This is a genomic window from Megasphaera sp. UBA4233 (assembly GCF_002395615.1).
GTDB lineage: Bacteria > Bacillota > Negativicutes > Veillonellales > Megasphaeraceae > Megasphaera > Megasphaera hexanoica.
Window position 1 is genome coordinate 57,672 of sequence record NZ_DGXL01000022.1, and the last position, 51,665, is coordinate 109,336.

Annotated in this window: 45 protein-coding genes and 1 riboswitch (1 of these 46 only partly in view); of the genes, 3 read left to right on the forward strand and 42 right to left on the reverse strand. The window is 47.8% G+C overall.

The features are described 5' to 3' along the window. The 20 genes from rfaE1 to B2U90_RS07715 all read right to left on the reverse strand — a co-directional run. Positions 1-502, reverse strand: the start of a protein-coding gene (gene rfaE1 / locus B2U90_RS07620; protein ID WP_292017520.1) for a D-glycero-beta-D-manno-heptose-7-phosphate kinase. 980 nt of this gene lie to the left of the window's left edge; 502 of the gene's 1,482 nt are visible here — the first part of the coding sequence; the start codon lies at positions 500-502; its stop codon lies beyond the left edge, outside the window. An 18-nt stretch (positions 503-520) separates the two neighbouring features. Next, on the reverse strand, positions 521-988 hold the full coding sequence (gene nrdR, locus B2U90_RS07625; RefSeq protein ID WP_059076917.1) for a transcriptional regulator NrdR: 468 nt from the start codon (positions 986-988) through the stop codon (positions 521-523). Positions 989-1,067: 79 nt separating this feature from the next. Next, the gene (gene ftsZ, locus B2U90_RS07630; protein WP_059076916.1) at positions 1,068-2,093 is read right to left on the reverse strand and encodes a cell division protein FtsZ; all 1,026 of its coding nucleotides are present in this window, start codon (positions 2,091-2,093) and stop codon (positions 1,068-1,070) included. A gap of 111 nt (positions 2,094-2,204) precedes the next feature. Beyond that, positions 2,205-3,152: a cell division protein FtsQ/DivIB gene (locus tag B2U90_RS07635; protein WP_234995456.1), complete on the reverse strand. Its 948-nt coding sequence runs from the start codon at positions 3,150-3,152 to the stop codon at positions 2,205-2,207. Positions 3,153-3,190: 38 nt separating this feature from the next. Further along, the gene (locus tag B2U90_RS07640; RefSeq protein WP_059076915.1) at positions 3,191-4,129 is read right to left on the reverse strand and encodes a D-alanine--D-alanine ligase family protein; all 939 of its coding nucleotides are present in this window, start codon (positions 4,127-4,129) and stop codon (positions 3,191-3,193) included. A gap of 2 nt (positions 4,130-4,131) precedes the next feature. Beyond that, complete coding sequence (gene murC / locus B2U90_RS07645) at positions 4,132-5,514, reverse strand: UDP-N-acetylmuramate--L-alanine ligase (protein ID WP_059076914.1); 1,383 nt, start codon at positions 5,512-5,514, stop codon at positions 4,132-4,134. Beyond that, positions 5,507-6,664 carry an undecaprenyldiphospho-muramoylpentapeptide beta-N-acetylglucosaminyltransferase gene (gene murG / locus B2U90_RS07650; RefSeq protein WP_059076913.1) on the reverse strand — a complete coding sequence of 386 codons (1,158 nt, stop codon included), beginning with the start codon at positions 6,662-6,664 and terminating at the stop codon, positions 5,507-5,509. Before murG ends, murC begins: the two co-directional genes overlap by 8 nt. 33 nt (positions 6,665-6,697) lie before the next feature. Beyond that, positions 6,698-8,062 carry a UDP-N-acetylmuramoyl-L-alanine--D-glutamate ligase gene (murD, locus tag B2U90_RS07655; RefSeq protein WP_113855008.1) on the reverse strand — a complete coding sequence of 455 codons (1,365 nt, stop codon included), beginning with the start codon at positions 8,060-8,062 and terminating at the stop codon, positions 6,698-6,700. 40 nt (positions 8,063-8,102) lie between these two features. After that, entirely contained in the window at positions 8,103-9,068 is a 966-nt protein-coding gene (gene mraY / locus B2U90_RS07660) for a phospho-N-acetylmuramoyl-pentapeptide-transferase (RefSeq protein WP_059076911.1), read from the reverse strand. Positions 9,069-9,073: 5 nt separating this feature from the next. Further along, complete coding sequence (locus B2U90_RS07665; protein ID WP_059076910.1) at positions 9,074-10,447, reverse strand: UDP-N-acetylmuramoyl-tripeptide--D-alanyl-D-alanine ligase; 1,374 nt, start codon at positions 10,445-10,447, stop codon at positions 9,074-9,076. Between the two features lie 2 nt (positions 10,448-10,449). Further along, positions 10,450-11,946: a UDP-N-acetylmuramoyl-L-alanyl-D-glutamate--2,6-diaminopimelate ligase gene (locus B2U90_RS07670; RefSeq protein WP_059076909.1), complete on the reverse strand. Its 1,497-nt coding sequence runs from the start codon at positions 11,944-11,946 to the stop codon at positions 10,450-10,452. Between the two features lie 87 nt (positions 11,947-12,033). Beyond that, a complete protein-coding gene (locus tag B2U90_RS07675; RefSeq protein WP_059076908.1) occupies positions 12,034-12,408 on the reverse strand; it encodes a hypothetical protein in 375 nt (124 codons plus the stop codon). A 52-nt stretch (positions 12,409-12,460) separates the two neighbouring features. Beyond that, the gene (gene rsmH / locus B2U90_RS07680) at positions 12,461-13,393 is read right to left on the reverse strand and encodes a 16S rRNA (cytosine(1402)-N(4))-methyltransferase RsmH (RefSeq protein ID WP_075582096.1); all 933 of its coding nucleotides are present in this window, start codon (positions 13,391-13,393) and stop codon (positions 12,461-12,463) included. Positions 13,394-13,401: 8 nt separating this feature from the next. Further along, positions 13,402-13,839 carry a division/cell wall cluster transcriptional repressor MraZ gene (gene mraZ, locus B2U90_RS07685; protein WP_075582095.1) on the reverse strand — a complete coding sequence of 146 codons (438 nt, stop codon included), beginning with the start codon at positions 13,837-13,839 and terminating at the stop codon, positions 13,402-13,404. A 200-nt stretch (positions 13,840-14,039) separates the two neighbouring features. After that, positions 14,040-14,987, reverse strand: coding sequence for a tRNA glutamyl-Q(34) synthetase GluQRS (gene gluQRS, locus B2U90_RS07690; RefSeq protein ID WP_059076905.1), 948 nt, complete (start codon positions 14,985-14,987; stop codon positions 14,040-14,042). 12 nt (positions 14,988-14,999) lie between these two features. Further along, entirely contained in the window at positions 15,000-17,921 is a 2,922-nt protein-coding gene (locus B2U90_RS07695) for an insulinase family protein (RefSeq protein ID WP_292017521.1), read from the reverse strand. Between the two features lie 14 nt (positions 17,922-17,935). Then, positions 17,936-18,589, reverse strand: coding sequence for an HAD hydrolase-like protein (locus tag B2U90_RS07700; RefSeq protein WP_059076903.1), 654 nt, complete (start codon positions 18,587-18,589; stop codon positions 17,936-17,938). 172 nt (positions 18,590-18,761) lie between these two features. Beyond that, entirely contained in the window at positions 18,762-19,886 is a 1,125-nt protein-coding gene (locus tag B2U90_RS07705; RefSeq protein ID WP_059076902.1) for a DUF362 domain-containing protein, read from the reverse strand. Between the two features lie 163 nt (positions 19,887-20,049). Beyond that, positions 20,050-21,006, reverse strand: coding sequence for a lactate/malate family dehydrogenase (locus B2U90_RS07710; protein ID WP_059076901.1), 957 nt, complete (start codon positions 21,004-21,006; stop codon positions 20,050-20,052). Positions 21,007-21,206: 200 nt separating this feature from the next. Continuing rightward, entirely contained in the window at positions 21,207-21,806 is a 600-nt protein-coding gene (locus tag B2U90_RS07715; RefSeq protein WP_292017522.1) for a hypothetical protein, read from the reverse strand. 421 nt (positions 21,807-22,227) lie between these two features. Here B2U90_RS07715 and brnQ point away from each other — a divergent pair, with 421 nt between their 5' ends. Further along, entirely contained in the window at positions 22,228-23,577 is a 1,350-nt protein-coding gene (brnQ, locus tag B2U90_RS07720) for a branched-chain amino acid transport system II carrier protein (RefSeq protein WP_059076898.1), read from the forward strand. An 85-nt stretch (positions 23,578-23,662) separates the two neighbouring features. On the opposite strand, the gene B2U90_RS07725 is transcribed toward brnQ, so the two are convergent. From B2U90_RS07725 to trmL, 8 genes are all read right to left on the reverse strand, one after another. Next, positions 23,663-24,619: an AEC family transporter gene (locus B2U90_RS07725; protein ID WP_059076897.1), complete on the reverse strand. Its 957-nt coding sequence runs from the start codon at positions 24,617-24,619 to the stop codon at positions 23,663-23,665. A gap of 222 nt (positions 24,620-24,841) precedes the next feature. Further along, on the reverse strand, positions 24,842-25,576 hold the full coding sequence (locus B2U90_RS07730) for a DNA/RNA non-specific endonuclease (protein ID WP_113855014.1): 735 nt from the start codon (positions 25,574-25,576) through the stop codon (positions 24,842-24,844). Next, a complete protein-coding gene (locus tag B2U90_RS07735) occupies positions 25,573-25,980 on the reverse strand; it encodes a hypothetical protein (RefSeq protein ID WP_059076895.1) in 408 nt (135 codons plus the stop codon). Before B2U90_RS07735 ends, B2U90_RS07730 begins: the two co-directional genes overlap by 4 nt. Before the next feature lie 100 nt (positions 25,981-26,080). Beyond that, positions 26,081-29,605 carry a pyruvate:ferredoxin (flavodoxin) oxidoreductase gene (gene nifJ / locus B2U90_RS07740; RefSeq protein ID WP_059076979.1) on the reverse strand — a complete coding sequence of 1,175 codons (3,525 nt, stop codon included), beginning with the start codon at positions 29,603-29,605 and terminating at the stop codon, positions 26,081-26,083. Between the two features lie 247 nt (positions 29,606-29,852). Then, positions 29,853-31,667, reverse strand: a complete 1,815-nt coding sequence (typA, locus tag B2U90_RS07745; RefSeq protein WP_059076894.1) for a translational GTPase TypA — start codon at positions 31,665-31,667, stop codon at positions 29,853-29,855. A gap of 110 nt (positions 31,668-31,777) precedes the next feature. Continuing rightward, positions 31,778-32,692, reverse strand: a complete 915-nt coding sequence (gene murB, locus B2U90_RS07750) for a UDP-N-acetylmuramate dehydrogenase (RefSeq protein ID WP_059076978.1) — start codon at positions 32,690-32,692, stop codon at positions 31,778-31,780. 7 nt (positions 32,693-32,699) lie between these two features. After that, positions 32,700-33,047, reverse strand: coding sequence for a YlbF family regulator (locus tag B2U90_RS07755; RefSeq protein ID WP_059076893.1), 348 nt, complete (start codon positions 33,045-33,047; stop codon positions 32,700-32,702). A 21-nt stretch (positions 33,048-33,068) separates the two neighbouring features. Beyond that, a complete protein-coding gene (gene trmL / locus B2U90_RS07760) occupies positions 33,069-33,557 on the reverse strand; it encodes a tRNA (uridine(34)/cytosine(34)/5-carboxymethylaminomethyluridine(34)-2'-O)-methyltransferase TrmL (protein WP_059076892.1) in 489 nt (162 codons plus the stop codon). A 142-nt stretch (positions 33,558-33,699) separates the two neighbouring features. Here trmL and B2U90_RS07765 point away from each other — a divergent pair, with 142 nt between their 5' ends. Beyond that, a complete protein-coding gene (locus B2U90_RS07765) occupies positions 33,700-34,365 on the forward strand; it encodes a metal-dependent hydrolase (protein WP_059076891.1) in 666 nt (221 codons plus the stop codon). 56 nt (positions 34,366-34,421) lie between these two features. On the opposite strand, the gene B2U90_RS07770 is transcribed toward B2U90_RS07765, so the two are convergent. The 4 genes from B2U90_RS07770 to B2U90_RS07785 form a co-directional block, all read right to left on the reverse strand. Continuing rightward, complete coding sequence (locus B2U90_RS07770) at positions 34,422-35,426, reverse strand: macro domain-containing protein (RefSeq protein ID WP_292017523.1); 1,005 nt, start codon at positions 35,424-35,426, stop codon at positions 34,422-34,424. 87 nt (positions 35,427-35,513) lie between these two features. Next, complete coding sequence (locus B2U90_RS07775; RefSeq protein ID WP_395754070.1) at positions 35,514-36,095, reverse strand: cyclodeaminase/cyclohydrolase family protein; 582 nt, start codon at positions 36,093-36,095, stop codon at positions 35,514-35,516. A gap of 138 nt (positions 36,096-36,233) precedes the next feature. Beyond that, positions 36,234-37,913 carry a formate--tetrahydrofolate ligase gene (locus tag B2U90_RS07780; protein ID WP_059076888.1) on the reverse strand — a complete coding sequence of 560 codons (1,680 nt, stop codon included), beginning with the start codon at positions 37,911-37,913 and terminating at the stop codon, positions 36,234-36,236. Positions 37,914-37,969: 56 nt separating this feature from the next. After that, positions 37,970-38,047: riboswitch (ZMP/ZTP riboswitch) on the reverse strand. Positions 38,048-38,052: 5 nt separating this feature from the next. Next, entirely contained in the window at positions 38,053-38,895 is an 843-nt protein-coding gene (locus B2U90_RS07785; RefSeq protein ID WP_059076887.1) for a hypothetical protein, read from the reverse strand. Between the two features lie 268 nt (positions 38,896-39,163). Between B2U90_RS07785 and B2U90_RS07790 the strand changes: the two genes are divergently transcribed. Beyond that, positions 39,164-39,739, forward strand: a complete 576-nt coding sequence (locus B2U90_RS07790; protein ID WP_292017525.1) for a nitroreductase family protein — start codon at positions 39,164-39,166, stop codon at positions 39,737-39,739. A gap of 131 nt (positions 39,740-39,870) precedes the next feature. Here B2U90_RS07790 and aspS read toward each other — a convergent pair whose 3' ends face one another. The 10 genes from aspS to B2U90_RS07840 form a co-directional block, all read right to left on the reverse strand. Then, the gene (aspS, locus tag B2U90_RS07795) at positions 39,871-41,664 is read right to left on the reverse strand and encodes an aspartate--tRNA ligase (protein ID WP_075582087.1); all 1,794 of its coding nucleotides are present in this window, start codon (positions 41,662-41,664) and stop codon (positions 39,871-39,873) included. A 7-nt stretch (positions 41,665-41,671) separates the two neighbouring features. Beyond that, complete coding sequence (gene hisS / locus B2U90_RS07800) at positions 41,672-42,937, reverse strand: histidine--tRNA ligase (RefSeq protein WP_059076884.1); 1,266 nt, start codon at positions 42,935-42,937, stop codon at positions 41,672-41,674. After that, a complete protein-coding gene (hemZ, locus tag B2U90_RS07805) occupies positions 42,937-44,397 on the reverse strand; it encodes a coproporphyrinogen dehydrogenase HemZ (RefSeq protein ID WP_292017526.1) in 1,461 nt (486 codons plus the stop codon). The genes hisS and hemZ overlap by 1 nt, the downstream gene beginning before the upstream one ends. Continuing rightward, on the reverse strand, positions 44,394-44,915 hold the full coding sequence (locus B2U90_RS07810; RefSeq protein WP_059076883.1) for a Fur family transcriptional regulator: 522 nt from the start codon (positions 44,913-44,915) through the stop codon (positions 44,394-44,396). Before B2U90_RS07810 ends, hemZ begins: the two co-directional genes overlap by 4 nt. Continuing rightward, on the reverse strand, positions 44,902-45,981 hold the full coding sequence (locus B2U90_RS07815; protein WP_292017527.1) for an AI-2E family transporter: 1,080 nt from the start codon (positions 45,979-45,981) through the stop codon (positions 44,902-44,904). The genes B2U90_RS07810 and B2U90_RS07815 overlap by 14 nt, the downstream gene beginning before the upstream one ends. Positions 45,982-45,983: 2 nt before the next feature. Continuing rightward, positions 45,984-46,619 carry an MBL fold metallo-hydrolase gene (locus B2U90_RS07820; RefSeq protein WP_059076881.1) on the reverse strand — a complete coding sequence of 212 codons (636 nt, stop codon included), beginning with the start codon at positions 46,617-46,619 and terminating at the stop codon, positions 45,984-45,986. A gap of 12 nt (positions 46,620-46,631) precedes the next feature. Continuing rightward, complete coding sequence (gene dtd / locus B2U90_RS07825; protein ID WP_075582084.1) at positions 46,632-47,081, reverse strand: D-aminoacyl-tRNA deacylase; 450 nt, start codon at positions 47,079-47,081, stop codon at positions 46,632-46,634. Beyond that, positions 47,078-49,276 (reverse strand): RelA/SpoT family protein, encoded by a 2,199-nt coding sequence (locus B2U90_RS07830; RefSeq protein ID WP_059076879.1) that lies wholly within the window; start codon positions 49,274-49,276, stop codon positions 47,078-47,080. The genes dtd and B2U90_RS07830 overlap by 4 nt, the downstream gene beginning before the upstream one ends. After that, on the reverse strand, positions 49,277-51,265 hold the full coding sequence (gene recJ / locus B2U90_RS07835) for a single-stranded-DNA-specific exonuclease RecJ (protein WP_113855021.1): 1,989 nt from the start codon (positions 51,263-51,265) through the stop codon (positions 49,277-49,279). 207 nt (positions 51,266-51,472) lie between these two features. After that, on the reverse strand, positions 51,473-51,665 hold a 193-nt coding region (locus tag B2U90_RS07840), incomplete at its 5' end, for a hypothetical protein (RefSeq protein ID WP_292017528.1).

Genomic DNA, 51,665 nt, shown 5'->3' on the forward strand with positions numbered 1-51,665 from the left:
TCAGAACGCCTTTATGATAGTCCGATAAAATGACTCCATCCAGACCGGAGTGGATGCAGACGTCAAGCCAGGTCGCAAGTTCTGCTGCTTCCAGATCGTCCAGAGGTGTAATCTCTTCAAAATCAAGGCGTACCATCTGCTGGCGTGCTCCCAGTATACGCATCTTCGTCGTCGTCGCATGATGACTGCGGGCAACCAGGCCGGACCCATCGATGCCCGATTCATCGAGCAGGCTTCTCAGCAGGCGTGCGTTGTCATCATCACCAATCAGTCCGGCCAGGTACACATTGCAATCAAGATTAGCCAGATTCGATGCCACATTGGCAGCCCCGCCGAGAACTGATTTGATATGATCTACACGGTTTACCGGTACCGGAGCTTCTGGTGATATGCGTTCCACCTTGCCAAATACATAACGGTCTACCATAATGTCTCCAATGACAGCAATCCGCAAATGAGGTAGTACGTCATTTAAAAAATTATCGATATAGTGATCTGTCATAATATCTCCTTTTCTGGGTTATGCTTTCTTCTTGTCGGACCCCATCAGCCGTTTCAGTTCTGCCATAAAGCTATCCAGATCAGCAAACTGGCGGTACACTGAGGCAAACCGGATATACGCGACTTCATCGACATGTTTCAGTTCATTGAGCACGAGTTCACCGATATGTACACTGGAAACTTCCTGGACAAGGGAATTGCGTATTTCCCGTTCCACCCGATTGACGATTTCTTCCAGCTGCTGCCGCGTAACCATCCGTTTGTTGCAGGCACGGAGAAGGCCATTCAATATTTTACTGCGGTCAAATAATTCCCGGCTGCCATTTTTCTTTATCACGATAAGCGGCACTTCTTCTACCATTTCGTACGTCGTAAAACGACGGCCGCATTTCAGACATTCCCGGCGGCGGCGGATAGCGTTCCCGTCATCCGTTGCCCGCGAATCGGTTACTTTCGTATCATCACCTTTGCAGAATGGACATCTCATAATTCGTTCCTCCCAGGAGTATATAACGACTGATTGAAAAAAAGCGGGTCCACCAGGATCCGCTTTTTGATTTGCTCTATTATTTCATCCACGACGGAATTTCTACACCGCCGAGATCAGCTTTATCGGCTTTACCACCATCCTGGCCAAAAGACGGAATCGTGGACGGTTCTTTGCCAAAGCCTGTCGCAACAACAGTAATGCGGATAGAATCTTCTTCCATATCCGGATCAATAACCTGGCCAAAGATAATATTGGCATCCGGGTCAACTGCTTCTGCAATTTTTTCTGCCGCTTCGTTGATTTCATACAAGCTGACATCGGGGCCGCCTGTAACGTTGAGGAGAATGCTCTGCGCACCGTCGATTCCTGTTTCAAGCAACGGGCTGTGAATCGCTGCATCAACCGCATCGAGGGCACGGTTTTCACCAGTTCCCAGGCCAATTCCCATGATGGCTTCGCCCTGGTCGGACATGACGGTCTTCACGTCGGCGAAATCGAGGTTGATGAGGCCCGTCGTCGTAATCAGATCAGAAATCCCCTGTACACCCTGGCGCAATACATCATCGGCTTTCAGGAATGCGTCTTTCAACGGTGTCTTTTTGTCAATCATCTGCAGCAGCTTATCATTCGGAATAGTAATAATCGTATCAACCTTTTCCTTCAGATATGCCGTCCCTTTTTCAGCCTGTTCGCGGCGGCGCTTCCCTTCAAACGTAAAAGGTTTTGTAACGACAGCTACCGTAAGTGCACCGAGATCTTTGGCACATTCTGCCACGATAGGTGCCGCACCAGTACCCGTACCGCCGCCCATGCCGGCTGTAACGAACACCATATCAGCACCCTGCAGGGCCTTGATGATTTCTTCCTTGCTTTCCAGGGCAGCCTGTTCACCGATTTGTGGATTAGCGCCGGCACCAAGACCGCGGGTCAGCTTTTCACCAATCTGGATTTTAACATCCGCTTTGGAAATTTCCAGCACCTGATCTTCTGTATTGACAGAAATAAACTGTACACCCTGTAAGCCTGCTTCTATCATACGGTTGACAGCATTGTTGCCGCCGCCACCGACACCTATTACTTTTATGTTTGCATTATCTGCCATCTTACTAGTTCCTCCTTCAAAAAAGTATACACTCTTGTACTGATAGGATTTCTTTATTATTTTACACTATATTCAGGAATTAATCTACAGCTATTTGAAAAATCTTTCCTATCAACTGCTTTTAACAAGCGGGGCACGAGGATCCGTATCGATATACTGGACAGAAAGATGATTGCGCTTTACTTCCTGCAGCAGCTCTTTCGTCATCTCCGCCCGTCCTGCCGGATCATCAGCACTTCCCAGATGAACAGGAAGAGATTCGCTTGTATAGGCAATAATATTGTCTGGATTCCCTACATTGATTTCTGTAATATCCTTACGAAGTTCTGGTTCAAGGCTTTTCAAATACGAAAGAGAATCGCGAATGGACTGATCATGAATAGTATCGCCAAGGAGCAGAGTGTCTACTTTTTTACCAGTAATCAAAGGGGCCGATACGCCTTTAATTTGCGGGGCTGTCTCAATGACCTTTCCCGTATCATCCACATAAGCAAAACCATACATCGTGGTGATGACAGCAACAGTCTGCCGCTCCTGCATGCGGATATGGATAGTCGCCGGGAATTCGCGGCTGATGTCCGCACTTGCTACCCGTAAATCCTTTTCCATTCGTTCCCGCATCCGGTCCGGCGATAGTTGTATCACATTAATGATCCCGTTTTGTATGCCGCAGGATTGATATACATCATCAAAGGACATCCGCTCATTCCCATCAATGATGACGGTTCCAAAAGGAATGGGAAGAAATCGCAGGATAAGCCAGACAAAAAAGACAAAAATAATACCTGTTACGGCAGCCAGTCTGCGGTTCCGGCGGCGCAGTTGTCTCTGCCTGGCAAGTTTTTTCCGCTGGCTTCTGGCCCGGCGTCGGGCAATCCGCTTCTGCGTTTTCCCCTGTGCCTCCGTCACATCCTGATGAGGCACATAGGAAGTGTCTTCTACCTGAGGCGGCACGAAGACATCATGGGTACGCTTTTTAATGCCATATGGATCATTTTCACTTTGATATGAAGTTGTATCAGAAGCCGGGGAATATGTCCCTTTTTTATCCATTGTCATAGTATAAACCTGTATATAATCACAAAACTCTACCTAATCTAAAATTTTCCGACAGATGCTTCCTTTAGAATGCGTTCACATAAATCGGGAAATTCTATGCCTGCTGCACGGGCCGCATCGGGGACCAGACTGGTCGCCGTCATGCCCGGAACCGTGTTGATTTCCAGTACAAAGGGATTTCCCTCTTTGTCCGTCATGATATCGACGCGGGAAATACCGCTGCAATGGCAAAGATGAAATACGTCCAAAGCCAGATTCTGCATCTTTTTTGTCAGTTCCGGCGAAATAGGTGCCGGACAGAGATGTTTTGCTACGCCGGGAGCATACTTGGAATAATAGTCATATTTTCCTGTACTGGAAACAATTTGAATGACGGGAAAGGCCATATCATCCATGACAGCAACAGTAAACTCATCCCCGTCGATGAATGCTTCAGCCACAATAGAATTGCTGTACTTAAACGCTTCGTTCAATGCGCTTCGTATTTCGTCTTCTGAATGAACGATTACCGTACCAATACTGGACCCCTGCCCTGCCGATTTTATGACTACAGGCAGAGAAAACCGTTTGATAATATCAGCAGCGATAGCATCTTCGTCCTGCGTATTGAAATAATAGGCAAAGGGTGCTGTTGCAATTCCCGCTCCCTGAAACGCGCACTTGCTCATGACCTTATTCATACCGACGGCACTGGCCATGACGCCCGGACCGGTATAGGGAATTCCCATCATTTCACATAATCCCTGCAATACACCATCTTCTCCGTAATGTCCATGAAGCGCATTAAAAACAATATCTATATTCTTATCCTGCAGCTGACTGGCAAGCTTATCCGGCACCAGTTCCAGAAGTTCCGCATGATACCCCTTTTCCTGCAGTGCTCCGGCAATGGCAGCTCCTGTACGGCGCGATACTTCCGCTTCCGTTGAAGGTCCGCCTACAATAACGGCAATATTCTTATCCTGCAGTGTGTCCATGATTACTTCCCCCTCCTGGCTTCTTCAATATATCGTTCCCCTATGGTATAAATATCACCGGCCCCCATAGTAATGACCAGATCTTTTGGCCGTGCATTCTTAAGCAGATACGGGACAAGCTCGTTCTTATCGGCAATATAAGTCACATCCTGCCCTGTCGTTTCCCGGACCTTATCGGCAATCAGCCTGCCCGTGACTCCGGGGATCGGATCTTCGCCAGCACTATAGACATCGGTGACGATCAATTTATCAGCACCGGTAAAAGCTCCTCCAAACTTGTTGAGCAAAAGCTGGGTCCGTGTATACCGGTGCGGCTGAAACAGGCACACCACGCGATGAGTCCCCATATCGCGGGCAGCCGTAAGTGTAGCATTGATTTCCGTAGGATGATGGGCGTAATCATCGACTACCCAAACATCATCGACAACGCCTTTCGTCTGGAACCGCCGTTTAGCTCCATGGAAATGAGAAAGAGCATGGGCGATCTTATCAAAAGGAATACCGCAGCGAAGAGCAACGGCTGTAGTCGCCAGCGAATTCAGCACATTGTGACGGCCAGGGACATTGAGATTGATGGTTCCTAGTTCTTTACCGTCATGCCATACTTCATAATGGAGCCGGCCATTAATATACCGGATATTACGGGCGTTGTAATCAGCCGGTGTTTCTATTCCATACGAAAGATACCGTCTGTTCAGGGTATTTGCCAAGGATCGTATCTTGTCATTTTCAAAACAGAGAACAGCAAATCCTTCCGGATGTATTTGTCCGATAAACTGTCCAAATGCCTTGATGATATTTTCCAGTGATCCATAATGATCCATGTGATCCGCATCTATATTAGTAATGACAGCAATATAGGGATGTTCTTTCAGGAACGATCCATCACTTTCATCAGCTTCAGCAATGACATAGTCTCCCTTTCCGAGAATAGAATTACAATGCAGATAATCCACTTCACCGCCGATAACCAGTGTCGGATCCGTACCGCTTTCATAAAAAACCTGTCCGAGCATGGAAGAGGTTGTCGTCTTGCCATGGGCACCTGCGACGGCAATGCTCTTTCCCCAGGACATAATATGCACCAGGGCATCGGAACGATGGATTACCGGTATGTCGCGGCGGCGGGCTTCCTGTAATTCCGGATTATTTTCCCTGATGGCAGATGAAATCACGACTACCTGGGCATCCTGCAAATTTTCCGGCCGCTGGCCAATGCAGATCCGGGCACCCATTTTTTCAAACCGGTCTGTCGTCGGGGAAACACGCAGGTCGGATCCGGAGACGGTAAAACCTTTTTCAATGAAAATGTTTGCTATCGCACGCATTCCCGCACCGGCAATACCAATGAAGTGAACGCGCTGTACAGTATTTAAGTTAATCATGATCAGTCACATCCTTCTGTATGCGGGAACGGTATTTCGGGCCTTTGGCAATAGAAAGCGCCAGTTCTGCAATATCATGTGCAGCCTGGGGACGGCCCTTGGATTTGCTCGCCTGAGCCATGCGCTTCAGTGCTTCCGGATCATTTTTCAAATGAACGATTTCTTCCAACAGTTCACGACCGGTCAACATCTTATCAAGGATCATTTTTGCAGCACCGCACATGACCAGAGCCTGTGCGTTGTAGCGCTGATGGTCTTCGGCAGCATAGGGATACGGAATCAGTATAGCCGGAAGTCCGCGCACAGTTAATTCCGCTAATCCCACAGCACCGGCCCGATACACAGCCAGATCAGCTGCAGCCAGTGCTTCTGGCATGTGATGGAGATAGGGAATGATGTGGCTTCCTTCTCCATACCGCCCTTTGCCATCAATACCTTCCAATTGTCCTACGACGCGGTCGTATTCGTGGTCGCCGGTGACATGAAGGATCTGGATATCCTTGCTGTCCCGGAAATACCGGTGCACTTCAATCATTGCATTATTGATAGAACGGGCACCCCGGCTTCCCCCTGCTACCAGTAGAGTGAATTTGTCCGGATCCAGTCCCAGTAAAGCCCGTCCATGATCTTTCGTACCAGTCAGTATATCCTTGCGTACGGGATTCCCCGTATACACCAGGATGTCTTTCCGCTTAAAGCGCTCTGCCGCTTCTTCATATCCCAAAGCGACACATTTGACAAACCGGCTTAATATCGTATTTGTGACACCGGGAATGACATTTTGTTCCTGTACCAATGTTGGAATCCCGCTCAGACTGGCTGCCAGGAGAACGGGGCCGCAAACGAAGCCCCCCGTGCCAATCACAACATCCGGTTTAAACTTATGAATAATATGTTCTGCCTTGATCAGACTGCCTGCGGTCTTTCCCAATGTCACCAGATTACGGAATGAAATCTTCCGTTCCAGCCCCCGTACATCAATCGTAACAAAGGGAATGCCTTCATTGGGAATCAAGGTGTTTTCCAATCCGATTTTAGATCCTACGTACAAAAATTCCGTCGGTTCAATATCGGCAATGGCCCGGGCAATGGTAATGGCCGGATAAATATGCCCCCCAGTGCCACCACCAGAAATAATCACTCGGCGCATGTTCTATTTCCTCCCTGTCTCTGAATTCATTATTTAAATTGCGTTTACTATGCCCTTGAACATACGTCCGCGCTGTTCGTAATTATCATACATGTCATAGCTGGAGCAGGCCGGTGACAAAAGTACGGTCTGGGGCGGTGCTGCAATCTTGCGTGCCATCATGACAGCCCGTTCCATGCTGTAGCCGACTTTGCGGATATCTTTTACGCCCGCCTTTTTTGCGGCTTTTTCAAAACGGTCCGCCGCATCACCGATAAGAATCATCGTATCTACTTTTTGAGCAGCCAGATTCATGAACTCATCAAGCGGCGTCATCTTATCATGGCCGCCGGCAATGAGTATCAGATGGCCTGAAAAAGCTTCCAATGCCTTTATCGAAGCATCCGTATTAGTACCTTTGGAATCATTATAATACGGTACGCCATTGATAGTGCGTACAGGTTCAATGCGATGTTCTACCCCGCCAAACGTCCGGAGTACACGCTGAATAACGGAAAGCGGTGCGCCTGCCACATACGCCATGAGCGCCGCGGCCAAGCAATTCTGGATATTATGCCTGCCAAATAATTTCAGTTCGTCTTCTCGGCAGATTTCCGTATCACTTCCATCCGTACGTAAAATCAGCCGTCCATCTTTTGCAAAGGCACCTGCCGGAACTTCCTGTTCCGTAGAGAACCACAACACGGTCCCGGTCATATCTGGTTCCATAGCTTTAATGCGCGCATCATCATAATTCAGGAGTGCATAATCGGATTTATCCTGATTATGGAAAATCCGTTCTTTCGCTGCCGCGTACGCTTCCATAGTGTGATGCCGGTCCAGGTGATCGGGTGTGATATTCAGTATGACCGCAGCCTTCGCTTTCATCGTCTGTGTAAATTCCAGTTGAAAACTGGAGAGTTCTGCTACGACCACATCTTCTTTTGGCAGGTCTTCCGCCTGTTCGGAAAGACCGTAACCGATGTTGCCACCTATGACCGTTTCACGGCCTGCCGCTTTCATAATATCTCCCAAAAGTGTCGTCGTCGTCGTTTTGCCATTCGTACCGGTAACAGCCAGTATTTCAGCATCTGTCAGCCGGTAAGCGACTTCTACTTCACTCCAGATGGGAATATGACGGGCAGCCGCTTCCTTCATAATCGGGATTTCCGGGGAAATGACCGGTGACGGAACGACGAGGTCCATCCCATCCAGCAGAGCCGCTTCCTGATGGCCAAACACGAGACGGATCCCATCAGCTTTCAATTCCGGCCACGGCTCATGATGCGTATCGATTGTCTTTAAATCATTGAGAACAACGGAAGCACCATGACTGGCCAGTGCTTCTGAAGCAGCCCGGCCGCTGATACCAGCACCGATAACCAAAATATGTTTCCCTGAAAAATCCATTATGCTCATGCTCTACACCCGCTTTTTTTCATATAGTATGTATGGCAGCCTATTTGCATGCCAGGACTACAAAAATAGAAAGGATGGCCATAATAGCCGAAAAACTCCAAAAAACAGTAACTACTTTGACTTCACTCCAGCCCGAAAGTTCAAAATGATGATGAATCGGACTCATTTTGAACACCCGTACTCCGCGGGTCTTAAATGATACGACCTGAATGATGACCGATAAAGCTTCAATCACATACAGGCCGCCTGCAATGATAAGCAATAATTCCGTCTTAGTCAAAATCGCCATGGCCGCCAGGGCTCCGCCTAAAGCCAGCGACCCCGTATCGCCCATAAACATTTTAGCCGGATGCTGGTTATAAAAGAGGAATCCCAAACAAGCGCCCGTAAGCGCCGCACTGAATACGGCAAAGTTGACATATCCCAGTGCGACAGAAATAACGACGTAGGCAACCGACGTGATGGCACAAGAACCAGCTGCCAGCCCATCGAGTCCGTCCGTCAGATTGACGGCATTACTCGTACCGACAATCATGACAAAGACAAATACGTAATACAACATGCCCAAATCAACATTCCATGTCGTAAACGGAATCCATACTGTCGTCGGAAAGTTCAGATATTCCTTCAAAATAAAGCAAAATACTGCTGCCATAACGAATTGCCCGGCCAGTTTTTGTTTAGCCGTAAGGCCCAGGTTGCGGTGTTTGACTGCCTTGATGGAATCATCAAGAAAACCGATGATTCCATGTCCTAGTGTCAGAAACAGCGCCAGTCCCTTGCGCAGATCCATGGGATTGAAAATAAGGCAGGACACGACAAGCGCTGTCAGAATCAGGATACCGCCCATAGTAGGCGTGCCAGCCTTGTATTTATGACTCTCTGGCCCTTCTTCCCGTTCAGACTGGCGGGCATGAAATTTCTTCAGTTCCCGGATGACCAGCGGCCCCAGAGCCAGAGCTATGATCAGACTGACAGCAAAACCAAAGAGCAGTGTATTTAACATTCACATTACTTCCTTTCGAAATATGGCAGTATCTTTTCCATGGCAAATCCCCGGGAACCCTTAAGCAGAACCGTATCTCCCGGCTGGATAATTTGCCTGAGGCAATCCGCCGCTCCGGCATGATCCTGTGCCGTATATACAGCGCCGAGCCCATTTTTTCTGGCAGCATCTGCAATATAGGATGCCGGACTGCCCATGGTAATGAGCGCATCCAGCCCTAATTCCGCTGCTTCAGCTCCTATTTTTTCATGTTCCCGGACCGTCCAGTCCCCTAATTCCAGCATTCCGCCAAGAACAGCGATTTTCCGTCCTTTTGTCAGCAACGCCAGCGATTTCAGCGCTTCACTCATAGAAGCCGGATTTGCATTATACGCATCATTGATAAAGGTATATTCGCCAAGATGAATCAATTCCTGCCGCATTGGCATACCGCGGTACTCGGACAATCCTTTTTGTAACTGATGTTCTGTTAGTCCCAGAACCCGTCCGACAGCAATAGCAGCCAGTGCATTATAGACATTGTGGCTGCCTATGAGCGGCATGTGGATATCCATGACCTGATCAAAGCACCGACAGGCAAACCGCAGCCCCTTCTCACTGCAGACAACGCGGCTGGCCCGGATAGCAGCATTGCTTTCAATACCGTATCCGACTACCTTGCCGCGGCACAAATCGGCCATTGCCGCTACATACGAGTCATCCTGATTCAGTATGGCAACGCCATCTTCTGACAATGCCCGGACGAGTTCACTTTTAGCCCGGGCAATATTATCCTGCGACCCCAACAGCTCAATGTGACTCTTGCCGACATTGGTGACCACACCTATATCCGGTTCTGCAATAGCCGCCAGTTCCGCAATCTGCCCCAGACCACGCATGCCCATTTCCACAACGCAGGCCTCATGTTCCGGCGTAAGCTGCAGCAGCGTTTTCGGAAGGCCGATTTCATTATTAAAATTTTTTTCTGTCTGGAGCACACGATATTTCTGCGACAGCACGGCTGCAATCATGCTGCGTGTAGAAGTCTTTCCTACAGAACCCGTAACGGCGATGACAGGAATCGAAAAACGGCGGCGGTGAAAACGCGCCAGGTCCTGATATGCTTTGCGTGTATCCGTAACTATGACAACAGCAAACCCCTCTTGTTTATATTCAGGGCGGTCTTCAGCTACTACGGCACCGGCAGCCCCACGTTCTTTAGCCTGAAGCACGTAATCGTGACCATCAAATGTTTCTCCTTTGAGAGCTACAAAAAGCGCCCCTTCTGTAATAGCCCGTGTATCTGTCTCTACCTGAGAAAATACGGAATCGTCCACAACGGGATACAGCAGTCTGCCGCCAGTAGCCTTTTCTACCTCCTGTAACGTGAACGCAGCCATTTTTATCTCCCCTTTGCAGCCAGCACGGCATCCCTTGCGACCTCACGGTCATCAAAATGGATGGTACCGGTCTTCAATATCTGATAATCTTCATGCCCCTTACCAGCAATCAGTACAATATCGCCGCTTTGTGCCAATTCTACGGCACGGAAAATAGCATCACGGCGATTGACGATCACTTCATGATGCTGGCCGGGTTTCAACCCATCTTTTACACCGGCTTCCACTTCCTGAACAATGGCTTCCGGGTCTTCTGACCGCGGATTATCGGAAGTGACGATGGGGATATCAGCATGTTCTGCAGCAATACGTCCCATAATCGGACGTTTTGTACGATCGCGGTCGCCCCCGCAGCCGAACACGCAGAGTATACGGACCGGATTCATGGCACGGGCTGTCGTCAATGCTTTTTCCAGACTGTCCGGCGTATGAGAATAATCGACGACAATAGCAAAATCCTGTCCGGCTTCTACGAGTTCAAAACGGCCTGGTACGGAATGGAAAGACTGGATAGCTTTATCAATCGTCTGTTCATCTACGCCTTCTGCATGGGCAGCTCCGATTGCCGCCAGTGTATTATACACGTTGAACAAGCCTGTAATGTTCATATTCAGATGGACATTGACAAAGGGTCCCGTAACATCAAAGGATGAACGTTTCAGTTCCACCGATAAGTTAGCTGCTTTTAAATCAGCTGCTTTTTCTACGCCGTAGGTCAGTACGTTGCAGTGGCAGGTTTTCAGGATTCCTTCTGCATAAGGGTCATCAATGTTGACTATAGCTGTCTTATTATCCTTAACATGTTCATCGAGACTGATGTTCTGGAATAATTTGCATTTGGCTGCCAGATAGTTTTCCATCGTCTTGTGGAAATCCAGGTGATCTTGTGTCAGATTCGTAAATACCGCCGTATCATATTCAATCCCGGCCACGCGGTTTAAAGCCAGGGCATGGCTCGACACTTCCATGACGACATGAGTAACGCCACGGTCATACATAAGCGCCAGGAAGCGTTGCAGATCAATAACATCCGGCGTCGTATTGTGAATAGGAAGTTCTTCATCGTCAATCAGCGCATGGATGGTTCCCAGAAGGCCCACACGATGGCCGGCAGCTTTCAGGATATGATAAATAATATGGCTCGTCGTCGTTTTGCCATTTGTCCCCGTAACGCCGATCATGCGCATTTTCTTTCCCGGATAATCATAAAAATAAGGAACTATATCTTCAACGGCATGATGCACATCCGGCACCATGATTTGCACGGCATTGCCGGGAAGGTCCAGATGTTTGGTCGTAAGCACTGCAACGGCCCCTTTCTCTACAGCCTGGGATGCATATACGGCCCCGTCTGTATGAACGCCGCTGAAGCAGACGAACAAATCTCCCTTTTCGATTGACCGGGAATCGGACGAAATGCCCGTAATCATAGTATTGGCATTGCCATCCACATTATATATACCTTTAATTTGTTTGCAGAGTTCATTAACTGATTTCATTTCATTTCCTCCTATACAGGTAATTCATATGTTAACAGAACAGGAAACAACAATAGCAGCCTTAAATTAAGGCTGCTCATACCCGCTTTACCGGCTGCTGTCACCTGTTCCCGTCTTATCATGAGACTGGCCATACAGCACGGTCACCGGAACCGTCATACCGAGTTTCTGCGCCGACGTATAAATTCGTTCCGGCGTCTCCAATTTGGCAATATCAACGCGGAGCACTTCATTTTCTCTCTGCAGCTGCTGGGCATGAAGCTTTTTCTGCATCAGTGCATAGCTGAAATTAGTTTTAACGGCAGAAAGCGCAATGTATGCCAGCAGGAAAAAGCATACCAGCAGTAAAACAGATATAGTCTGCGCAAGCAGCCTGGCGAATTTTCTTTCATCCGCACCGGTCCGGTGCCCCACAGAACGTGACGCTTCATAGTGAATGTATCCAGCTTTTCTGGCCAGCATATTATAACACATCCAATCAAATATTAAAAACGAAAATTCCTCTGCCTATCCATCACTTACGAATTCCGACGCGTAATTTAGCACTTCTGGCCCGGGGATTCTGTTCCAGTTCATCTTCTCCCGGCGTGATGGCATGGCGCTGTATCTTTAAAATGGCATGATGGTGACACGTGCAGACAGGCATATCGGGAGGACAGATACAATCCGTTGCCAATCGTTTCAACGTCTGCTTGACAATGCGGTCTTCCAGAGAATGGAAGGTTATAACACAGATATGTCCGCCCGGTTTTAACCGCTGCGCTGCCGTTTCGACGGCATCATGGAGAATACCCAGTTCATCATTGACTTCAATCCGGATTGCCTGAAACGTCCGCTTGGCCGGATGCGGTCCATCCTTGCGGGCTCCCGCAGGAATAGCTTTCTTGATGACGGATACGAGTTCAGCCGTATGACTAATGGGCTTCTGCTGCCGTTCCCTGACGATAAATTCAGCAATACGGCTGGCCCAGCGTTCTTCCCCATAGTCTTTGACAACACGGTATAACTCAGCTTCACTATATGTATTGACCACATCGTAAGCGCTTTTCCGGGCAGACCGGTCCATCCGCATATCAAGTGGCCCGTCCTGCATATAGGAAAAACCCCGTTCCGGCGTATCCAGCTGGTAACTCGACACGCCCAGGTCAAACATGACCCCGTCCACGGCATCTATGTGCAGCTTGTCCAGGACCTGGCCCAGGTTGCGGAAATTTTCCTGCACCGGTATAAAATGGCAGGCCGTCCCTTTCATATGGGCTGTAGCCGCCGCAATGGCATCCTCATCCTGATCGAGTCCAATCAGCGTTGCATCACCGGCCAGCCGTTCGGCCAATACGCGGGAATGACCTCCCCCTCCCAGTGTGCAGTCTACATATATACCATGGGGATCACCGATGAGATGATTAATTGTTTCATTTCGTAATACACTGACATGATGAAATTCCATGAGTACTCCTATATGTCCAGATCCAGATCTTCCAGATCTTCAGCAATCTCTTCCATCGCCGGCACGGTACGGGCGGCATATTCTTCATAAGATTGTTTGTCCCAGATTTCTATGCTGTCACCTGTGCCGATGACTGTAACTTCTTTTTTAAGGCCGGCATATTCCCGCAGCGTTCCGGGAATCAGGATACGGCCTGTACGGTCAAATTCAACTTCGGCCGCACTGCCAAAGAGAAATCGTTTAAATGCCCGGACCTTTTCTTTACTGGTCCTTAATTTTTTCATCTTATCAGCCAGATTTCTCCAGGCATCCTGTGTATATACAGAAAGGCAGCCTTCCAGTCCACGGGTTACTATACAATGCGTTCCCAATTCTTCACGAAATTTCGCCGGCATAATAACACGGCCTTTTGTATCAATAGAATGCGAATATTCTCCCATGAACATAGCGTCGCCCCCCCTTTCCGTATTATCTATCACTTTTCACCACATTTTACCACATTTTCACACCCGATGACAATAATATTGCTTAATCTGATAAAGATCTGAAAAAAAAGATAAAAAAATACTGCAGAAAAAAACAAGATGTATTTTGTTTCTTCCTACAGTATGTATGATACAACATAGCCAAACTTATTATATTTTGATTATCCGTGTAGCAGTTCATCCAGCCAGGTATCTTCCAGAACAATGTCCTGCGTCGTCATCTTTTGAAAATCGCACCGGCGGACTAATTCCTCTTTATGATACAGACGCCTTTCCGTAACCAGTCTGCCGGCCAGGGCCAGTGCAGATAAAATGGCATCAGCCATGACACCGCGTTCACGAAGGCTGCGGACTGTTATGCCTTTCTGTCTCTTAGAAAGACGGTTACCAGACGTATCAACCAGCATCGGAACATGGGTATACGAAGGTGCCCTATACTCCAGCACCTTCATGAGCCATATCTGCTGGGCTGTCGAAGATAACAAATCCCGGCCGCGCAGCACATGGGTAATGCCCATAGCCCCGTCATCGACGGCAACGGCCAATTGATATGCATACAGGCCATCGGCACGCCGGACAACGAAATCACCACAAACACGGGGCAGATAATCCGAAAAAGCCCCATAGCAGCCATCCGTAAACGAGACAGAAACGTCCGGGACGTGGACGCGCCAGGATGGCTTCCGGTCCATATGACGGCGCTGTTCTTCCGTCATGCCATAACAATGCCCATCATATACAAGATGCTCCCCTTCATGGGGCGCTCCTATGGCCTGCAATCTGGCACGGCTGCAATAACAGGGGTACAACAGATGTTTTTCCTGCAGCTCCTGCATGGCTTTTTCATATAGCGGATACCGTTCCTGCTGGATATATGATCCGTAAGAGCCGCCTTTTCCAGGCCCTTCATCCCAGTCCAACCCCAGCCAGGCCAGATCTTCCAGCAGTGCCTTTACATATACAGGCTTAGACCGCTGTTCATCGATATCTTCTATGCGCAGTACCAGAGTTCCATTCTGTTGCCGTACCTGCAGCCAGGCAAGAAAGGCAGTCCATACATTTCCCAAATGGATATAGCCCGTCGGGCTGGGTGCAAAACGTCCCCGCATACTATTCACATCCTAATCCGGCAAGGAAATGAGGTTGTCAAACAAAGCAGCTGCATCCTTTATTTTACCTTCTCCCCCCATCACGCAAAGGCAATTATCATTCATGACCGCCCGCACTAATGGTGCCAGAGCCCGGATATCTGCAGCCGTCGTCTGTAAGAGCTGATCCCGGCGCTGCTGAACCAGGGCCTGTGTCATATGGGAGAAATAGCGGTTCATCGCCTTATCTCCCCTTAGCGAAGGTGTCAGTGGAATATCAATGCGGCTCAATGTACCAATGACATACTTTGTCATTTCCCGGTCTGTAACGTCGAATTGTTCCAGATAATCTGCCAGATCATCGTACGCTCTGACGCTGCTTTCCAGATTGGGGTCGCGATACGAGCAGAACACCATGTCGCCATTGCCGTAAAAACGGGTAAACGCCCCGTACGCTCCTCCCTGGACACGAATCTTCGTCCAGAGATATCCATATTGCAAAATCGTATCCAGAACCATCATAGAACCGGTGTACACAAAGCCATGGCTGCGGAAATTCCCACCTTTTGCTACGTACTGAACCTTGCCACTGGTCATGATGCCTTCGTTTTTACGTTGACCGCCCAGACGGCAAAGGTCTGTGCGTTTTTCTCCCTGGGGCAATTGTTGCGCCCAGTCCGGCAAAAGTCCTATGACCTGCTGGTAATCTTCTGTATCACTCGTTATTTCCAGCGTCATAGCCGCCCGGGTGAATACCTTCTTCATGACATGCTGCAGCTTCATGATTGTATCATCCGTTTTCGTCCTGATTCCGGCAGCAATCCGGCTGATAAATTCATAGTACGAAAATTCGCCGGCATCGCAGAATCCTTCTACCGGTGATACATAAGACAGAACGCGGTGCATGACCAGCGTATGCCCCCGGCGGAATGCATCCATATCCCAGCCCGCTTTGGTTTCCTCGACCAGTTCAATGAGACGTTCTGTATTGGTAAAAAGTGTTTCTGTCGTAATTTCCCGCATCAGACGGATCAGTTCCGGCATATTCTGACGGAGTGCCTTAGCCGTTACCTTAAAGACAGGCATGTACTGCCCATTATCTTCACAATCAGAAAAAGCAGATACGGCGCAATCGATACCTCCAGTATACAAATCAATGAGGGAAGCCAGTTCTCCATATGTATGATCTTTCGTATCCATGTCTCCTAAAAGATCACTGAGGAGATATACATAGGAAATCTCTTCCGGGGTAAAACCATGGAGGTCAAAATACGCATTGACATAGGTGATACCGTTTGTATGATCCGGTACATGGCACACCGTAATCCCACTTTCAGAAGACGTTTGCATTTCTATTTCTTCCGCTTTATGTTCCAGATCATCCCGGGAAAGAGTGGGGATAGTCAACAAAGCTTCGGGGGAATCGGGTGCAGCCTGTCTCTTTTTCAAGGCCTTGGATGCTTCAACAATCTGCTGTATGTCTTCAGCAGATAAAGTCTTTTTATACGCTGCCAGTCTGTCAGCCACAGCCTGATCATGTTTTTCTGTCAGACCGGGTTCCGGGACCAGTGTAACAAGAGCATAATACGGGTTATCCAGTATATATTTCTTGATAAGAGATTCATAATATCCGCTGTCAATCCCCCGGCGGAGAGTCTGCAACGCATCTTCATATTGCAGAGAAGCCAGCGGATCTTTATCGTACAGCCAGGTATCCATGCAACGGATACCATAAATCAATCCCTTGGGACGACCGGCAAAATCGGCTTCCCGCAAAGTAAATTCAATGCGGTTCAGGGCACCGGTCAATAAGGTCTTATCCACGCCTTCCTGAATCATCTTTGTCAGGAACTGCCGGACAACCGGTAAAATCTTGGCCTGTTTATCCGGGTCTGAACCATTGATGGAAATTCCCCACAACGGCTGCAGGATACCATCCTGGAAATCACCGGACACATCGCGGCCGACACCGGCATCGACGAGAGCTTTTTTCAGGGGCGCCGCCGGCGATTGCAACAGGACGTACGTCAGCACCTTAAAAGCCAATGCCAGTGTCGTATCCAAAGCATCGTCAATGACATAGGTCAGACTGTGCAGTGTCTTCTGCTGTGTTTTTTCTCCTGAAGCGATGCCATACGGATAGGTACGGACGCAACTGCCCGGGCAGGCTTGTCTTTTGATGGCTGAATCGATATGTGCTGCATGGAATTTACTGAGATATTCAGAATCGATAAAATCCAGTGTGCCGTCAACATCCAAATCCCCATACAGAAAGATATAACTGTTGGAAGGATGATAATAGGCCTTATGGAAAGCCGTAAAAGCCTCTTGCGTCAAATTGGGAATATCGTCAGGATCCCCACCTGATTCTACGCCATACGTTGTATCGGGAAACAGGTTTTCCATGACATGGCGTTCCATAAGTGAATCGGGAGAAGAAAAGACGCCTTTCATTTCATTGTAAACGACGCCGCTGTACGTCAGAGGTGCTTCCGGGCTGTCCATTTCATAGTGCCAGCCTTCCTGCATCAGTACCTGTCCATCTTTCAGCATATTAGGGAAAAACACGGCGTCCAGATATACATCCATCAGGTTATGGAAATCCTTTGCATTCCGGCTTGCTACAGGATACATGGTCTTATCAGGAAATGTCATCGCATTGAGAAATGTATTGAGAGACCCTTTGACCAGTTCTACAAACGGTTCTTTCAATGGAAATTTCCGGGAACCGCACAATGTGGAATGTTCACAAATATGGGGTACACCTGTACTGTCAGAAGGCGTCGTGCGAAAAGAAATGGAGAACACCTTATTGTCGTCTTCATTCTGGATATACAGGACGCGGGCCCCGGATTGGACGTGGGTCATTTCATAGGCCTGGCTATCCAGTTCTTTAACATAAACGGACCGGTCTATGTGAAATCCATGCAGCGTGTCTTTTACTTTCAATGTCATAAAAAAGCCTCCTCTTACGACTGTGTATGAAGAATAATATCGCCTAATGCTTCCACATCAGGGGCAAAATAATCAGGCGGATAGGCTTCCTGTTCTGCCTTGCTTCCATATCCGAACCCGACGAGGATGACAGGCAGCTTCGTTTCTCTGGCACCGATGACATCATATTTCCTGTCGCCTACCATGACAGCCTTGCCTTCTGCCTGTGGTCCGATTGTATCGAGAACCTGCTGGATGACATCAGCTTTTGTTTCGTTGCCTCCAAGAGTACTGCCGGCGACGAGTTCCACCCGCTGGCTGATCCCGAATTTCTCACATATGGCCCGGGCATGTACAGTCGGTTTGGACGTAGCAACATACGATTTGATGCCCGCTTCCTTTAATTGATCCAGAAGAGCCAGGATTCCCGGGAACGGATGGTTTTCAAAACGCCCTTTGGTACCGTACCGTTCCTGGAATGTATCATACAGACGCCGCGCTTTTTCTTCGGAAAAGCCATAAACCTGGGTAAACGTCGTCATCATCGGCGGGCCGACGACAATGTGCTGGTCCAGCCGTCCTTCCGTTGATTCCCCAAGCTTCAGCAGTGCATATTCTACAGACTTGATGATTCCTTCTTTCGAATCAGTCAGAGTCCCGTCTAAATCAAATAGTACATGTTTGAACATGTTTCTCCTCCTGCTATATGGTATTACTTTTACATATCTTATATATAATATCATATTTGAGAATGGTTATCCAGTATAAGGAGTATGAAAAAGAGAGTTGCCGCCAAATGAGCGCACTGCTCATGCAGGGACAACCCTCTCTTTAAGTTTGCGATATTATTTCACGATAGTTTTATTTTACGACAACTAATTCATACTGGCGCGTGCCGAGACCGATTTCTTCTGCATGTACCAGCGTTTCATCCCAATTGACACGGGGATTGCTGTCAAGGAAGTGGTCGTGATGATGATGCCAGTCTGGTTTTGCCAGATTATCCGCCAACTGGCTGTTGGGCAGAGGCTGTTGTTTCTGGCAGGCATCGACGCAAGCCTGATCCAGTGCTACCGGATCAAAGGAAGCAAACATGCCGATGTCCGGAAGGATAGGAGCATCGTTTTCAGCATGACAGTCGCAGTTCGGTGAAATATCCATGACAAGATTGATATGGAAGCAGGGCCGGTCCTGGCAGACGGCCTGGGCATATTCAGCCATTTTGCGGTCTAATTTATCATTGGCATCCCATTGTACCGTCTGGATAGCGTCAAAAGCACAAGCACCGATGCAACGGCCACAGCCTTTACAAAGTTCTTCATTGATATGAGCTACGTCATTTTCGTATGTAATGGCGTCGGATCCGCATTCTTTAGCACAGCGATGGCAGTTGCGGCAATTTTCCTCGATGACTTCCGGTTTGCCTGACGAATGTTGTTCCATTTTTCCTGCCCGGCTGCCACAGCCCATGCCGATATTTTTTATAGCACCGCCAAACCCGGTTGATTCGTGACCTTTGAAATGAGCCAGGCTGATAAAGACATCGGCATCCATGACGGCCCGACCGATTTTGGCATTCTGTACGTATTGCCCATTTTTTACAGGGACTTCTACTTCATCGGTACCGCGCAGCCCATCCGCGATAATGATCTGACAGCCCGTAGTCACCGTATTATAGCCGTTGAGATTGGCGCAGTCCATATGTTCCAGGGCGTGTTTACGGCTGCCCGGGTAGAGCGTATTACAGTCCGTAAGAAATGGCTTCCCTCCCATTTCTTTTACCAGATCTGCTACAGCCTTGACATACTGGGGACGGATAGATGCCAGACACCCCAGTTCACCAAAATGCATCTTGATAGCAACGAATTTTCCATCCATATCAATGTTGCCAATGCCGGCACGGCGGCAGAGTTTCTGCAGTTTCATCAGATTATTCGTACCTACTTTACAGCGGAAATCTGTAAAATATACTTTTGCTTTTTCCATATTGCCCTCCTGTCATACAATACACACCATAACTATATTACAACATCATTATCATATCACATGGAGCCCGCTCAAAGTCAAGTAAAACAAAGCCGGCTGCCTGTCATCATAAAAGAGACAGGACAGCCGGCTGATTATATTACCATTTTATCTATTGAATGGTTTATTTCTTCCAGAACTGTTCCGCTTTGGCAATGTTGCCACGGATAGCATCGCAGCAGCGCTTGAATTCTGCTTTTTCATCATCAGTCAGCGTGTATTCCATGACCTGTTCTACCCCATTGGCACCGACGACAGCAGGAATACCGCAATAAATACCTGTTTCACCATATTCGCCGTCGAGATAAGCACTGACAGGCATAATCTTCTTTTCATCATGCAAAATGGAACGGACAACGGTAGCCCCTGTAGCAGCTACACCATATTCCGTGCATTTTTTCCCTTTAAAGGTAGTCCAGGCACCGTTGATGACGCGTTTCGTCATTTCTTCATGATCAAAGTCAAAGCGAGGATCGCCTTTCAATTCGGAAAGCGGTTTGCCATGGAAAGAAATGAGAGACCAGGGAACCATCTGAGCATTGCCATGTTCGCCCATCATGAATGCCGTGAACGAATGGTGTTCCAAATTCGTCTGCTGAGAAATGGCACTGATGAGCCGGGACGAATCAAGGCCGGTCCCTGTACCAAATACGCGGTTGCGTGGCAGACCGCTCAGTTTCTGTACCAGGTCGGTAATGACATCGCAGGGATTGGTAATATTGACAAAAATGCCGTCAAATCCGCCAGCCATGATTTTATCGACAAAGCTGGCTACTTCCCTGACAGAATTTTCCATTTCGCTGTCACGGTTCAACGTTGCCAGTAATTCAATTTTACCAACGGCATTAACAATGACATCGCAGTCTGCCAAACCGGCATAATCTACAACTTTATATACGACGCGGTGAGGCATAAAATACGCAGCATCCATCAGGTCATTGCATTCACTGGCTACTTTATCAGCGTTTTTATCACATAGCTTGACTTCATCAGCAACCCCCATCATTCCCAGATTATACGCAACATGAGCGCCAACGTGGCCTAATCCAACTACACCAACAATTCTTTTTTTGATACTCATGATAAATTCCTCTTTTCTCGCAGAAAATTATGTTACAGAGTTCACAAATCTCTATACGTATATGATAGGCCTGTCCTTTTGATTTGTAAATGAGTAATCATTTGTAATTCAAAATAAGAATGAATTTTAATACATACAAAACGCAAGTTAATCGTATAATCTCGAATATTTATCTCTCTAAATGCATCTTATACCAATGCTTATGATTTTTTGTCATGCTTTTTGTTTTCTGTTTCGTCTATCGGTGTCACATCGATCGTATAGGAATACCTGTTATTTTTATCACGCATCGCTGCTTCATATCCCCGGCGGTACGAGGCATCTGCCGAATGATCTTTCCCGCGAATCTTATGCCATAACCAGCGCACGGCTGCAATCAATGCCATGAACAGGAGAAGATTCATGAACAGCCCCAGAATAGTTGATAAGATTCCCATACTGCCCCATCCTAAAAGGCCGGCCAGCATACTCCCCAGGAACATACCTCCTGCCAGGAATCCTATGTTACGGAGCGTATTCCCCCATCGTGAAGTCTGTGATGCGGCCGTGCCTGCTCCGTTACCAGCTGTTTTAGCCTGCTGTCGGGTATTGGTAGTGCCAGTTTCTGATTTAGGAGCCTGCCTTGTCGTATTTCCCGTATTACTTGCCGGCTTCGTCATCGCCGGTGCCGTACGAGGTGCTGACTTGACAGAAATCCCACCTTTAGCAGCCCAGACTACATCTGAATGGGTAAAAACAGGTGCGGCGGTCAGACAAAATACACTGATGGCAATAGAAATAGCAACATTTTTTATTTTCATATACAGAAACTCCCTTTCATGAGAATATATGGTTTCGTCATGGAATTTATAAATAGAACTTATATATATTATATCATAGGCAGTCAAAGCATTGACAAATCGCCGGTTTACTCATCAAATTTTAATTTTTTATATTTTCGTTATTAATATTTTTAATTTTACGTCGTTGATTTTTTTCTTTTTTATGATATACTTAGGTCATAAAAGGTAAATTTTATGGTTCTATTAAAATTTACAGTAGCGGAGAATAAGAAATGTACCAGTTATTATTTTACATCTGCTAAAAAATGTGAGCTCATAAAGCGCAGGTATAGTTTGGGCCTATATTTGTGTGCAACCATTTTTAATCAGTACAGCTGGACGGGATTTCAGTTACAGGAAGCGCATCTTTATTCTCCGCATCCGATGGGAGGTATGATGTATGAGTAAGGGTAGTAATCAAAGTTCCAGAGTCATTGCTATTGGTCTTATGTTGTTTGCATTATTCTTTGGTGCCGGCAACCTGATTTTCCCGTCATCGATGGGACAAAATGCCGGCTATAACGTCTGGTGGTCCGTTCTGGGCTTCATCATCAGCGGGGTAGGACTTCCGCTGGCCGGTGTACTTGCCATGGGATATTCGGGCTGTGAAGACCTGCGCCAGCTGGCAAGCCGCGTAGGGCTTAAATACGGTCTCGTATTTTCCGTCGTAGTATATCTGACCATCGGTCCCTGGTTCTGTATTCCCCGTACAGGCAGCGTATCCTATGAAATCGCTGTACGGCCTTTCCTGAATAGTGGCGGTTCTGATATGGAAATGACAGCCTTCCTGGTACTATTCTTCATTATTTCCTATTGGCTGTCTGCCAACCCGTCCAAACTGGTCGATCGCATCGGCAAAATCCTGACACCATGTCTGCTGGTAACAATCGTCATGTTGATTTTAAAATCCTATCTCACCCCGATGGGTGTCCCTCAGGCTCCAACTGCTCATTACGCTACAGCCAGCATGGCTGCCGTTCAGGGTTTCATCGACGGATACGGCACTATGGATGCCATGGGCTCCTTCGTATTCGCTATTTTAGTCATTAAATTCGTCAAAGAAAACGGCGCTGATACACCGCAGAAGGTGACACGGGATGTTTTTAAAGCCGGTCTTCTGGCAGCAGCCTGCCTGGGATTCGTCTATGTATTCATTGCTGACCTCGGTGCAACGAGTGTGCAGGCACTGGGAATCCTGGAAACCGGTGCTCCCGTCCTTGCCAACAGTGCCCTGATACTTTTTGGCAATGCCGGTGCAATCCTCTTGGCGGTCATCGTCCTCTTAGCCTGCTTATCCACCAGTATCGGCCTTCTCACATCGTGTGCTACCTTCTTCAATGAAATTTATGACCGCATCAGTTATACAGCCTATCTGCGGGGCTTTACCATTGTCTCTTTCCTGATTGGCACATTTGGTCTGCTGACGATTATCAAGACAGCCATTCCGGTCCTGATGTTCCTCTACCCGCTTACGGTGGCAACGATATTCCTCACGTTCATGCACAATGTGTTTAATGGAAACCGCATCGTCTACATTTCTACCATAGGGTTCACTTGTTTCTCCGCCCTTATCAGCGGATTAGAAACAGCCGGTGTTCCCCTTGGATCGCTATCTGAGTTGATGAACACCTATGTTCCCTTCCAGGCTATCGGTCTCGGCTGGATCATCTTTGCCCTCACCGGATTCGTCGTCGGCCTGATTGCAGCTGCAATTCTAAAGAAGCCGGAAACGTTACCCGATGAAGCTTGAAATGTTCTGATAAAAAGTTAAAAACAAGAGAGGAGCCTCTAATGAAAATCACAGTTTTCACGAGAGGCTCCTCTCTTGTTTTGTCTTACACGCCCAGTGCATACACGATGACCGGTATGACTGCTGCAAACAATACCGTACTGGCCGTCACAATGCCTGTCGCGTACCGTACGTCACCATGGGCTTCATTGGCAAGAATCGGCAGTACCGCCATGATAGGCAGGGAAGACTGGACGATGTAGGTATCAAATTCCAATGCCGGCATAGGGCCTAACAGGTCCTGGCCAGCGATAAGCACGACCGCCATGACGGCCGGTGCCAGAATCAGACGGCCTGTAAACCCGGCAATGGTATCTCTGTCAAAGGAAATATTGCCCACCCCGGCCTTAGCCAGGGCCAGTCCAATGTACAACAGGGATAAGGGGGTAACTAGGCTGCCGATATAACCAGCTGCCGTCATCACCGGGGCCGGAACGGATATATCTGCCAGCAAAAAGAGAAAGGCAATCAGACAACTGGTAAGAGGCGGCGGACAAAGCTTTTTCAGATTAAAATGCCGTCTTTCTGTGCCCGCCGCATCGGATGGATCGTCTGCCACGAGAAATGCCCCAATTGTCCAGCAGGACGTATTGCAAAACAGAAAATATGCCAGAAAATACGGCATGGCTTCTTCACCGAATAAGGCCATATTGAGAGGCCAGCCGATAAATAAAGTATTCGTATTCGCTACAGCCGCAACAAAACTGCCATGACGGCCAGCCGGAACATGCGTCATGCGGGCCCAGATCCAGCCCAGGACATACCAGGCGATCACTCCGACAGCGACCAGTGTAAACCCTTCTGACAATTGGCGCACCATACTGAGGGACATGTATTTCATCATAGATACGAAAACAGCAGCCGGCAATGCAATATTCATGATGATTTTTGAAATATCATTGCCAAAGGAATCGGACAAATACTGTTTCTTCTCCAGCACATATCCCGTCAGAATAATGAGTAATATAGGAATAATACTTTCTATCGATGCTGTAAAGGCCATACGAGTCTCGTCCTCCCGGAAAATTGATGAAATCACATTAGCTATTATAGTATATTTATGATGTTTGTCCAGAAAAAATCAGTATCTTAGCATACTAATATATCAATCATCTATGTTGCCTTACGTATACCCTGTCTGGCCGCATACAACAAAACAGACAAATATGATTTCATAATAAAGAGCTGCCCCATCAGGGATATCCTGGTGTGACAGCTCCGCATTTCATTGTTTCTTACTATTGCCAGTTTTATAATCGATGGTAATCCCTGGCTGGTTATTATAGACAAAGACATTGAACTTGATGCCAGCCCCCTTGTCTTCTACCGACCATGCCTCCATCTGTACCCCGCGGGCAACGAGATCATTGCCGGAAAAAATGGGAGTTACCCGGTACAAAACGTGATGATTCGTTTCTTTAATGTAATCGGCTACCATATTTTCAAAAGGAAGCATACCTTCGACGTTGAGATACCGCGTACCTGTGATCAGATTTTTAGGATTGGCATTTTCTGCTGTCAACTGATATCCAATAAGGTGACAGCGGTTGTACAGATATTTCCCATCGACATTATCATACTTGGCCAGATGCCATCCGCTTGGTTTGACACTGCCTATGGCACCCCTTTTTTTGGTAGGCATAAGATCTTTTCCTATATTGGCATAGGCCGGACCGCAACGTCCCAGTGAATCAAGCTCACTGTACCTTTCAAAAGATTTCTTCGTCTTGTCTTTGTCAGGAAAATCAGGAACATTATTATGGATGACAACATACGGCTTCCCTGAAAATGCCGGAATGTTAGAAAGATCAAACGATTCTTCCTTATTTCCCTTAACTTGTACAGTCTGATTCTGTACCTTCTTTTCATGCGACGATGTCTTCTGTGACTGTCCGCAAGCCGTAAGAATAAGGCAAAAGGCAAGCAGCAGCACCATCAGTATCTTGGTCAGATGTCTCATTTTGCATATACCTCTTCTGTAATAGTATCATGGGAAAATCCCGAAAAGTCATGACTTTCCTGCAACCTCCAGGGACTTTCCAGGGTAATATCAAAATACATGTCAGACGGATAGGCCCTGTTCCAGCGGAAAAGAATGATTTTTTCGATACGATCTGCATAGGGAAGGACTGCCTTATCTTCAACAAAGCAGAAATCGCCCTGGCCAGCCTGATTCAAAAAATCGTCGTCAACGTGGATCCGGTCCGCCGCTTCTGTGAACATGGACGCAGAATACGCATCCATCCAGATGCCTTTTGTACCGGCAATTTCCAGCATCCTCTGTCGCAATTTCCGGTCCTGGCTCTGACGGCGCTGATTGAAACAAAGCCCGCCATGATCGTCTACTACTGTCATGATAATCATGAACTCACCTCCTGATACGTACCATTATATCATAGAGTGTCCGCTAATAGAAAAAGGATCCAGGCCGCAGCCTGAATCCTTTTTTCTATTAGCAGGAATATTATTCTCTGCCTGCCATCTTGGCATAGTATTTGTAACGATCTTTAAGATCCTGTACTTCTTTCTTATACAGTGCATCAGCACGTTCAGGGAAGTTGATCTTAAGTCTTCTGTAACGGTTTTCGCCGTTGAGGTAATCCATAACTTTATCCGTATCCGGTTCCGGAGAATCAAGCTGGAACGGGTTCTTGCCCTGTGCAGCCAGACGCGGATCGAAACGATAGAGATGCCAGTAACCGCATTCGACAGCTTTCTTCATTTCCAGCTGTGTCGTACCCATACCGGCGCGGATGCCGTGTTCCAGGCACGGGCAGTAGCAGATGACGATGGACGGGCCATCATACGATTCAGCTTCGCGGATAGCGCGGAGAGTCTGAGCCTGGCTGTAACCCATAGCAACCTGGGCAACATATACATAGCCATAGGTCATGGCAATGGCACCGAGGTCCTTCTTCTTAATGACTTTACCGCCTGCAGCGAATTTAGCTACAGCAGAAGTCTGTGTAGATTTAGAAGACTGACCGCCTGTGTTGGAGTAAACTTCCGTATCTACGACGAGGATATTGACATCACGGTTCTGGGCAATTACCTGGTCTACGCCGCCGAAGCCGATATCATAAGCCCAGCCGTCACCACCAATAGCCCATACGGACTTCTTGGAAACGAATTCGCGGTTCTGAAGGACGAATTTAACTTCTTCCGTCTGTTCTGCTTTTTCCAGAGCATCGAGAAGAGCATCCGATACTTCACGGGATTTCTTGCCATCTTTGTAGTTGGCAAGGTATGCATCGATTTCCGCTACGCATACGCCCTGTTCTTTGAGGCTGTTCAGGCGGATAATGATTTCCTTCTGAATGGCGTCCTGAGCGTGGAAGTAGCCATATGCAAATTCAGCATTGTCTTCGAACAAGGACTGTTCCCAGCAGGGCCCGAAGCCGCGTTCGTCCTTGCAGTACGGAGTCATCGGCAGAGATCCGCCATAAGCAGAGGAGCAGCCGGAAGCATTGGCAATGTACATGCGGGAACCGAAGAGCTGTGTAACCATCTTGATGTACGTCGTTTCAGCACAGCCAGCGCAGGCCGGGGAGAATTCGAAGTACGGTTTGGCAAACTGGGCAGCTTTGACGTTTGCATCGCTGATAACATCTTTCTTAAGATATTTTTCTTTCATTGCATATTCATTGAAGTTATCCTGCTGATCGATTTCGTCCTGCATCGGAACCATCGTAAGAGCGCCTTTTTCTTTCATCGGGCAGACCGTCGTGCAAACGCCGCAGCCGAGGCAGTCATACGGAGAAATCTGCATGCGGTAGCTGTAGTTTTCCAGGCCTTTGCCTTTAGCCTGGACCGTTACAAAGTTAGCCGGAGCATCAGCTTTTTCGGCATCCGTTACGAGGACCGGACGGATAGCAGCATGCGGGCAGGCCATGGAGCAGCTGTTGCACTGTGCGCAGACTTCAGCATTCCAGTGAGGAACATTGATAGCAACGCCACGTTTCAGATAAGCCGTCGTGCCGTTCTGCCATGTGCCATCGAATACACCGTATTTCTTGAAGATAGAAACAGGGAGTTCATCGCCATGCTGACGGTCAACGGGAATAACGAGATCGCGGACGAAGTCAGGCATATCTTTCTGCGGTTCCGGAGCATCTACTGCATCAGCCCAGGAAGCCGGGATTTCAACTTTTGTAAGGCCGGAAATGCCCATATCGACAGCTTTGTTGTTCTTATCTACGATTTCCTGACCGCCCTTCTTGAAGTAGGAATTATAATTCCCTCTCTTCATGGCAGCGACAGCTTCGTCGATAGGAATAACGTTCGTAAGTTTAAAGAAAGCAGCCTGGAGAATGGAGTTTACACGGTCGCCGAGGCCGATTTCGCCAGCCAGTTTCGTAGCATCAATGATGTAGAACTGGGCATGTTTGTTATAGAGGTCTTTCTTCATCTGAGCCGGAAGTTCTTTGTCCAGTTCTTCGACACTCCACGGGCAGTTGAGGAGATATACGCCGCCATCTTTCAAATCTGTTGTCGTATCGTATTTCTTGACATATGTAGGAGCATGACAGCCGACGAAGTCAGCAGCGCCTACGAGATATGTTGCATGGATCGGTTTGTCACCGAAGCGGAGGTGGGACTGTGTCAGACCACCAGTCTTCATGGAGTCATAGGCAAAGTATGCCTGTGCGTATTTATCAGCATCGAGACCGATAATAGTGATGGCGTTCTTGTTGGCACCAACGGTACCATCGCCGCCACGACCCCAGATTTTTGCAGAAATCTGGCCAGGATAATCGATGTGGAATTTTTCCGTCGGCAGTGATGTAAACGTAACGTCATCGACAATACCGATAGTGAAGTTGTTCTTCGGCGTATCCTGTTCGAGGTTTTTGTATACAGCAGCAATCTGGCCAGGTGTCGTATCTTTGGAGGACAGACCATAGCGGCCGCCTACGACGGTGATATCTGTACGGCCGGACTGGATAAGTGCCGTCTGAACATCGAGATACAGCGGTTCGCCAACGCTGCCAGATTCTTTGGTGCGGTCCATAACAGCGATTTTCTTAACCGTTGCAGGGATAGCATCGACAAAATGTTTAACAGAGAACGGACGATAGAGATGAACCTGGATCATGCCGACCTTTTTGCCATGGGCATTGAGGTAATCGACAGTATCGCGGACGGTTTCAGCAGCAGAACACATGATGACAATCAATTCTTCTGCATCTTCAGCACCATAGTAGTTGAAGAGTTTGTAATCACGGCCGGTCAATTTGTTGATTTCGTCCATGTAGTGCTGAACGACATCAGGAATAGTTGCGACTTTTTCGTTAGCGCCTTCTTTTGTCTGGAAGAAGATATCCGGATTAACAGTCGTGCCACGGGTGTACGGATGTTCCGGGTTCAGGCTGTTCTTACGGAAAGCTGCCAGCTGTTTATAATCAACGAGTTTTGCAAGATCATCATAATCAAGGGCTTCGATACGCTGCATTTCGTGGGATGTACGGAATCCGTCGAATACATGCATGAAAGCATAGCGGCCACCAATAGCAGACAGATGGGCTACACAGCCGAGATCCATAGCTTCCTGCGGGGAGGAAGACATAATCATGCCGAAGCCAGTCGTACGACATGCCATAACGTCAGAATGATCGCCGAAAATGGAAAGTGCATGAGCGCTGATGGTACGGGCTGCAATGTGGAATACGCCCGGCAGGAATTCACCGCCAATTTTGAACATGGGGGGAATCATGAGGAGCAGGCCCTGGGCAGCCGTATAGGTGGTGGTCAGCGCACCAGCCTGCAGGGAGCCATGGCATGTGCCAGCAGCACCAGCTTCAGACTGCATCTGGATAACATCAACGGTATTACCGAAGATATTCTTCTTTCCTTTTGCAGCCCATTCGTCAACCTTTTCTGCCATAACAGAAGAAGGTGTGATCGGGAAGATAGCAGCAACTTCTGTAAATGCATAGGAAGCATATGCAGCAGCCGTGTTACCATCCATTACTACATAGTTTTTTTTCATAATCACTTTCGTCCCTTTCTTTGGTTATTGAGATAGTAAAATAACATCACAAGCAAGGTTCTACGTACGGATTTTCACAATCCGTACTACTAACTGTGTATACGCATATACGTGCTGATTCGTATTTGCATATGCATTACCCATAATGTACCACAAATTTGAATGGATTTCCAGTGCTTTTATAAAGAAAATGGCACAGGCTCTTTCCAAATTCGAAAAGGACTGTGCCATCCATGCTTTTTTGTAATTACTGTTGTGATTTACGCATAGCTTTCTTTCTATCGTGCTTATCAAGAATAGCCTTGCGGATACGGATATTATGCGGTGTTACTTCTACCAGTTCATCTTCATTGATCCATTCCAGAGATTTTTCCAATCCCATCTGACGAGGCGGAATAAGGCGCAATGCTTCATCAGAAGCAGAGGAACGGGTATTGGTCAGGTGTTTCTTCTTGCAGGGATTGACATCAATGTCTACATCGCGGTTGCTTTCCCCGATGACCTGCCCCAGATAGATTTCTTCACCGGGATTGATGAACATGACGCCACGATCCTGAAGGTTAAAAATGCCATAGCCAGTCGTCGTGCCCGATTCAAAAGCAACCAGACTTCCCCGTGTACGACCGGGAATATCACCTTTCCAGGGAGCATAGCCATGGAAAACATGATACATGATACCGTTGCCTTTAGTAGCCGTCAGGAATTCACTGCGGAAACCAATCAGTCCGCGGGCAGGAATGATGAATTCAAGGCGGGTATATCCCTTCAAATCCACCATATTGACCATTTCAGCCTTGCGGGTTCCCAGTTTTTCCATTACCGTTCCCATAAATTCCTGTGGTACATCAATGGTCAGGGCTTCCAGAGGTTCACACTTCTTGCCGTTGATTTCTTTTGTAATGACGCTCGGTTTACCTACTTGAAGTTCATATCCTTCACGGCGCATTTCTTCGATAAGAACGGCAATGTGCAGTTCGCCACGGCCGGAAACCTTGAATGCATCGGCACTATCCGTTTCTTCCACACGAAGCGACACATTAGTCTGTACTTCCCGGAAGAGGCGGTCCCGCAAATGACGGCTCGTTACAAATTCACCATCCTGGCCGGCAAACGGACTGTCATTGACATAGAATATCATAGATAATGTCGGTTCATCGATATTGATTTTCGGCAATGCTTCAGGATTTTCCGGATCAGCAACAGTTTCCCCGATTTTAAGATCAGGAATGCCGATAATGCAGGCAATATCACCCATGGACGCTTCGTCTGTTTCAACCCGCTTCAGGCCTTCATAGGTATATACGCGGCCGATTTTAGCCTTGCGCTGGCTTTCACCGTCTGTGATGACAACCTGCTGATTGGGGTGCATGCGGCCCCGGACAATACGGCCGACGGCAATCTTGCCTACGTAATCATCGTAGTCCAGGGTAGTAACCATGAACTGAAGCGGGCCATCGGCATCGCCCTTCGGGCACGGGCAGTTTTCAATAATACACTTAAAGAGCGGTTCCAGGTTGTCACTGTCATCATCCATAGAATTTTTAGCAATGCCGTCACGGCCATTGGCATAGATAACAGGGAAATCAAGCTGATCATCGTCGGCTTCCAATTCCATGAACAATTCCAGTACTTCGTCTTCTACTTCAGAAACACGGGCATCGGGTTTATCAATTTTATTAATGACGACGATAGGTTTCAGCTTTTGTTCCAATGCTTTGCGCAGTACATATTTCGTCTGCGGCATCGGGCCTTCAAATGCATCAACCAGAAGCAATACGCCGTCAACCATGTTGAGGACACGTTCTACTTCGCCACCAAAATCAGCATGCCCCGGAGTATCGACTATGTTGATTTTTACGCCATCGTGCATGACAGAAGTATTTTTGGATAAAATCGTGATACCGCGTTCACGTTCGATATCACCAGAGTCCATGACCCGTTCAGCCACTTTTTCATTCGAACGGAAAACATGGCTCTGTTTGAGCATAGCATCGACCAAAGTCGTTTTACCATGGTCAACATGAGCAATAATAGCAATATTACGTATATCCTTACGTTCCATCTGCGTCCTCTCCTATTTGTAGCAATATAAAATAGTTTAATTTTCTGTAACTGTGTTAGTATATCACAAAACAGCCGGATTGACTATATCAATCCGGCTGTTTTTTTTATCTAGTTCTGCTCTTCTCCTAAAATACGTACTTCTGGTTCTAAATGTACGCCATGGGCTGCTTCTACTCTCTTTTGCACTTCATGGATTACGGCCAGCACATCTCTGGCTGTAGCATGGCCGGTATTAACAACAAAACCGGCATGTTTTGTCGATACCTGGGCATCACCACAAGATAATCCTTTGAGGCCAGTCTGATCTATCAGCGTGCCAGCATAATAACCAGGCGGCCGCTTGAATGTACTGCCTGCACTATGCATTTCGAGCGGCTGTTTGCTGCGCCGCCGTTCCATGAGATCATCCATCTGTTCCTGGATTTTCGTTTGATCTCCCCGTGAAAGCTGCAGCTCTACTTCTACGACAAATTCCTGCAAGCGCTGAAAAATGCTCTTTCTGTACCCAAATTCGAAATCAGCCGTCTTGTAGGTATGTACACTGCCATTGCGGTTAACCGTACGTACGCGGGAAACAATATGGCTCATTTCACCGCCATAAGCACCGGCATTCATAAATACGGCCCCGCCCAGCGTCCCCGGTATGCCGCAGGCAAATTCCATCCCCGTCAGACTATTCTGCTGGGCAAACTGGCAGACATCCTTCAGCATAAATCCGGAACTGGCCAGAATCTTCGTATCATGGCAGGAAAGATACTTGTTCATTTCATTTAATTGAATGACGACGCCGCGGATGCCACCGTCCAGAACGAGTACATTAGACCCTCCGCCAATGACCGTAACAGGAAGCTCCAGCTGCCTGGCCAGACGGATTGTCTGCGACATTTCTTTCACCGTATGGGGAAGGACCAGTACATCCGCCGGGCCTCCGATAGCAAATGTCGTATGCAGGCCCATCGGCTCGTCTAAAAGAACCTGCTGCTGCGGTATGAGTTGAGTTAATTGCGAAACCATGCTCGCCATTGCATATTTATTTATCAAGAATACTCAGTCCTTCTGCCATTGCCTGTTGAATAGTGCCAAGAATCTGACCGCCAATCTGATTCCATTTCATGTATTTTTCCAGATATTCTACCGCCAGAGGCCGGCTCGCCACGATTTCCTGCAATTTCTGCAATTGTTCTATTTTTTTTCGTACCGGCTTGTCACCAGCCGCCTGGGCGTAAGCCAGTTGGGCCTGCAATGTCAGGAAATCCTGGACATGTTTTCTCGTTTTTTCATCTTCAGCCAGCTTCTTTCCGGCTTCCAGTAATGCCTTATAATCTTCATCTTCCTGGATAGCCTGTGCTAATTCATTTGCTTTATCGTATACACTCATGATTTCACTCCCCGTGCAAGATTATTTTAAATTTTTTATGCCAATGCCACTCTTTGCCATGTCTGGAAATCCCAGCTGCCGCAACGCTTCATAAGAAACAATGGCAACAGAATTAGATAAATTCAGGCTCCGTGCCTTATCGACCATGGGAATGCGGAAACACTGCTGCGGATATTGTTTCAGAAGACTTTCCGGCAGCCCCTTTGTTTCCTTGCCAAATACCAAGAGATCGTCCTGGGTAAACCGGATATCGGCATAACACTGTTCCGATTTTGTCGTCAGAAAATAAAAATGGTGTCCCTTGTATTTTTCCTGGACTTCAGCAAAATTTTCATGTACCTGTACATCGACCAGGGGCCAGTAATCGAGGCCGGCCCGTTTCAGATATTTATCCTCAAGCGAAAATCCCAACGGCTTGACCAGGTGCAGTGTAATATGATTGGCAGCACAAAGGCGGGCAATATTACCCGTATTTCCCGGGATCTCCGGTTCTACCATGACTATATGCATTGTTACATCACTCTCCATGGGATATTGTACAAGATTTCCCAGGGAAGCACAAGAGACTTTCCCTTTTCTGTTATTTTCTATATAATAGAAAATAATGGCACTCTTGCCATATACCATGTACATACAGAAAGGGATGGAGCCTATGAAATGCATGTATTACGGTCATTCGGCCTTTTCACTCTCTTCAGGAAATACGACAATCCTCTTTGATCCTTTTATCGCAGATAATCCCTGGACAACAGTTAAACCTTCGTCTATCACCTGTCAGTATATCTTTATCTCTCATGCCCATGGCGATCACTACGGTGATGCCGAAGAAATAGCCAAAGTAAACGACGCCCTGGTCATCAGTACGGCCGAAGTAGCCGGTAAAGCCCGTATGGCCGGTTGTAATGCCCATGCCATGCACATCGGTGGCAAAGCGGATTTTCCCTTCGGCTCGATACGTCTTACACCAGCCCTGCATGGCGCTGGAATAGCCGGTGGCCTGGCCTGTGGCTGCCTGTTGGAATTTGCTGGCAAACGCATCTATTATGCCGGCGACACCGGTCTGTATTCGGACATGAAGCTTCATAGCCGTTTCGGTCCCATTGATGCAGCCTTCCTGCCCATTGGAGATAATTTTACCATGGGAATGGAAGACGCGGCCTTAGCCGCTTCATGGATACAGCCTAAAATGGTGATTCCCATCCATTATGGAACCTGGCCTGTCGTAAACGCCGATCCGGAAGTCTATAAAAAAATGACAGAAGAAACCTATTCGATTCCCGTTCACATTATTCCTCCCGGAACAGAATTTACATTGTAATCAGATAAATCAACGCCCGCCTGCATACCCTGGGATATACAGGCGGGCGTTCATATTTATAATTCTGGTTCACCAAAGTAAAATAATGCTTTATCAATCGTATAGATGTCATATTCACCATGGTCCAGGAAATATCGTACAATGACATCTCTTTTTTTGCTTCCTGACAGCGAATATCCCGCTTTATGCAGCAGTTCTTCCGTTTCCGTTACGGAAAGTCTCAGTCCTACTGCCAGAGCCAGGACCGTTTTTTTCTTGGGCAGATATTCCTCATGACTCCTGATTTTAGAAAACAGTCTCCGGTCCATATTTGCCCGCTTATATACCTCGATATCACTGTACCCCTTCTCATCGATAAGGCGTAATACCATATGAGAAAATGTTTCATCCAGATTTTGAAGTATCTGATTCAGTGAGTGTCTGTCCTTTTTCCCCGGCCGGGCGAAGGTGTCCATTTCATAGTCCTGGGACATACGGACATCCGATTCCCGATGACAAATACATATTTCGTCCGGCTCCTGCTCTTTTTCTTCCCCCAGAAACTGGTTCAGATACTGTTTTAATTCATCAGCCAGATAGTGGTTAAGCTGAATAGCCGGACGTTCGAGAACGACGAGATAAACTTCCATTTCATGATTCTGTAAAAAAGCCCGTATAGATTGACAGGCAGTCTCCGAGGCCTCTTCTAAGGGATAACCAAAAATACCTGCCGAAATAAGGGGAAAGGAAATAGACCGGCAACCCGCTTCCCATGCCGTTTCCAGTGCCGTAGTATAACAAGAAGTTAGATAGCCCTTTTCCCAGGCCTTACCTCCCTGCCATACAGGCCCCACTGTATGAATGATATAACGTGCCGGCAGGTTGTAGGCCGACGTTAAAACCGACTGCCCCACAGGGCATGGCGCTTTTTTATGACATTCAGCAGAGAGTTTTTCATATCCGGCAGCACGAAAAATAGCGCCACATACACCGCTGCCCGCCAACAGTGCCGAGTTGGCCGCATTGACGATGGCATCCGTTTTCATTCTGACAATATCATTGTGAACTATCTGAAATGGCATAGGACATCCTCCTTATAGTCTCAGCAACCTTTTTGCATGGGAGTTCCATGCGGGCATAAAAGACAGCAGGGGATCCTCTCTTATGAACTAACGTTTCTGGTATTCTCTTTCCACTGCTTCTTCTATCCTGGCCGCTTTTTTTTCAATATCTTCTATCGCATCCATCATAAAATGGACATAGTCCTCATCGGTAATAGATTTCAGATTGACGCGTACGCTATAAAAGGCTGACCGCATAGCGGCCCGGGCATTCATAGCGGCAATAGCGCCATCGGTAATGACCCAGGCATTGCCATAGCGCACGACTTGTTCGCTCAGCTGGAGAAGAACAAAAATGTCTTTTCCCAGAGCAAAGGGAATAGCTGCTGCATTCTTAAAAGCCTGCTGGACTATGGCAGTGCGTTCCGGTGTATTTTTGGGAAGGCGCACAGCGCGGATGACCCCTTCAAAAGCATGGGCGTCTTCATCTATGCCGTCCTGATACCGGATCCGCAATTCTTCAGCCTGACTGCGTATGTCCCGCATCATCGGCTCTACCTTTTCATACCCTTTTTTACCTATGGTAAGATTCGCTACCATTTCAACCAGTGCTGCCGCCGAAGCGGCTGTAAGGGCCGCAATGCCACCGCCGCCCGGTACTGGATCCTTGGAAGCCGTAGCCGCCAGCATTTCATCTATGGGCAGGGCACATAATTTTTTCTTATCCACTATCGTATCCTCACTTATTATGTATGTTAATTCATCATGCTAGTCTGCATACAGTAAAAGACGGCTGTAAAGCCGCCTTTTATATGCTAGCCATAACGACTAGAACAGACCTGTAATGACGCCGTTTTCATCGATATCCATACGGTTGGCAGCCGGTACTTTCGGTAAGCCTGGCATGACCATGATATTACTCGTCTGGCAGACAATGAACCCGGCACCGGTGCAGACGCGGACGTCTTTGACGGTAATCTTGAAATGTTCCGGCGCTCCCAGTAATGCGGGATTATCCGAAAGGGAATACTGTGTCTTGGCCACGCAGACCGGCATTTTATCAAGGCCAAGTTTTTCCAGTTCGGCAATTTGTTTCGGCGCTTTGCCTTCCAGGATGACGCCGTCGCCGCCGTAGATTTCTTTCGTCAGGATTTCCAATTTATGAAGAATCGTGTCATTGACATCGTACAACGGTTTATACGGTGTTTTGGGCTGCTGCAGGAGCTGCAGGACTTTCCGTCCCAAGTCCAGTCCCCCTTTGCCGCCTTCGGCCCAGCAGTTGTTCAGAGCCACATCGACACCATAATCCTGACAAAGGCGGGTAAGCAATGCTATTTCGGCATCCGTGTCTGTCAGGAAGCGGTTTATGCCTACTACGACGGGGATATCATATTTGCGCATATTTTCGATATGTTTCTTCAGATTAGCAAAGCCTTTTTCCAGTGCTTCCAGATTTTCCGGCTGGAGATTTTTCTTATCTACTCCGCCGTGCATCTTAAGCGCCCGAATGGTGGCGACGATGACGACGGCATCTGGTTTGATTCCGGCAAAGCGGCATTTGATATCCATGAACTTTTCCGCACCCAGGTCAGCACCGAATCCGGCTTCCGTCACCGTTATTTCTCCCATTTTGAGAGCCAGCTTGGTAGCTACGACAGAATTACATCCGTGGGCAATATTGGCAAAAGGTCCGCCGTGTACAAGAGCCGGCGTGTTTTCCGTCGTCTGTACAATGTTCGGTTTGATAGCATCTTTCATGAGAATGGCCATCGCCCCTTCTACCCCGAGTTGACGGGCACGGACCGGATTGCCATCGAGGTCATAAGCGACGATAATATCCCCCATCCGTTTCTTCAAATCCATCAGATCACTAGCCAGGCAGAGAATTGCCATGATTTCCGATGCTACGGTAATCATGAAATGGTCTTCTCTGGGGAACCCGTTGACCTTGCCGCCGAGTCCTACGACTATATCACGCAGTGCCCGGTCATTCATATCCATGACCCGTTTCCATACAATACGGCGCACATCGATGCGGAGAGCATTTCCCTGATGCACGTGATTGTCGATTGCCGCAGCCAGCAGGTTATTGGCAGCTGTAATCGCATGCATATCACCCGTAAAATGAAGATTGATATCTTCCATAGGAAGAACCTGGGAATAACCGCCGCCAGCCGCTCCTCCTTTTATACCAAAGACAGGACCCAGAGAAGGTTCCCGCAATGCCGTCATCGTCTTATGTCCCAGCTGGTTCAGAGCCTGGGCCAGGCCTATCGTCGTAAGCGTTTTCCCTTCTCCAGCAGGAGTCGGTGTAATAGCCGTTACCAGCACGAGTTTTCCATCTTCATTTTTTGACAGCCGTTTAATGGCATCAAAGGAAATTTTCGCTTTATACTTACCATATAATTCCAGGTCATCTTCTGTAAGACCAACCTTTTCTGCAATTTTTACAATGGGTTCCAGGTGAGTCTGCTGTGCAATTTCAATATCGCTTAATACCTTTGCCATAATAAAGATCAGCTCCTGTTCTCTTTGTGCACTGATAAAAATAGCCGGCCATCCGGACTATTTGCCCAGACGGTCGGCTTCTTCAAATCATGCTCCATGTGGTTAGTCCACTTCCGTCAGTCACATGACTACGCAATTATTATACCGTGCCTGGTATCTCCTTGTCAACGCAAACACATTGTTCCATTTCAATCCGCACGGGGCCGCCTATGCGGATGTGTCTGACAGACTGGTCAGCATATGACGCTTCAATGGTAATACTTCCACCAGGCTGGCGTATCTCACAGGCAATATTATGGCCGCACAGACGGGCCAGTGCCGCCGCCGTGGCCGCCGACCCGGAACCACAACTTTTTTCCCAATATAGCGTATCCGTACCAGTGACATATACAGCCGGTATCATCGTCAGCGTTTTGCGATCTACCAGATCCATGCCGAATGCTTCATAATGACGGGTGCTGGCGTACTGATACACCGCCCGCCATAAAGTATTCTTATCGACTAATTTAATAGAAGGAGTAAAATGAACGAAATGCATAATTCCTGGCAGCTCAACACAGTAAAACCGGTACGTCGAATTACCGTCTGCCAGGCTGATGACATCCATTTTTTTAGGCAGGGGAACTTCAATACTGGCATCATATAGTTCCCCTTCGTCGCGAACTACCACTGCTTTTAATATCTTATTGCATCCGGAACAGGAAACGCGGTACTCACCATAATCCTGGCCGGACCGGGAGAGTAAATAGGCAGCAGCTGATCGCGAAGCGTTGCCACAAAACTCGTCTCCCATCATGTCCAGACGTATATCGGCATCGTTATCGGGCCAGGTCAGAAAACCTACTTGCTCTGCGCCGACATACTCAGGCTGCAGCAGTCTGGCTGCTAACGAAGCGTGTTCCTGTTTAGGAATCGCGTCCAATACGAGAATCGTCGTATTGCCACTAGGATCGGCTTTCACATAATGGATTTTCTCTGTCATGTTTACACCTCAATGATGATCCATTCTCTATGCGATGACTGGATACGGGAATAATTCATATACTGCTTATTATAACACATTGCGACTGCATGAACAGCACTAATGCCAAAGTCAATAAAAACTTCTGTCCCCATCGTCATTTTCTTTTGTTATCCCGAGTTATATACTAAAAAATTTAACAAACAATAGGATGGATTGCCAATTGACGCCAGTCTGATTTTCTATTACCATTAAAATGAAATATCTTAATGCATAAGGGGGTCATCTTATGGAAACATCATCTGCTATTGTAGGGCGCCGCAGTATACGGAAATATACCCATCAGCCGGTATCAGACGCCGACCTGCAGGATATACTGGAAGCCGCCGTCCTCGCTCCTTCAGCCAGCAATTTACAGCCATGGTATTTTGTCGTCATCAGAAGTCCTGAAAAAATGGACGCATTAAAAAAATTAATGGCGGAAGCCACTAAAAATCTCATGCCATACTGGCACCGCCGATTTGCCAAATATCCCCGTGTCGTGACAGAGACGGCTGATTTTGTCCGTTTTCTTGGCGACGCTCCTGTCTGTATCCTGGCCTTTCTCCTGCGGACGGAGTATGAAATGCCCATACCGGCCATTCAGAGTGTTGCCGCTGCCATCGAAAATATGCTGCTCACCGCAACAAACAAAGGTCTGGGCAGCTGCTGGCTTACGGCTCCTCTTGCCGGAGGTGTCGGGCAGGAAGTACACGATATGTTTGCTCCTGATAAAGGCGAGCTCGTAGCGATGATCACCCTTGGACATGCCGCCCAGACACCGGCAATGCCCCGCCGTAAAGAAGGGCGTTATATCATCGTCTGACATGATGGACGCCGGTACGTACGCATCGTATCACACTAAAATAACCATTTCTTATCTGTCTGAATGATCGAAAAAAAGCAAAACGGCCGTCATGCGAAACAGTTTTTATTTCGCATAACAGCCGTTTTTCTTTATTTGCTTACCAGATCTTCTTCTACCTGGATATGCAGTTCATGAAGCTGTTTTTTTGTAACCGGTGACGGAGCTTCGCTCATCGGATCAATCGCGTTCTGTGTCTTCGGGAAAGCGATGACATCACGGATAGATTTCCGTTTGAGCATAAGCATGATCATGCGGTCAAGGCCGAATGCCAGTCCGCCATGGGGTGGAGCTCCGTATTCAAAGGCACGGACGAGGAAGCCGAATTTCTGTTCCACTTCTTCCGGTGTCAGGCCGATAGCCTTGAATACACGCTGCTGGATATCGGGCTGATAAATACGTAGAGAACCGCCCCCCAGTTCAATCCCATTGAGTACCAGATCATATGCTTTGGCATATACGTGGGCCGGATCCGTTTCCAGCTTATCCAGATCTTCATCACGCATAGCCGTGAACGGATGATGCATAGCAACATAGCGGTGTTCTTCTTCGCTGTATTCGAACATGGGGAAATCGACGACCCAGGTAAAGGCAAATTCATTTTCGTCGATAAGGTTCATGCGGCGGGCCATTTCTTTACGTAATTCACCCAGAGCCGCCGCAACGATTTTGGGCTTATCGGCAATCATGAGAATTAAATCGCCTGTTTCTGCACCGCAGGCTTTACCAATTTCGCGAAGCTTATCTTCACCAAAGAATTTTTTAATCTGCGATTTCAGTGTTCCATCTTCCAGGAAGCCAATCCATGCCAGGCCTTTGGCTCCATAATGGCTTACATATTCAACGAGGCCATCCAGTTCACGACGTGGGATATCTGCATCACCTTTAACATTGATGGCTTTGACCTGTCCGCCATTGTCAATGACTGTGCGGAATACTTTAAAGTCCGTGTCCTTTACCAGTTCCGTTACATCGGTGAACTTCATGTCAAAGCGGAGATCCGGTTTATCCGAACCATAATTTTCCATGGCATAATCCCAGGTCATACGGTGGATCGGCAGTTTGACTTCATGGCCCAGTGTTTCCTTAAAAATATAATGAACCATGTTTTCTACCAGCGTAAGGATTTCTTCCTGGCTCATAAAGCTCATTTCCATATCCAGCTGGGTGAATTCAGGCTGGCGGTCTGCACGCAGGTCTTCATCGCGGAAGCAGCGGGCAATCTGATAATACCGGTCCATACCGGAGATCATCAAAAGCTGTTTGAAAATCTGCGGGGACTGGGGCAGGGCATAGAACTTTCCTTCATTGACCCGGCTCGGTACCAGATAGTCACGAGCACCTTCAGGCGTGCTCTTGCACAATTCCGGTGTTTCAATGTCAATGAAGCCGTGTTCATTGAGGAATGTACGCATAGCATGCTTTACCTTATGCCGCATGATAAGGTTATTTTGCATTTCCGGACGACGCAGGTCGAGATAGCGGTATTTCAAACGGATTTTTTCATCGACATCGATATTATCTTCAATATAGAACGGTGGTGTCTTTGACGAATTGAGGATACGCAGTTCTTCACAGCGGATTTCCACGGTCCCGGTCTTCATTTTAGGATTGACCGTATCGGCATCGCGCATGCGAACGATACCACGGACTGCCAGGACATATTCCGTACGGACCTGTTCTGCTTTTTCAAACGAGGTCTTTTCGTAATCCGGTGATGCCACGACCTGGACAATCCCCGTGCGATCGCGTAAATCAATAAAAATCAATCCGCCATGATCACGGCGCCGTTCAACCCAGCCGCACAAAATGACTTCTTTTCCCGTATCGGCTTCAGAAACTTCAGCACAATACTGGGAACGTCGTAAACCTTCCATTGTATCCATTACTAACTCATCCCTTCTTATGTGTTTCCATATATGCAACAATCCCATCTAAGGGAACGCTGATCTGTTCTTTCGTGGCCATATTCCGGATCTGTGCCGTATGGCTGGCCAGTTCGTCTTCGCCAATGATGACGGTATATTCCGCATCCATCTTATTGGCAGATTTCATCTGACCTTTCATGCTGCGGCCCATCAGGTCTATTTCCGCATAGATGCCATTTTCCCGCAACGCCTGCTGGATGCAAAATGCCTTTGCCCTGGCTTCATCCCCCAGAGCAACAATGAAGACCGGCTGCTTTTTTTCTACTGGCGGAAGCAGTCCTTGTTCTTTTAATGTCAGAAGGAGCCGTTCCATGCCAATAGCAAAGCCGATTCCCGGAGTAGATGGCCCGCCTACTTCTTCAATGAGGCCGTCATATCGTCCGCCACCGCAGACTGTACTCTGGGCACCTAATGGAGCATACATGATTTCAAAAGCCGTATTCGTGTAATAGTCAAGTCCCCGGACCAGGCGCGGATCCAGTTCAAAGGGGATACCGATGCTGGTCAGATAGGCCTGGACTTTTTGGAAATGGTCCCTGCAGTCATCGCACAAATTATCCGTAATGAGGGGAACGCCCATCTGCATCATTTTTTCGCCATCTTCTTTGCAGTCAAGGACACGAAGCGGGTTTTTTTCCAGTCGTTCGTTGCAGTCTTCACAGAGCTGATTCCGTTTATCTGCAAAGAAATCGAGCAGTTTCTGACGGTATACAGGCCGGCATTTGGGACAGCCGACAGAATTCAGGTGCAGGACCAGATCGGTAAGGCCCAGTTCACGGAACAACTGGAAAGCCATAGCAATGATTTCTGCATCGACAGCCGGATCTTTGGATCCGATTTCTTCTACCCCGAACTGGGTGAACTGACGGTACCGCCCGGCCTGTGGGCGGTCATGCCGGAACATGGGTCCCATATAATAGAATTTGTGGACTTTCTGTTCGCCATACAGTTTATGTTCCAGGAAAGCTCGTACAACAGAGGCCGTATTTTCCGGACGCAGTGTCATGCTGCGGCCGCCGCGGTCATTAAACGTATACATTTCTTTTGTCACGACATCCGTCGTCTCACCGATGCCGCGCAAAAACAACTCCGTACTTTCAAACATAGGTGTGCGGATTTCGCCGAAGCCATAGAGCGAACAAATCTGGCGGATTTTCGCTTCCAGTATCTGCCAGTCTGCCGTCTGTTCCGGCAGGAAATCCTGCGTACCTCTTGGTGCAGTAATTGCCATTACCTATCGTCTCCTCCATATATCATAGCACATAAATGCCGGCGCTGCCTCATTCTTTCAGACAGTGCCTGCACATACGCCTCTGGATCTTTGGGCATATATATCTTTTTCAGACTGTGCCCGTCATGGGACAGGAATTTCGTCGTACTTCCCGGCCCGGCAGACAGGATAGTCTGTCTTTCTTCCATCATCTGTATATTGTACTGACTGATTGTACCGCTCTGTGCATAGCCCACATTGGCAAAACTGCCTGCCATGTATTTCTGGCGGTACATATAGTACGGTATATATCCATGCTGCTGTAGTATTTCCTCACAGTAATGAATCATCCGGGACACTTCTGCAGCCGGTGGAATATGCTGACGCAGGGGATGATGAAATAAAGGTGCCCTCTTTTTTAATGCCAACGTATGAATTGTAACATTTTCCGGGTGCAGTTTGCAAACAATTTCCATATTTTCCTGCATATCTGCCAATGTCTGCTCTGGAAGCCCTGCTATGAAATCCATATTGATGACAGAAAAGCCCATACTGCGGCAACGGGAAAACATGGCAAATACATCCTCAACCCGGTGCCGCCGTCCCAGAAGATCCAGGAGATGCTGCTGCATCGTCTGTGGATTGACACTGATACGGTTGACACCATACCGGCGCAACAGTGCCAGTACGTCTTTGCCCGTCGTATCAGGCCGTCCCGCTTCAACGGTCCATTCCTCAATATTCCCGAAATTCCCGGCTACAGCCCGGAGGACCGCCTCCTGTCCGTCAAGAGGCAGACAGGTCGGTGTCCCCCCGCCAATATATACAGAACGGATATGTATATCATATTGCCGGCATAAGGCAGCAATATCATGGATATCCTGTACTACTGCCCGGATAAACCGTTCCATAACCGGCTGCGCTTCCGCCCCGGCCAGGCGGGATGGAAAGGAACAATACAGACAATGGCTGGGGCAGTACGGTATGCCTATGTAAAGGGCAGCGTCGTGAACCGGCCGTTCTATATACGGGCGCTGCAGCCGGGTCATAGTTACGAGATACTGCGCCGTATCCGGCTGTACATGATACTGCGATACCAATATGTCTGTAATCCGTTTTTCATCGTCTTCCTGATCCCGCAGATGATGTACCAGCTTAGTAGGCCGGACGCCGGTCAATGTTCCCCAGCGGCTGTGGGCTGTACCATAACAACGCTGATGCCAGTGCAGGATCAGGTTCTTTATGACCCGCCCTGGCTCATCCTTTTCCAGGAAAGCTGCTTGTGAATGCCAGCGCATTCCCTCACGGTAAAACCATCCTTCCAGGACATACCGGCCTTCTACTTCCTTCAATACGATTTCACTACCAACCGGCAATGGTTCATGCCCCCCGGCATAGCCGAGATAGGCCATAATCTGACCGACAATGGCATGAAATTCTGCTGGCCCGTCATAGTGATATGCCTGTAAATCCGGAATCATTGTACCGTCGTTTCTGCCGCTTCTTCAGCTTCTTTTGCAGCTTCAGCGGCACGCTTTTTCTGGCAGTCTTCGCAATACCCATATACTTTGAGCTGATGGTCTACCGTCTGGAAATGAAATTGTTTCTGCAATATTGTTTCCAGTGTTTCCAGCAGATCATCTTTGCATTCCCACACTTTGCCGCAGCCCAGGCAGATTAAATGATGATGATAATGACCTTCTTCATCATGGTCGTTTAATTCATAACGGCTGCAGCCATCATCAAAATCAAGTTTTTTCAAAAGGTCCATTTCTGTAAACAGGTCCAGCGTGCGATAGACTGTAGCCAGTCCGATTTCCGGAGCCTGTTTTTTTACGATTTCAAAAACGTCATCGGCACTGAGGTGGCGGGAATCACTTTCCACAAAAGCCCGCAGCACGACTTGCCTCTGTGACGTCATTTTGTATTTCTTGTTCTTAATCTGTTCTTTCATCCGTTTCATCATGAGGTCCATCAATTGTTCTTTAGTTCTTTCCATAGGTATTCATCGCCTTTGTCTTATAAGTATTGTAAAACCATAAATGTCTGCACAAAATCTGAAGCACTGCCGTAACAGGGACAGTCAGCACCATGCCGGCAATACCGAACAGCGTACCGCCTATGAGCAGTGCAATAATAATCACCACGGGATGCAGACTGATGACAGCTCCCATGACCTGGGGCATGATAATATGACTGTCGATCTGCTGGATCACGATATAAAAAATCAACACCTTGACCGCCAGAGACAGGCTGACCGTTGCCCCTAGAAGGATAGCCGGAATGGCACCTACGATAGGTCCTACGATGGGAATCCATTCTGTTACGGCCGCTAAAAGACCGATAACCATGGGATAAGGGACTCCCATGATCCACATACCGCAAAAAGTAAGCGTCGCTATAATACAGCTCATCGCCAGCTGGCCACGGATGTACGAACTCAGCACGTGCTGTATTTCATTAAAAAGCACGTCGAGCTGCAGGCGGTATTCTACCGGATACAGGCAGATAAATGAACGTACCATCCGGCCACCGTCTTTCATGAAGTAAAAAGTAATGATTGGCACTACAAAAAATTGCACGACCGTACCCGCAATGGCAAAGAGAGATTTGACAAAATTGCTGATTCCATCCACGCCGTAATTGCCTACTTTGGCAAAAGCATCATTGATGACGCTTTTCACCTGATCGGGAATATAAAACTGAGTCTGTTCATTTTCAATCTGCGTGATGATGGTCACGCTCTTATCCCATAAAGTGTTGAAGTTGACAGCCAGCAGATTTACCTGTTCTACCAGAGGCCGGAGAATGATGTTGGTCAGCACGGACAACACAAAAATCAGGATAGCAAAGGATATGAGGATAGATATATCGATGGGTATATTGCGCCGCGTCAGCCGCATCAGCCCTTTCTGGACCATATCGCGGACAGGAATCAGGATAAATGTAATAATCAGGGACACAATCACCGGCCAGTACACGTTGTGCACAGAAAAGAACAGGATAGCAGCCAGTATGGCCAGTACGACCCGCAGCCAGAATTGTGACTCTTTATACATAGACATGATTACCAGCCCCCATCGAGGTAGGGATTATTCTGACGTTCCCGGCCTATCTGGGTAGCCGGTCCGTGACCAGGCAGCACGACTGTATCATCAGGAAGTGTCATGAGCTTTGTCTTCAGACTCGTAAGCAATTCTGCCATAGATCCGCCATACAAATCGGTCCGTCCCACAGAATACAAAAATAAGGTATCCCCGGAAAAGACGACTCCTTCGCCATACAGGCTCAGTCCACCCGGCGTATGCCCCGGTGTTTCCAGTACATGGAAAGTCAGGCCGCCCAGATGAATCTCATCCCCGTCATGAACGATGCAGTCCGGCGATGTACATTCAATAGGCCGTCCCATAAACATAGACAAATTATTTTTTGAATTGGAAATGAGATTGGCGTCCCCGGCACCAACATACACCGGAACATTTTCACGCTGGCGTAATTCCTGCAATGCTCCGATATGATCGGCATGACCATGGGTCAGAAAAATCAGCTTCAGCGTAAGATCATACTTTTCCAACGTCTTATGGATCCGTTGATAATCCCAAGCCGGGTCCACGACCATGGCATCCCTGGTCGTATCATCGTATACGATATAGCAGTTAGTTTCTATAGGTCCTAACACAAGGGATATATATTTCATTGCCATACGCATAGCCTCCTAAAATGTCTTTTTACTATCTACTAAAATCGTGACCGGTCCATCGTTTGCCAGTGTAACGACCATTTCCGTGCGGAACACACCTGTTTCCGTATGAATTCCCATCTGCCGCACCAGGGCGACAAATGTTTCATAGAGAACATTTGCCTGCTCCGGGGCTGCCGCTTCCGTAAATCCCGGACGGCGGCCATGACGGACATCACCGTATAATGTGAACTGGGACACGACGAGCATTTCACCGCTTATATCCAGCAGCGAGCGATTCATCTTTCCCCCTTCATCTTCAAAAATCCGGAGATGACAAATCTTATCCGCCATGTATCGGGCATCTTCTTCTGTGTCGTCACGGCTCACTCCCAAAAGGACCATGAGTCCCGGACCGGTACGGCCGCTTTCTGTTCCTTCCGATGTGACATAGGCATAGTTTGTACGTTGTACGACAGCTCTCACTGACTGCTTCCTCCCGTAAACCGCTGTACGGAATATACATCCTTCAAACGGCGTATTTTTGTTGAAATAAATTCCAGCTGGGCCAGGTCTTTGATACTCAGCCCCATATGCAGTGTAACAGTTTTTGTATCGGTCACGCGGGCATTCATACTCGTAATAGAAACCTTCATTTCCGCCAGGGCCGCCATAATTTCAGCTATGACACCCGTACGGTCATAGGCAGTGACTTCTACATTGACATCAAATTTTTCCTGTCCGTCATAATCCCATTCTACATCGATAAGGCGGTCCAGATCATTCTGGTTATGCGTGACATTCGGACAGTCTGCCCGGTGTACGGATACACCGCGTCCCCGCGTAATAAATCCGATGATCGGGTCCCCCGGTACAGGACTGCAGCATTTAGCCAGGCGCACCATAAGCCCCGATTCGCCCTTGACCAGGATGCCCGATCCGCCACTCTTGGACGGTTTATGCGTTTTCAGCTTATCGAGGACAGCCAGATGATCTTTTTCTTCTTTCTGCACATCTTTCTTATGCAGTTCCAAGAGTTTGATAAGGACCGTATTGACGGCAAATCCCCCATACCCGACAGCTGCCAGCAGGTCATCTTCTGACCCGGCATTCATCTGTTTTGCGACGCGGGCCAGCCGGCTGGTCTTATTCAGCTCTTTCCAGTCATGGCCCAGGCGTTTGCATTCCCGTTCCAACGCATCGGAACCTTTCAGGATATTTTCCTCCCTGTTTTCCTTTTTAAACCAGCTGCGTATTTTCGAACGGCTTTCCGAACTGCCTACAATTTTCAGCCAGTCCAGACTGGGCTTACCCGTTTTGGAAGTGATGATTTCAACGATATCACCATTTTTGAGCTCATAATCAAGTGGCACGATTTTGCCGTTAATCTTAGCTCCCACGCAATGATGGCCTACTTCCGTATGAATCCGGTAAGCAAAATCAATGGGAATGGATCCCTGTGGCAGATCAATGACATCCCCCCGCGGAGAGAAGACAAAGACTTCATCAGAAAACGCATCGAGTTTCAGGGCATTGACAAACTCTTTGGGATTACTTGTATCCTGCCATTCCAAGAGATTGCGCAGCCAGCCCATTTTTTCATCGAATTCATTTTTCCCGGCGTTGGCATTGCCTTCCTTGTACCGCCAGTGCGCAGCAACACCGTATTCGGCTACGCGGTGCATTTCCCACGTGCGTATCTGTATTTCTACAGGCTGTCCGCGGGTCCCGATAACCGTCGTATGCAATGACTGATAGTTGTTGGGTTTTGGCATGGCAATATAATCTTTGAAACGGTAAGGCAGGGGTTTCCACAGACTATGTACAATACCAAGGACACCGTAACAGTCCTGAACAGTATCGACTATGACCCGGATAGCGTATAGATCATAGACCTGGCTGAGATCCCGGTTGTCCTTTTTCATCTTCTTATAAATACTGTAGAAATGCTTTGGCCGGCCATTGATTTCAAATTTTATATGAGATTCTTCCAGTGCCTTGCGCAGCACCTCAATGGCCTCGTTGACGATTTCTTCCCGTACGTGGCGTTTTTGCTTCATCTGATCCACGAGGTCATAGTATTTATCCGGTTCGAGATAACGGAAAGACAAATCTTCCAGTTCCCACTTAATGTTGAAAATCCCCAGCCGGTGAGCCAGAGGGGCAAATATTTCTAATGTTTCCTGGGCAATACGCTTCTGTTTGTCGCTTCTCATATAGCGCAACGTTCTCATATTGTGAAGCCGGTCTGCCAGTTTTATGACCACGACGCGGACGTCCTTGGCCATAGCCAGAAACATTTTTCGCATGCTGTTTAGCTGTTGGTCTTCTTTTGTCCGATAATCCAGCCGGCTCAGTTTCGTTACGCCATCAACCAGAAAGGCTACTTCCCGCCCGAACTGGGATTTGATATCATCCAGCGTCAACGCCGTATCTTCCACTACATCGTGAAGGAGTGAAGCCGTGATGGTCGTCGTATCGATTTTCATTTCTGCCAGTATCTGCGCCACTGCCAGCGGGTGAATGATATACGGTTCTCCACTGACCCGGTGCTGGTCTTTATGAGCCTCATCCGCTATAGCATAAGCTTTTTTTACATCTTCACAGGTATTATTTGGCTGATAACTGTGAATCGTATCCAATAGCCGTTGAAATTCTTTTTCCGGTTTTGCAAATTCCATTTATCTTCCCCCTTCCGACCGAAAATATTTCCCATAAGTAGCAGATGCTTCCAGATGCATCTTTCCCGTAAGAGCCGGGAAATAATATATGGGCCCGTCCGGCAATTCTCTAACATCGAGAACGCCGATTTCCCGTAATACTGACATAGCCGCACAGGCCGTATGTGCCTCGTACCTGGAATGAACCGCATCGATAAGCCGTTGCTGCACCTGCCATACAGGAAGTCCCCCTTCAGGGATACAGTGCTTAAGAGCCATATATATATCTACCATGACATTCCGGTCAAGCTGGATTGTCTGCGGCTGGCGATGAATATCCTGCAGCACCATTTGTGGAGACACTATTCCATTATACTCGTTAGGTTCCAGTGTAAACGCCAGATCGACTGTATCACCCTCCAGTACATTCGCACAACAGGAAGCCATGGACCATCCTACAGCTCCCAGCCTTTGTCTCTCCGTTTCAATAGAAAGGCGCAAATGATGTTTATTCCTGCCTATGGGCCGGCACTCAGAAATAACCGCATCGCGTAATGCAAACACGGGCCGGCTGTTTCCCATGCCATATGGTTCCAAAGCACTCAGTTCCTGAATGAGTTGCAGACTGATATCATCTGCCTGCAGCTCTTTATCAATAACTACTTCCGGTATGTATGATTCTTCTGTCATGTGATCCGCTGCATAGGCCAACAAACGCTGGCGAAATGATTCTATCTTATCCGGCACAATGGAAAAGCCCGCTGCCATCGTATGCCCGCCATACTGAATCAGCAGGTCATCGGCAGACTTAAGCGCCTCATACATGTTAAAACCAGGAATGCTGCGGCAGGATCCCTTGCCAATGCCATCGTGAATACTGATGACCAGAGCCGGCCGGTAAAATTTCTCTACCAGCCTCGAAGCAGCGATGCCAATGACTCCGGAATGCCAATCATTGCCATAAGCGACCAGCACTCCATCCTGGCTTTGTCCCTTTTCTTCTATCTGGTTCACGGCCTGTTCAGCAATAGTATGTTCAATATCTTGTCGTTCCTTGTTCAATTCGGACAACTCATCGGCCAGGGAAGTGGCTTTTCCCGCATCACTTTCCAGCAATACTTCTACGCCTCTTGTCGCGTGGCTGATGCGTCCTGCCGCATTGAGACGCGGAGCTGCCGTAAAGGCGATGCGCCCTGCCGTGATAGTATCCGGCGTCAGACCGGAGCTGGTCAAAAGGGCCTGTACTCCCGTATTCAGACCTTTTTTCATCCGTTTCAGCCCTTCTTTGACCAGTATACGGTTTTCGCCACGTAAAGGCACTAAATCAGCAATCGTCCCAAGCGCACAGAGCTCGACATAACCAGGAAGTGTTTTCCCGTTTCGTTTCTGCCAGAGTGCCTGACATAGTTTAAAAGCAACGCCGGCACCAGCCAGGTCCTTGAAAGGATACGGACATCCTTCCTGCTTAGGATTGATGACAGCATAGGCATCGGGAATGAGTTGTGGCGGCATATGGTGATCAGTCACAATAATATCCATAGACTGGTTAAATTGTTCAATCAAATCGTGCGATGAGATACCGCAGTCCACCGTAATCAGGACATGTGTCCCATCGTCCTGCAATACCTGCAGGGCATCGGCATTCAGACCATATCCCTCACTCTGTCGCTCGGGGATATAAAAAGAAGGGCAGCCTCCCAGGTCACGCAGGACAGAATATACTAAGGCTGTCGAAGTAATGCCATCGACATCATAGTCACCATAAATGACAATCTTTTCCTGTTCTTCAATGGCCCGGCAGATACGTTCCACCGCTTTTTTCATGCCTTTCATCAGAAATGGATCATCCAAATCATCCATATCATCATAAAGATACCGCCGTATCTCTTCGTTCGTCCTTATGCCGCGATTATATAAAATCTGCGCCAAAACGGAAGAAATCCCGGCCCTGTCAGCCAGGTCCAAAATGCTGGCATCATCGGTCTCTTGTATATGCCATCGCTTTTCCATACTATCACAACGCATTCTCAAAAAATAATCACTTTCAAAACCATACACCTATTCTATCACAATCCATTCTCAAAATAAAGGTTGTATTTAATAAAATTATGTAAATATTCTCATCTGGCCATATTTTGAAAATGATAATAATAAAACAAGCCCCGCCGTAGCGGGGCTTGTTCATAGTTAATATGTTATGCACATATAAGCTGTGTCTTAGGCTTCGAAACCTTTCTGGAAGCGGACATAGGACTGACGGCGTGCTTTTGCATCAGATTCTGTCTTAGCATAGAGAGCTTCGGCCTGTTCCGGGAAGCCTTTCTTAAGGGAAGCATAACGAACTTCACCCTGTAAGAATTCCTGGAATTTGCTGTAATCCGGTTCTTTGGAGTCGAGGCTGAACGGATTC

Coding starts and splice junctions, on each gene's coding strand:
- nrdR (WP_059076917.1), bottom strand. CDS start 988: ATGAGATGTCCATTCTGCAAAGGTGATGATACGAAAGTAACCGATTCG.
- ftsZ (WP_059076916.1), bottom strand. CDS start 2,093: ATGGCAGATAATGCAAACATAAAAGTAATAGGTGTCGGTGGCGGCGGC.
- B2U90_RS07635 (WP_234995456.1), bottom strand. CDS start 3,152: ATGACAATGGATAAAAAAGGGACATATTCCCCGGCTTCTGATACAACT.
- B2U90_RS07640 (WP_059076915.1), bottom strand. CDS start 4,129: ATGGACACACTGCAGGATAAGAATATTGCCGTTATTGTAGGCGGACCT.
- murC (WP_059076914.1), bottom strand. CDS start 5,514: ATGATTAACTTAAATACTGTACAGCGCGTTCACTTCATTGGTATTGCC.
- murG (WP_059076913.1), bottom strand. CDS start 6,664: ATGCGCCGAGTGATTATTTCTGGTGGTGGCACTGGGGGGCATATTTAT.
- murD (WP_113855008.1), bottom strand. CDS start 8,062: ATGAGCATAATGGATTTTTCAGGGAAACATATTTTGGTTATCGGTGCT.
- mraY (WP_059076911.1), bottom strand. CDS start 9,068: ATGTTAAATACACTGCTCTTTGGTTTTGCTGTCAGTCTGATCATAGCT.
- B2U90_RS07665 (WP_059076910.1), bottom strand. CDS start 10,447: ATGGCTGCGTTCACGTTACAGGAGGTAGAAAAGGCTACTGGCGGCAGA.
- B2U90_RS07670 (WP_059076909.1), bottom strand. CDS start 11,946: ATGAAATCAGTTAATGAACTCTGCAAACAAATTAAAGGTATATATAAT.
- B2U90_RS07675 (WP_059076908.1), bottom strand. CDS start 12,408: ATGCTGGCCAGAAAAGCTGGATACATTCACTATGAAGCGTCACGTTCT.
- rsmH (WP_075582096.1), bottom strand. CDS start 13,393: ATGGAATTTCATCATGTCAGTGTATTACGAAATGAAACAATTAATCAT.
- mraZ (WP_075582095.1), bottom strand. CDS start 13,839: ATGTTCATGGGAGAATATTCGCATTCTATTGATACAAAAGGCCGTGTT.
- gluQRS (WP_059076905.1), bottom strand. CDS start 14,987: ATGCGGGGACGTTTTGCACCCAGCCCGACGGGCTATATCCATTTGGGA.
- B2U90_RS07695 (WP_292017521.1), bottom strand. CDS start 17,921: ATGACATTGAAAGTAAAAGACACGCTGCATGGATTTCACATAGACCGG.
- B2U90_RS07700 (WP_059076903.1), bottom strand. CDS start 18,589: ATGTTCAAACATGTACTATTTGATTTAGACGGGACTCTGACTGATTCG.
- B2U90_RS07705 (WP_059076902.1), bottom strand. CDS start 19,886: ATGGAAAAAGCAAAAGTATATTTTACAGATTTCCGCTGTAAAGTAGGT.
- B2U90_RS07710 (WP_059076901.1), bottom strand. CDS start 21,006: ATGAGTATCAAAAAAAGAATTGTTGGTGTAGTTGGATTAGGCCACGTT.
- B2U90_RS07715 (WP_292017522.1), bottom strand. CDS start 21,806: ATGAAAATAAAAAATGTTGCTATTTCTATTGCCATCAGTGTATTTTGT.
- brnQ (WP_059076898.1), top strand. CDS start 22,228: ATGAGTAAGGGTAGTAATCAAAGTTCCAGAGTCATTGCTATTGGTCTT.
- B2U90_RS07725 (WP_059076897.1), bottom strand. CDS start 24,619: ATGGCCTTTACAGCATCGATAGAAAGTATTATTCCTATATTACTCATT.
- B2U90_RS07730 (WP_113855014.1), bottom strand. CDS start 25,576: ATGAGACATCTGACCAAGATACTGATGGTGCTGCTGCTTGCCTTTTGC.
- B2U90_RS07735 (WP_059076895.1), bottom strand. CDS start 25,980: ATGATTATCATGACAGTAGTAGACGATCATGGCGGGCTTTGTTTCAAT.
- nifJ (WP_059076979.1), bottom strand. CDS start 29,605: ATGAAAAAAAACTATGTAGTAATGGATGGTAACACGGCTGCTGCATAT.
- typA (WP_059076894.1), bottom strand. CDS start 31,667: ATGGAACGTAAGGATATACGTAATATTGCTATTATTGCTCATGTTGAC.
- murB (WP_059076978.1), bottom strand. CDS start 32,692: ATGGCGAGCATGGTTTCGCAATTAACTCAACTCATACCGCAGCAGCAG.
- B2U90_RS07755 (WP_059076893.1), bottom strand. CDS start 33,047: ATGAGTGTATACGATAAAGCAAATGAATTAGCACAGGCTATCCAGGAA.
- trmL (WP_059076892.1), bottom strand. CDS start 33,557: ATGCATATAGTCATGGTAGAACCGGAGATCCCGGGAAATACGGGTAAT.
- B2U90_RS07765 (WP_059076891.1), top strand. CDS start 33,700: ATGAAATGCATGTATTACGGTCATTCGGCCTTTTCACTCTCTTCAGGA.
- B2U90_RS07770 (WP_292017523.1), bottom strand. CDS start 35,426: ATGCCATTTCAGATAGTTCACAATGATATTGTCAGAATGAAAACGGAT.
- B2U90_RS07775 (WP_395754070.1), bottom strand. CDS start 36,095: ATGCTGGCGGCTACGGCTTCCAAGGATCCAGTACCGGGCGGCGGTGGC.
- B2U90_RS07780 (WP_059076888.1), bottom strand. CDS start 37,913: ATGGCAAAGGTATTAAGCGATATTGAAATTGCACAGCAGACTCACCTG.
- B2U90_RS07785 (WP_059076887.1), bottom strand. CDS start 38,895: ATGACAGAGAAAATCCATTATGTGAAAGCCGATCCTAGTGGCAATACG.
- B2U90_RS07790 (WP_292017525.1), top strand. CDS start 39,164: ATGGAAACATCATCTGCTATTGTAGGGCGCCGCAGTATACGGAAATAT.
- aspS (WP_075582087.1), bottom strand. CDS start 41,664: ATGGATACAATGGAAGGTTTACGACGTTCCCAGTATTGTGCTGAAGTT.
- hisS (WP_059076884.1), bottom strand. CDS start 42,937: ATGGCAATTACTGCACCAAGAGGTACGCAGGATTTCCTGCCGGAACAG.
- hemZ (WP_292017526.1), bottom strand. CDS start 44,397: ATGATTCCGGATTTACAGGCATATCACTATGACGGGCCAGCAGAATTT.
- B2U90_RS07810 (WP_059076883.1), bottom strand. CDS start 44,915: ATGGAAAGAACTAAAGAACAATTGATGGACCTCATGATGAAACGGATG.
- B2U90_RS07815 (WP_292017527.1), bottom strand. CDS start 45,981: ATGTCTATGTATAAAGAGTCACAATTCTGGCTGCGGGTCGTACTGGCC.
- B2U90_RS07820 (WP_059076881.1), bottom strand. CDS start 46,619: ATGGCAATGAAATATATATCCCTTGTGTTAGGACCTATAGAAACTAAC.
- B2U90_RS07830 (WP_059076879.1), bottom strand. CDS start 49,276: ATGGAATTTGCAAAACCGGAAAAAGAATTTCAACGGCTATTGGATACG.
- recJ (WP_113855021.1), bottom strand. CDS start 51,265: ATGGAAAAGCGATGGCATATACAAGAGACCGATGATGCCAGCATTTTG.